At 31.7% G+C, this 54899-nt stretch carries 62 protein-coding genes; 9 read left to right on the forward strand and 53 right to left on the reverse strand.

Going from position 1 to position 54899, the window contains the following annotated elements; translation table 11 throughout:
• Nucleotides 1-13: 13 nt before the first annotated feature.
• The 45 genes from rplQ to PKN74_RS03610 form a co-directional block, all read right to left on the reverse strand.
• Nucleotides 14-400, reverse strand: a complete 387-nt coding sequence (gene rplQ, locus PKN74_RS03390) for a 50S ribosomal protein L17 (protein WP_472308612.1) — start codon at nucleotides 398-400, stop codon at nucleotides 14-16.
• Complete coding sequence (locus tag PKN74_RS03395) at nucleotides 390-1457, reverse strand: DNA-directed RNA polymerase subunit alpha (protein WP_472308614.1); 1068 nt, start codon at nucleotides 1455-1457, stop codon at nucleotides 390-392. Before PKN74_RS03395 ends, rplQ begins: the two co-directional genes overlap by 11 nt.
• Nucleotides 1458-1576: 119 nt before the next feature.
• Entirely contained in the window at nucleotides 1577-2212 is a 636-nt protein-coding gene (gene rpsD, locus PKN74_RS03400; RefSeq protein ID WP_472308616.1) for a 30S ribosomal protein S4, read from the reverse strand.
• 23 nt (nucleotides 2213-2235) lie between these two features.
• The gene (rpsK, locus tag PKN74_RS03405) at nucleotides 2236-2625 is read right to left on the reverse strand and encodes a 30S ribosomal protein S11 (RefSeq protein ID WP_472308618.1); all 390 of its coding nucleotides are present in this window, start codon (nucleotides 2623-2625) and stop codon (nucleotides 2236-2238) included.
• Nucleotides 2626-2899: 274 nt separating this feature from the next.
• Nucleotides 2900-3265, reverse strand: a complete 366-nt coding sequence (gene rpsM, locus PKN74_RS03410; RefSeq protein WP_472308620.1) for a 30S ribosomal protein S13 — start codon at nucleotides 3263-3265, stop codon at nucleotides 2900-2902.
• A 119-nt stretch (nucleotides 3266-3384) separates the two neighbouring features.
• Nucleotides 3385-3501, reverse strand: coding sequence for a 50S ribosomal protein L36 (rpmJ, locus tag PKN74_RS03415; protein ID WP_472308622.1), 117 nt, complete (start codon nucleotides 3499-3501; stop codon nucleotides 3385-3387).
• A 108-nt stretch (nucleotides 3502-3609) separates the two neighbouring features.
• Nucleotides 3610-3843 (reverse strand): translation initiation factor IF-1, encoded by a 234-nt coding sequence (gene infA, locus PKN74_RS03420; RefSeq protein WP_472308624.1) that lies wholly within the window; start codon nucleotides 3841-3843, stop codon nucleotides 3610-3612.
• Between the two features lie 46 nt (nucleotides 3844-3889).
• Nucleotides 3890-4642 carry a type I methionyl aminopeptidase gene (gene map / locus PKN74_RS03425; protein WP_472308626.1) on the reverse strand — a complete coding sequence of 251 codons (753 nt, stop codon included), beginning with the start codon at nucleotides 4640-4642 and terminating at the stop codon, nucleotides 3890-3892.
• Nucleotides 4629-5285, reverse strand: coding sequence for an adenylate kinase (locus PKN74_RS03430; protein WP_472308728.1), 657 nt, complete (start codon nucleotides 5283-5285; stop codon nucleotides 4629-4631). Before PKN74_RS03430 ends, map begins: the two co-directional genes overlap by 14 nt.
• 8 nt (nucleotides 5286-5293) lie before the next feature.
• A complete protein-coding gene (gene secY / locus PKN74_RS03435; protein WP_472308628.1) occupies nucleotides 5294-6574 on the reverse strand; it encodes a preprotein translocase subunit SecY in 1281 nt (426 codons plus the stop codon).
• A gap of 1 nt (nucleotide 6575) precedes the next feature.
• Nucleotides 6576-7031: a 50S ribosomal protein L15 gene (gene rplO / locus PKN74_RS03440; protein ID WP_472308630.1), complete on the reverse strand. Its 456-nt coding sequence runs from the start codon at nucleotides 7029-7031 to the stop codon at nucleotides 6576-6578.
• Nucleotides 7032-7099: 68 nt separating this feature from the next.
• Nucleotides 7100-7282, reverse strand: coding sequence for a 50S ribosomal protein L30 (gene rpmD / locus PKN74_RS03445; protein ID WP_472308632.1), 183 nt, complete (start codon nucleotides 7280-7282; stop codon nucleotides 7100-7102).
• Nucleotides 7283-7287: 5 nt separating this feature from the next.
• Entirely contained in the window at nucleotides 7288-7821 is a 534-nt protein-coding gene (rpsE, locus tag PKN74_RS03450; protein ID WP_472308634.1) for a 30S ribosomal protein S5, read from the reverse strand.
• Between the two features lie 18 nt (nucleotides 7822-7839).
• Nucleotides 7840-8211, reverse strand: coding sequence for a 50S ribosomal protein L18 (gene rplR, locus PKN74_RS03455; RefSeq protein ID WP_472308636.1), 372 nt, complete (start codon nucleotides 8209-8211; stop codon nucleotides 7840-7842).
• Between the two features lie 63 nt (nucleotides 8212-8274).
• Nucleotides 8275-8835, reverse strand: a complete 561-nt coding sequence (gene rplF, locus PKN74_RS03460; protein WP_472308638.1) for a 50S ribosomal protein L6 — start codon at nucleotides 8833-8835, stop codon at nucleotides 8275-8277.
• Nucleotides 8836-8847: 12 nt separating this feature from the next.
• Complete coding sequence (gene rpsH / locus PKN74_RS03465; RefSeq protein WP_045087114.1) at nucleotides 8848-9252, reverse strand: 30S ribosomal protein S8; 405 nt, start codon at nucleotides 9250-9252, stop codon at nucleotides 8848-8850.
• Nucleotides 9253-9266: 14 nt separating this feature from the next.
• A complete protein-coding gene (locus PKN74_RS03470) occupies nucleotides 9267-9452 on the reverse strand; it encodes a type Z 30S ribosomal protein S14 (protein WP_472308640.1) in 186 nt (61 codons plus the stop codon).
• 19 nt (nucleotides 9453-9471) lie between these two features.
• Entirely contained in the window at nucleotides 9472-10029 is a 558-nt protein-coding gene (gene rplE, locus PKN74_RS03475; protein ID WP_472308642.1) for a 50S ribosomal protein L5, read from the reverse strand.
• A gap of 47 nt (nucleotides 10030-10076) precedes the next feature.
• Complete coding sequence (gene rplX, locus PKN74_RS03480; protein WP_472308644.1) at nucleotides 10077-10397, reverse strand: 50S ribosomal protein L24; 321 nt, start codon at nucleotides 10395-10397, stop codon at nucleotides 10077-10079.
• Nucleotides 10398-10406: 9 nt separating this feature from the next.
• Nucleotides 10407-10775 carry a 50S ribosomal protein L14 gene (rplN, locus tag PKN74_RS03485; RefSeq protein ID WP_472308646.1) on the reverse strand — a complete coding sequence of 123 codons (369 nt, stop codon included), beginning with the start codon at nucleotides 10773-10775 and terminating at the stop codon, nucleotides 10407-10409.
• Nucleotides 10756-11088: a 30S ribosomal protein S17 gene (gene rpsQ / locus PKN74_RS03490; protein ID WP_472308648.1), complete on the reverse strand. Its 333-nt coding sequence runs from the start codon at nucleotides 11086-11088 to the stop codon at nucleotides 10756-10758. The genes rplN and rpsQ overlap by 20 nt, the downstream gene beginning before the upstream one ends.
• 7 nt (nucleotides 11089-11095) lie before the next feature.
• Nucleotides 11096-11296: a 50S ribosomal protein L29 gene (gene rpmC, locus PKN74_RS03495; protein ID WP_045087108.1), complete on the reverse strand. Its 201-nt coding sequence runs from the start codon at nucleotides 11294-11296 to the stop codon at nucleotides 11096-11098.
• Nucleotides 11296-11721, reverse strand: coding sequence for a 50S ribosomal protein L16 (gene rplP, locus PKN74_RS03500; protein ID WP_472308650.1), 426 nt, complete (start codon nucleotides 11719-11721; stop codon nucleotides 11296-11298). The genes rpmC and rplP overlap by 1 nt, the downstream gene beginning before the upstream one ends.
• 49 nt (nucleotides 11722-11770) lie before the next feature.
• A complete protein-coding gene (gene rpsC, locus PKN74_RS03505; protein WP_472308652.1) occupies nucleotides 11771-12403 on the reverse strand; it encodes a 30S ribosomal protein S3 in 633 nt (210 codons plus the stop codon).
• 10 nt (nucleotides 12404-12413) lie between these two features.
• Entirely contained in the window at nucleotides 12414-12872 is a 459-nt protein-coding gene (gene rplV, locus PKN74_RS03510) for a 50S ribosomal protein L22 (RefSeq protein ID WP_472308654.1), read from the reverse strand.
• A 27-nt stretch (nucleotides 12873-12899) separates the two neighbouring features.
• Nucleotides 12900-13190 (reverse strand): 30S ribosomal protein S19, encoded by a 291-nt coding sequence (gene rpsS, locus PKN74_RS03515; RefSeq protein WP_472308656.1) that lies wholly within the window; start codon nucleotides 13188-13190, stop codon nucleotides 12900-12902.
• A 28-nt stretch (nucleotides 13191-13218) separates the two neighbouring features.
• On the reverse strand, nucleotides 13219-14043 hold the full coding sequence (rplB, locus tag PKN74_RS03520) for a 50S ribosomal protein L2 (protein WP_472308658.1): 825 nt from the start codon (nucleotides 14041-14043) through the stop codon (nucleotides 13219-13221).
• A gap of 14 nt (nucleotides 14044-14057) precedes the next feature.
• Nucleotides 14058-14354 carry a 50S ribosomal protein L23 gene (gene rplW / locus PKN74_RS03525; protein WP_472308660.1) on the reverse strand — a complete coding sequence of 99 codons (297 nt, stop codon included), beginning with the start codon at nucleotides 14352-14354 and terminating at the stop codon, nucleotides 14058-14060.
• Nucleotides 14354-15019, reverse strand: a complete 666-nt coding sequence (gene rplD / locus PKN74_RS03530; RefSeq protein WP_472308662.1) for a 50S ribosomal protein L4 — start codon at nucleotides 15017-15019, stop codon at nucleotides 14354-14356. The genes rplW and rplD overlap by 1 nt, the downstream gene beginning before the upstream one ends.
• A 16-nt stretch (nucleotides 15020-15035) precedes the next feature.
• Nucleotides 15036-15677, reverse strand: a complete 642-nt coding sequence (gene rplC, locus PKN74_RS03535) for a 50S ribosomal protein L3 (protein ID WP_472308664.1) — start codon at nucleotides 15675-15677, stop codon at nucleotides 15036-15038.
• 83 nt (nucleotides 15678-15760) lie between these two features.
• A complete protein-coding gene (rpsJ, locus tag PKN74_RS03540) occupies nucleotides 15761-16069 on the reverse strand; it encodes a 30S ribosomal protein S10 (RefSeq protein ID WP_472308666.1) in 309 nt (102 codons plus the stop codon).
• Nucleotides 16070-16135: 66 nt separating this feature from the next.
• Nucleotides 16136-17335 carry an elongation factor Tu gene (gene tuf / locus PKN74_RS03545; protein WP_472308668.1) on the reverse strand — a complete coding sequence of 400 codons (1200 nt, stop codon included), beginning with the start codon at nucleotides 17333-17335 and terminating at the stop codon, nucleotides 16136-16138.
• A 47-nt stretch (nucleotides 17336-17382) separates the two neighbouring features.
• Nucleotides 17383-19458 (reverse strand): elongation factor G, encoded by a 2076-nt coding sequence (gene fusA / locus PKN74_RS03550; RefSeq protein ID WP_472308730.1) that lies wholly within the window; start codon nucleotides 19456-19458, stop codon nucleotides 17383-17385.
• A gap of 36 nt (nucleotides 19459-19494) precedes the next feature.
• Complete coding sequence (rpsG, locus tag PKN74_RS03555) at nucleotides 19495-19962, reverse strand: 30S ribosomal protein S7 (protein WP_472308670.1); 468 nt, start codon at nucleotides 19960-19962, stop codon at nucleotides 19495-19497.
• 16 nt (nucleotides 19963-19978) lie between these two features.
• Nucleotides 19979-20356, reverse strand: coding sequence for a 30S ribosomal protein S12 (rpsL, locus tag PKN74_RS03560; RefSeq protein ID WP_472308672.1), 378 nt, complete (start codon nucleotides 20354-20356; stop codon nucleotides 19979-19981).
• A gap of 214 nt (nucleotides 20357-20570) precedes the next feature.
• Nucleotides 20571-22550 (reverse strand): ATP-dependent helicase, encoded by a 1980-nt coding sequence (locus PKN74_RS03565; RefSeq protein WP_472308674.1) that lies wholly within the window; start codon nucleotides 22548-22550, stop codon nucleotides 20571-20573.
• Between the two features lie 82 nt (nucleotides 22551-22632).
• Nucleotides 22633-23889 carry an RNA polymerase sigma factor RpoD gene (rpoD, locus tag PKN74_RS03570; protein ID WP_472308676.1) on the reverse strand — a complete coding sequence of 419 codons (1257 nt, stop codon included), beginning with the start codon at nucleotides 23887-23889 and terminating at the stop codon, nucleotides 22633-22635.
• 107 nt (nucleotides 23890-23996) lie between these two features.
• Nucleotides 23997-25730: a DNA primase gene (gene dnaG, locus PKN74_RS03575; RefSeq protein WP_472308678.1), complete on the reverse strand. Its 1734-nt coding sequence runs from the start codon at nucleotides 25728-25730 to the stop codon at nucleotides 23997-23999.
• A 79-nt stretch (nucleotides 25731-25809) separates the two neighbouring features.
• Nucleotides 25810-26217, reverse strand: a complete 408-nt coding sequence (rpsI, locus tag PKN74_RS03580) for a 30S ribosomal protein S9 (RefSeq protein ID WP_472308680.1) — start codon at nucleotides 26215-26217, stop codon at nucleotides 25810-25812.
• Nucleotides 26218-26236: 19 nt separating this feature from the next.
• The gene (gene rplM / locus PKN74_RS03585) at nucleotides 26237-26692 is read right to left on the reverse strand and encodes a 50S ribosomal protein L13 (RefSeq protein WP_472308682.1); all 456 of its coding nucleotides are present in this window, start codon (nucleotides 26690-26692) and stop codon (nucleotides 26237-26239) included.
• A 13-nt stretch (nucleotides 26693-26705) separates the two neighbouring features.
• On the reverse strand, nucleotides 26706-27260 hold the full coding sequence (locus tag PKN74_RS03590) for an ECF transporter S component (protein WP_472308684.1): 555 nt from the start codon (nucleotides 27258-27260) through the stop codon (nucleotides 26706-26708).
• 2 nt (nucleotides 27261-27262) lie between these two features.
• On the reverse strand, nucleotides 27263-27541 hold the full coding sequence (rpmA, locus tag PKN74_RS03595; protein ID WP_472308686.1) for a 50S ribosomal protein L27: 279 nt from the start codon (nucleotides 27539-27541) through the stop codon (nucleotides 27263-27265).
• Between the two features lie 3 nt (nucleotides 27542-27544).
• The gene (locus PKN74_RS03600) at nucleotides 27545-27841 is read right to left on the reverse strand and encodes a ribosomal-processing cysteine protease Prp (RefSeq protein WP_472308688.1); all 297 of its coding nucleotides are present in this window, start codon (nucleotides 27839-27841) and stop codon (nucleotides 27545-27547) included.
• 8 nt (nucleotides 27842-27849) lie between these two features.
• Nucleotides 27850-28164 carry a 50S ribosomal protein L21 gene (gene rplU / locus PKN74_RS03605; RefSeq protein WP_472308690.1) on the reverse strand — a complete coding sequence of 105 codons (315 nt, stop codon included), beginning with the start codon at nucleotides 28162-28164 and terminating at the stop codon, nucleotides 27850-27852.
• 147 nt (nucleotides 28165-28311) lie between these two features.
• Nucleotides 28312-30321: a transglycosylase domain-containing protein gene (locus PKN74_RS03610; protein ID WP_472308692.1), complete on the reverse strand. Its 2010-nt coding sequence runs from the start codon at nucleotides 30319-30321 to the stop codon at nucleotides 28312-28314.
• Nucleotides 30322-31141: 820 nt separating this feature from the next.
• On the opposite strand from PKN74_RS03610, the gene PKN74_RS03615 reads away from it, so the two are divergent.
• The 5 genes from PKN74_RS03615 (at nucleotide 31142) to PKN74_RS03635 (ending at nucleotide 35149) form a co-directional block, all read left to right on the forward strand.
• The gene (locus tag PKN74_RS03615) at nucleotides 31142-31897 is read left to right on the forward strand and encodes a YebC/PmpR family DNA-binding transcriptional regulator (protein ID WP_472308694.1); all 756 of its coding nucleotides are present in this window, start codon (nucleotides 31142-31144) and stop codon (nucleotides 31895-31897) included.
• Between the two features lie 74 nt (nucleotides 31898-31971).
• Nucleotides 31972-32730 (forward strand): hypothetical protein, encoded by a 759-nt coding sequence (locus tag PKN74_RS03620; protein ID WP_472308696.1) that lies wholly within the window; start codon nucleotides 31972-31974, stop codon nucleotides 32728-32730.
• A gap of 36 nt (nucleotides 32731-32766) precedes the next feature.
• The gene (locus tag PKN74_RS03625) at nucleotides 32767-33579 is read left to right on the forward strand and encodes a CheR family methyltransferase (protein WP_472308698.1); all 813 of its coding nucleotides are present in this window, start codon (nucleotides 32767-32769) and stop codon (nucleotides 33577-33579) included.
• Nucleotides 33580-33595: 16 nt separating this feature from the next.
• Nucleotides 33596-34648: an S-methyl-5-thioribose-1-phosphate isomerase gene (gene mtnA / locus PKN74_RS03630; RefSeq protein ID WP_472308700.1), complete on the forward strand. Its 1053-nt coding sequence runs from the start codon at nucleotides 33596-33598 to the stop codon at nucleotides 34646-34648.
• A gap of 33 nt (nucleotides 34649-34681) precedes the next feature.
• On the forward strand, nucleotides 34682-35149 hold the full coding sequence (locus PKN74_RS03635) for a metallophosphoesterase family protein (protein WP_472308702.1): 468 nt from the start codon (nucleotides 34682-34684) through the stop codon (nucleotides 35147-35149).
• Here the strand turns inward: PKN74_RS03635 and PKN74_RS03640 are convergent.
• From PKN74_RS03640 to PKN74_RS03670, 7 genes are all read right to left on the reverse strand, one after another.
• Entirely contained in the window at nucleotides 35135-39733 is a 4599-nt protein-coding gene (locus tag PKN74_RS03640; protein WP_472308704.1) for an MG2 domain-containing protein, read from the reverse strand. The genes PKN74_RS03635 and PKN74_RS03640 overlap by 15 nt on opposite strands.
• Nucleotides 39734-40001: 268 nt before the next feature.
• Nucleotides 40002-41159, reverse strand: a complete 1158-nt coding sequence (locus PKN74_RS03645) for a glycoside hydrolase family protein (RefSeq protein ID WP_472308706.1) — start codon at nucleotides 41157-41159, stop codon at nucleotides 40002-40004.
• Between the two features lie 14 nt (nucleotides 41160-41173).
• Complete coding sequence (locus PKN74_RS03650; protein WP_472308708.1) at nucleotides 41174-42382, reverse strand: ABC transporter permease; 1209 nt, start codon at nucleotides 42380-42382, stop codon at nucleotides 41174-41176.
• A complete protein-coding gene (locus tag PKN74_RS03655; protein WP_472308710.1) occupies nucleotides 42369-43073 on the reverse strand; it encodes an ABC transporter ATP-binding protein in 705 nt (234 codons plus the stop codon). Before PKN74_RS03655 ends, PKN74_RS03650 begins: the two co-directional genes overlap by 14 nt.
• Nucleotides 43073-44137, reverse strand: a complete 1065-nt coding sequence (locus PKN74_RS03660; RefSeq protein ID WP_472308712.1) for an efflux RND transporter periplasmic adaptor subunit — start codon at nucleotides 44135-44137, stop codon at nucleotides 43073-43075. Before PKN74_RS03660 ends, PKN74_RS03655 begins: the two co-directional genes overlap by 1 nt.
• Nucleotides 44134-45705, reverse strand: coding sequence for a TolC family protein (locus PKN74_RS03665; RefSeq protein ID WP_472308714.1), 1572 nt, complete (start codon nucleotides 45703-45705; stop codon nucleotides 44134-44136). The genes PKN74_RS03660 and PKN74_RS03665 overlap by 4 nt, the downstream gene beginning before the upstream one ends.
• The gene (locus tag PKN74_RS03670; protein ID WP_472308716.1) at nucleotides 45702-46703 is read right to left on the reverse strand and encodes a TolC family protein; all 1002 of its coding nucleotides are present in this window, start codon (nucleotides 46701-46703) and stop codon (nucleotides 45702-45704) included. Before PKN74_RS03670 ends, PKN74_RS03665 begins: the two co-directional genes overlap by 4 nt.
• Before the next feature lie 872 nt (nucleotides 46704-47575).
• On the opposite strand from PKN74_RS03670, the gene ftsH reads away from it, so the two are divergent.
• From ftsH to PKN74_RS03690, 4 genes are read left to right on the forward strand one after another with little or no spacing between them, the layout of a single operon-like run.
• Nucleotides 47576-49471: an ATP-dependent zinc metalloprotease FtsH gene (ftsH, locus tag PKN74_RS03675; protein ID WP_472308718.1), complete on the forward strand. Its 1896-nt coding sequence runs from the start codon at nucleotides 47576-47578 to the stop codon at nucleotides 49469-49471.
• A gap of 36 nt (nucleotides 49472-49507) precedes the next feature.
• Complete coding sequence (locus tag PKN74_RS03680) at nucleotides 49508-49777, forward strand: metal-sensitive transcriptional regulator (RefSeq protein WP_472308720.1); 270 nt, start codon at nucleotides 49508-49510, stop codon at nucleotides 49775-49777.
• Nucleotides 49778-49791: 14 nt separating this feature from the next.
• Complete coding sequence (locus PKN74_RS03685) at nucleotides 49792-51099, forward strand: S41 family peptidase (protein WP_472308722.1); 1308 nt, start codon at nucleotides 49792-49794, stop codon at nucleotides 51097-51099.
• Nucleotides 51075-51758 carry a hypothetical protein gene (locus tag PKN74_RS03690; protein ID WP_472308724.1) on the forward strand — a complete coding sequence of 228 codons (684 nt, stop codon included), beginning with the start codon at nucleotides 51075-51077 and terminating at the stop codon, nucleotides 51756-51758. Before PKN74_RS03685 ends, PKN74_RS03690 begins: the two co-directional genes overlap by 25 nt.
• A 515-nt stretch (nucleotides 51759-52273) precedes the next feature.
• Here PKN74_RS03690 and PKN74_RS03695 read toward each other — a convergent pair.
• On the reverse strand, nucleotides 52274-54730 hold the full coding sequence (locus PKN74_RS03695; RefSeq protein WP_472308726.1) for a TolB family protein: 2457 nt from the start codon (nucleotides 54728-54730) through the stop codon (nucleotides 52274-52276).
• Nucleotides 54731-54899: the final 169 nt, after the last annotated feature.

Genomic DNA, 54899 nt, shown 5'->3' on the forward strand with positions numbered 1-54899 from the left:
AATTATAATTTGATTATTCTTTTTCAGGAATTAGTTGGAGAATAGATAATTCTGCGCCATCGCCTCTACGATTCCCTATTTTCAGTATACGAGTATATCCGCCATCTCTATTTTGATATCTGGGAGCAATTTCATGTACTATTTTGTAGACAAGTTTTCTATCATTAAAATGCTTGTTTATTTCTCTATTTAAAGCCATTTTCTCTTCTGGAGATGTAGCAGCGTTTGCCTTTTTCGCCTTTGTGATTATGTTTTCGACTAAAGGTCTAACTTCTTTAGCTTTTGCAGTTGTTGTAATGATACTTTCAGATTCGAAAACGCTTCTAGCCAAATTGTTCAACATAGCTTTTCTATGAGAGGCGTATCTGTTTAGTTTATTTTTTTTAACTCTATGCCTCATCGAAGTCGTTCCCCCTTTCATCTTCATACAGTTTATCGTAATCAATGTCAAATTTTTCTTTGAGTTCTTTTCTTACTTCTTCCATAGATTTTTTACCGAAGTTTTTTATTTTTAGTAAATCTTCTGGTCTTTTTTTCAAAAGATCTCTTAAAGTATCTATTTTCTCTCTTTTCAAACAATTTTTAGCTCTTTTAGTTAAGTCTAAAGAATCTATAGGAGTATCTAGTAATTCTTTAGGAAAACCAAAGATATCTTCTTCTTCCTCTAGTTCTTCTCGCTCATCGTTTTCTTCAATGATTATTTCAGAGCTTTCTAATTCTTCCATTTTACCCTCTCTATTCCATAGTTGAGCAATAAAGTCAAAATGTTCCATCAATGTTTCGGTGGCTTCTTTTAGAGCTTCGTTTGGAGTGAGGTTTTTCTTAGTCCAAATCTCTAGTATTAGCTTATCATAGTCTGTTCTTCTACCAACTCGTATATTTTCGGTTAAATAGTTAACTTTAAGGACAGGACTAAAAACTCCGTCTATGAATATATATTCTATGTCACTTTGATAACTAAGTTCTTGAGCAGGTACAAAACCCTTTCCTGCTTGAGCATAGAGTTCAAAATCAACTTCCAGATCTTTATTAATATGAGCAATTATTAAATCTGGATTGGCAATTTCTATACTTGTTGGAGTTTTTATATCACCCGCTTTAATAACGTCCTTTGCTTTATATTTTTTCCTTAAGGTTAATAAAATAGGATAATCTATGTTTTTTAATTTTTCTAAGTTGTCTACTTTTAATTGAACTTTTTTTAAATTTAAGGAAATTTCTAGAATATCTTCTTTTATTCCATCTATAGTATCATATTCATGTAATTTTCCTGGAATTCTTAGACCGGTAATAGCCAAAGATGGAATAGATGATAAAAGAACTCTTCTCAAAGCATTTCCTATTGTTACCGCATAACCTTTTTCTAATGGATATAACTCGTATCTTGTATAATTATAATCGTTTTCTTCTCTCTTTTCTGCAATTCTAAATTTTTCTGGTTTAATTAATAACTCCATGTTTTCTCTGATCCAAAAGGGATTCAGAGGACACCTCCTTTCCTGCCTTCTCACGGCGAGGTGATATTATTTCTATTGGTAAAATAATGATTAAAATAATATTTATATTTGAAATAGTGTTATTTTGAATATAACTCTATAATATTGGTTAAATCAACTGGAACATCCATTTCTTCGATTTTAGGTATTCTATCAAAAGTACCTCTAAGATTTTCTAAGTCTACAGTAACCCAGGATGGGATGTTTCTGTACCCTTCTCTGACCAATTCTAAGCCGTCTCTAACTTGTTGTATATTTTTACTTCTTTCTTTTATCTGAATTACATCCCCCACTTTGACTCTGAAAGAAGGAATATCGACTTTCTTTCCATTAACCAAAACGTGACCATGTGTAATCATTTGTCTTGAAGTTCTTCTGTTTGGTGCAAAACCCATTTGAAAAACTACAGAGTCTAATCTTCTTTCTAAAAGCTGCATCAAAACTTCACCAGTTTCTCCACTTCTACTTCTCTCAGCTTCTTCAAAAGTATTTCTAAATTGTTTTTCCATAAGACCATACATTCTTTTTAAAGCTTGTTTTGATCTTAATTGCACACCATACTGGGTCAGTTTCTGTGGTTGTCTGCCATGTTGACCAGGTGGATAATTTCTTTTCCTTAAAGCAGATTTTTCTGTATAACTTCTTTTTCCTTTTAAATAAAGGTTCATATTTTCTCTTCTAGATAATTTTTCAACAGGACCTATGTATCTTGCCATTAATTTCTTCCCTCCTCATTAATTTAAAATCTCTTCTTTTTTGGTCTGCACCCGTTGTGAGGTATGGGTGTTACGTCTTTTATCGTTTCGACGTTTAGTCCTGCAGCTTGTAAAGCTCTTATTGCCGATTCCCTTCCGGAACCTGGTCCTTTTACATAAACGTCAACTCTTTTGACCCCAAGAGAAAGTGCTTCTTTAGCCAATCTGTCTGATGCAAGTTGTGCAGCATAAGGTGTTCCTTTTTTTGTTCCTTTAAATCCAACACTTCCACCACTAGACCAAGTTATAGGTCTTCCCTCTGTGTCGGTTAAAGTCAAAATTGTATTATTAAAGGTTGAGTGAATATGTACAATTGCTTTTTCGGGAGCAGCTTTTTTCTTTTTGCTCTTTTTTTGAACTCCTTTTTTTGCCATTTATTTGTAAACCTCCTTAAAAATTATTAATTCTTTAAAGGTCTTTTATTTTTTGAATTGATAATCTTTTTTCTTACGTTTGTTATTTTTAACCATGATTGGAATGGTATTAAGTCATCAAACTCTATCTCTTAAAAATAGCTACATTGTGGTTTCCCCCTGTTAAAATGTCCAGGAAAAGAATTAATATGAATATAATGATTGAATGGGTTATTTACATTTACCAAAAGCTTACAAATCTTTGTAAGTTCATTATAATTAAATAAATAAAAAGCTACTTTTTCTTTATCTTAGTTAATCGAGGACCTTTTCTTGTTCTTGCATTAGAATGAGTTTTTTGCCCTCTTACTGGTAATCCAGCCTTGTGTCTTCTTCCTCGATAACTTCCAATATCAATCAGTCGCTTGATATTACTGTTTACCTCTTGACGTAATTCTCCTTCAATTTTGTAATTTTCGCTTATATAATGAGTAATTTTTGAGATTTCGTCATCAGTTAAATCTTTTGCTTTTTTGTTTGGATCTATATCGACAGCGTTTAAAATATCAAGTGCGCTTTTTTTACCTATGCCATAAATATAGGTTAGCCCAACAAATAAAGCTTTATTATCTGGTATTTCAACACCCAAGATACGTGCCATTAATTCATCCTCCTTCTTTTAGAAAAGCTCCTTACTTTTTTGACAACAATTTATTTAAAATTTCTTGTTAAATATTAGACAATCGTTTTTATTTGTAATGCTTTGCGTTGAATCTTTAATCAACCTTGCCTTTGTTTATGGTTAGGGTTTTTTGAACAAACAACCCAAACTTTTCCTCCTCTTTTGATTACACGACAATTTTCACATCTTTTTTTTACAGACGCTCTAACTTTCATTTGTCTTCCTCCTTGGAGTTTTTTATTCGTAAGTCTATAATTTAGAAAATAATTTTATGATTTTCTTTTTCAAAAGTTATATAGAAAGTTTTATAAATTGGAAAAACTTTATGGTTTATTTAATTTTTCTCTTCTAACGATTCGACCTTTATTTAAATCATATATAGAAACTTCTACCGTAACTCTATCTCCTGGAAGCAATTTAATAAAATTTTTTCTCATCTTACCAGAAATATGAGCCATTACTTCGTGACCGTTATCCAACTTAACTTTGAAAGTTGCGTTCGGTAGAGATTCTATTATATTCCCTTGCATAACAATAACATCTTTCTTTTTAGCCAATATATTCCCTCCTTAACAAGGGACTAATTTTTTGTATTTTTAATCTTTATAATTGTGTTAAGATTTCTGGGCCATCTTCAGTTATAGCTATTGTATGTTCAAAATGAGCGGCTTTTGACTTATCTTTTGTTATGGCTGTCCATCCGTCAGAAAGAATTTCTACTTCATAATCCCCCATTGCCACCATAGGTTCTATTGCTAACGTCATATTTTTTCTGATTTTCGGGCCTCTACCAGGTTTACCATAATTTGGTATTTGAGGATCTTCGTGTAATTTTCTTCCGACGCCATGGCCTACATACTCCCTTATTACGGAAAAACCTTTACTTTCGATGTAATTCTGTATTGTACAGCTTATGTCTCCAATAGTATTTCCAATAATTGCTTTTTCTATTCCTAGGTCCAATGATTCTCTTGTTGCATCGACAAGCTCTTTTTCTTTTTCACTCACAATTCCGATTATATAAGTTCTTGCAGCATCAGCTATATATCCTTCATTGGTTAATCCGCAATCAATAGATACAATATCTCCATTTTTTAAAATTTTGCTTTTTAATGGTAATCCGTGTACTACTTCTTCGTTTATTGAAAAATTAATTGCATATTTATATCCTTGATAACCCATAAACGTAGGAATTACATTTTCCTTTTCACAGTAATCAAGAACGAACTTTTCAACTGTTTCTCCATCGATTCCTTCTCTTAATATCTCAGGAAGGAAACCATCAAGGAGACGGGCAAGCTTTTTCCCAGCCCGTCTCATTTTTTCTATTTCATCATTCGTTTTAATTATTATCATTTTGGCTAAATCTCCCTAGCATATTAAACAATTCTTTTGTAACTTCTTCAACATCTTTGGACCCATCTATTGTAATAATTGTGTTATTTTTTCTATAAAATTCTATTACAGGATGTGTGGTTTTTTGATATATTTTATATCTTTCCCTTACTATGTCTTCCCTATCATCTTTCCTTTGAATAATTTTTGTTCCGCAATTATCACATATCTCATCATTTTTTGGTTTAAGAGTAATCAAATTGTAGACCCTTCCACAATTTGGGCACACCCTTCTGCTACTTATCCTTTTAACTACTTCTTCTTCGGAAACATCAATTAACACAACTGCATCTATAGGTTTATTGAGTTCTTTTAAGATTTTGTCTAAAGATTTAGCTTGTTCGAGTGTTCTAGGATATCCATCTAAAATGAAAGAATTCAATTCTTTTATTTTCATTTTGACTAATTCGTTCATTATTTCATCTGGAACTAATTCCCCTTTTTCAATTATTACTTGTACTTTTTTACCTAAGTCATTCCCTTTGTTTACAGCTTCTCGGAGAATGTCTCCTGTTGATATATGCTCTATTCCTAATTTCTCAGCTACTTTTTTTGCCTGAGTACCTTTTCCAGCACCAGGAGGACCAAAGAAAATTAATCTCATGAGTTGCTTCATCTCCCTCCACGTAGTCTGCCTTTTCTTAAGAATCCTTCATATTGTCTTACCATCAAGTGCTGTTCTATTTGTTGTACTATATCTAAAGCAACTCCAACAGCGATTAACGTACTAGTTCCACCTATCCAGATCTGTTGCATTCCTGAGGCACCTCTAATAAAGTAAGGAACTAATGCAATTATTACAAGAAAAATTGCTCCTATAAAGTTAACTCTATTAGTGATAGTTGAGATATAGTTAACTGTTGGTTTTCCTGGCCTAATACCTGGAATAAAGCCACCGTAATTTTTAATATTATCAGCAACTTCATTAGGGTCCATAACTACCGAACTGTAAAAAAATGTAAAAAAGAAAATAAGTAATCCATATAATACTAAATATAGTGGAGATCCAACCGCAAAAAGTTTATCGTCTACTGGCGTTGGAGTAAGTCCTGCGATCATACTTGGTAAAGTCATTATAGCTGAAGCGAAAATGATAGGCATTACTCCTCCACTATTTACTTTTATTGGTAGATAGGTACTTGAACCACCATAAACTTTTGTCCCTACAACTCTTTTTGCATATTGTATGTTTATTCTTCGTTCAGCTAGTTGAACTGCAACTACAGATAATATAATGAATACAGCAATTGCAATTAACAGTACCCATTCTAAAGGGGTTAAACCAATAAGTGCTTCAACGGCATAAGTAGGATAACTTGAAACAATTCCAGCGAAGATTAACACTGATACCCCGTTACCAATACCTTTTTCAGTAATTATTTCTCCTAGCCATAGTAAAAACATGGTTCCAGCTGCTATAGATACAGTTGACAAAAAGATAAAAAGTCCAGCGGATATATTTGGAGATTTATAATTTTTTGCAGCTATTGCCATTAATAAACCTTGGCCAAAGGCCAAAATTATTGTCGTTATTCTAGTATATAATTCAACCTTTTTTCTTCCACTTTCACCTTCTTGGAGCATTTCTTTCAATCTCGGAATTACAGCTGCCAATAATTGGAAAATTATCGAAGCAGTGATGTATGGGGTTACTGAAAGAACAAATATCGATAAATTGCTAAGCGCTCCACCTGCAAAGACGTTAAAAAATCCTATGAACCCTCCGATGGCACCTGCAGCAGCTCCACCGAGAGCAGCTTGCCAAGCTTGCACATTTATTCCAGGAATGGGAATATATATACCAACCCTAAATGCTATCAAAGCTAGCAATGTAAATATGATTCTTTGCCTTAATTCTGGTATTTTAAAAGCATCTCTAAAGGCTTTAAACATCTTATTTTATCACCTCTATTTTGCCACCAACAGCTTCGATCTTTTCTTTGGCGCTTTCAGAAAATTGATGAGCTTTGACAACAAGAGGTTTAGTTATTTCTCCTTTTCCTAGTATTTTTATTCCATCTTTTGTTTTTTTGATAATTTTCTTTTCTATAAGAATTTCTGGTGTGACTTCTTCATTTTCGGTAAAATATTTTTCTAAGGTTGCAACATTAACTATACTAAATTCCTTTTTGAACGGGGCATTAGAAAATCCATACTTTGGAGTCCTTCTCAATATATTAGTTTGCCCGCCTTCAAAAACAACGCTTATTTTACCTCTCCCCCTAGCTTTTTCACCTTTGTGACCTTTTCCAGAAGTTTTTCCATGACCGGAACCAACTCCTCTGCCTAATCTTTTCTTTGGTTTATTAGAACCTTCAGAAGGCTTTAAATCTTCTATTTTAAGTGACATTGGTTGACCTCCTTTTTGCACTAAAAATAAAAATATCTTGTTTTTTAGAAATTTTCTTTAGTATACAATTACTCAACTTCTTCATATTCTACCAGATGTTCAACTTTTTTTATCATACCTCTAATTTGTGGATTATCAGGTTTTATGACCACTTTATCTTTTTTTGTTAACCCCAAGGCATCGAGTGTAGCTAATTGTCTTTTGTTTTTTCCAGCCCGCCCTCTTACCAACTTTATTTTTAGATTTGTCATTGTTATTAAACCTCCTTATGTGCACCATAAAACACTTGTTTTGTGGAGATGTCTCTAAGATCAGCAATTTCTTTGGGAGATTTTAGACCTTTTAATCCATTATAAGTAGCCTTAGCAAGATTTATTATATTTGTAGAACCAATTGATTTAGTTAGAATATTGTTTATTCCAGCTAATTCAACTACAGCTCTAACAGCTGATGACGCAATAACTCCTGTACCTGGCCCAGCCGGAAACAGTAAAACAACAGAAGCATCTTGTCTTCCAACTGTATCATATGGTATTGTCTCATTTCTAACAGGAACTTCTATTATATTTTTATGAGCATCTTGCACTGCTTTCCTTATAGCTTGGGGAACTTCTCTGGCGTTTCCTACTCCTAAACCTACTTTTCCGTTTCTATTTCCAACAACAGCGACAGCTCTAAAGGAGATTGTTTTTCCTCCTTTAGTTACCTTGCTAACTCGTCTAATTTCTATTATTCTCTCTTCAAATTCATTAGCCGCATCTGTGGCTTTTATTTTTCGATTTTCTGACATATGCGTGATAAACACCTCCTAAAACTTTATGCCTTCGGCTCTTACAGCATCTGCAAGAGATTTAATTTTTCCATGGTATTTGTATCCACTTCTATCAAAAACTATCGTTGTTATACCTTTTTCTTTAGCTCTTTGCGCAATAAGTTTTCCAACAGCTTCTGCTGCGTTGTTATCCCATGTTTTAAAATTTAGGGATTCTTTTAATTCTTTTTCTGTAGTAGATGCAGAAACCAAGGTTCTACCAACAGTGTCATCTATTATTTGAGCATATATATGCTTATTACTTTTAAAAACAGTTAATCTAGGCCTTTCGCTAGTACCACTTATTTTTTTTCTAACTCGTAAATGTCTTTTTTTTCTAAGATCTTTTTTGTCTACAGGCTTAATCATTTGGTTTGCCTCCTTCTTCCTCTTTCTCTTAATACTGTACATCTAGAGAATTTTTTTAACAAATTAAACTTTCTTACCTTTCTTTCTTACTACAACTTCGTCTGCGTATTTTATCCCTTTTCCGCTATATACGTTAACTTTTCTTAAGCTTTTTATTCTAGCGGCTACTTCTCCTACTAGATATTTGTCTATTCCTTTAACAATTATTCTGGTAGGTTGTGGTACCTCTATGATTATACCATCGGGTATTTCAAAAACTACAGGATTTGAATACCCTATATTCAATATTAGAGTATTATCTTGAACCTGGGCTCTGTATCCTATACCCAAGACTTCTAACTCTTTCTGATAACCTTCTGTAACACCTGTAATCATATTTCTTATGAGGGAAGTATAAGTTCCTCTCAAAGCAGTTAACTTTTTTCTATCGGCAGCTCTTTTAATATATTGTTCTTTTCCCACTACCATTAATTCATTGTCTCTTATCGTTAATTCAAGTTCTTTAGGTAAAAATAAAGAAAGTTCACCTTTTTTACCTTTAACTTTCACTAAATTATCTTCTACAGAAACTTGCACTTCTTCTGGAATGACCGTTGGTTTATCAGCAACTCTTGATTTCGACATTTAGGCACCTCCTCACCATACATAGCAGATTACTTCTCCACCTACGTTATTTTCTCTTGCTTCCTTATCTGTCATTAACCCTTTTGAAGTAGATAAGATAGCAATTCCTAAACCACCTTTGACTTTTGGAATGCTTCGAGAGTTAACGTATACTCTTCTTCCCGCTTTTGAAACTCTTACTATTCCTTCAATAGCTGATTTTTTGTCTCTCCTACTACCTTTATATTTTAAATTAACTTTCAATATTCCTTGTTTTCCATCGTCTATAAATTTATAATCAAGTATGTATCCTTCTCTTTTTAAAATATCGAGAATAGATTTTTTTAAATTAGAGGCAGGTATTTCTACACTTTCTTTATAGACAGAGTTAGCGTTTCTTATTCTCGTTAGCATATCTGCTATTGGATCGCTCCACATTTATATCTTCCTCCTTACCAACTTGCCTTTTTAACACCCGGCAGTTTCCCTTCCAGTGCCATTTCTCTAAAACAAATTCTACATAATTCAAATTCTCTATAAACGGCTCTTGATCTACCGCAAACCTTACATCTAGAATAAGCTCTCGTTTTATATTTAGGTGTTTTTTTTGCCTTTTCAATTAAAGCTTTTCTAGCCATTTTATTTACCTCCTAATTTTTATACTCTTTTCAAAGGAAAACCAAAATATTCTAGTAGTTTTCTGGCTTCCTCATTTGTTTTAGCGGTTGTAACAATAGTGACATCCATTCCTTGAATTCTATTAATATCATCTGGACGGATTTCTGGGAAAATTAGCTGTTCTGGTAACCCAAAAGAATAGTTTCCTCTACCATCAAAAGAGTTAGTTGGCAGACCTCTAAAGTCTCTAAGTTTTGGTAAAACTATATTGATTAATTTGTACAAAAAATTATACATTTTCCAATTTCTTAAAGTTACTTTCACTCCTATGGGCATTCCTTCTCTGAGCTTGAAATTTGCAATACTTTTTTTAGCATATGTTATAACAGCTTTTTGTCCAGTGATTTGAGTTAACTCTTGAGCATGTTTTTCTACTATTGCTTTGTTTCTAGAACCTTCACCTATTCCCATATTGACTACTATTTTTACGAGTTTGGGGACTTCAAGTTCATTTTTGTAATTGAATTCTTTCATCATAGAAGGAACAATAACTTCTCTATATAAATCTTTTAATGGGACATATTGTTCTTTTGTCATAAGCAATCCTCCTTTAGTTCCTTTCAAAATAACTTCTTTTCATAAATTTAAACTTTATCTACAATTTCTCCGCATTTTTTACAGTACCTAACTTTAGTACCATTTTCTAAAAATTTAAAACCAACTCTAGTTTGTTTTTCGCAATTGGGACAAATTAGCATTACCTTAGAAATATAAATAGGTTTAGGTTGCTCAATAATTCCACCTTCCCTAATTTTTTGTGTGGGCCTTTGATGTTTTTTTACCACGTTGACATTGTCGACAACTATTTTATTTTCTTTTGGAATAACTTTTAAAACTTTACTTTTTTTACCTTTATCTTTTCCTGAGATTACAAGTACTGTATCACCTTTTTTTATTTTTTTCATTTTATCACCTCACCAGACTTCTTTTGCTAGAGATGCTATTTTTGGATAGCCTTTTTCTCTTACTTCTCGAGCAACAGGTCCAAATACTCTTGTCCCAAGTGGTTGATTGTTTTTATCTATCAAAACTGCAGCATTATCATCAAACCTTATATATGTTCCATCTTTTCTTCTAACTTCTTTTTTAGTTCTTACAATGACCGCTTTCACTATTTGTCCTTTTTTTATGTTAGTATGAGGAATAGCCTCTCTAACAGAGCAGACAACTACGTCTCCTATGGATCCTTTTGATTTATGATAGCCTCCTAGAACTCTTATTACCCTTAAAACTTTGGCGCCAGAATTGTCAGCAACCTTTAATTTACTTTCTTGCTGAATCATTGGAGTCACCCCCAAGTATTTCTAATATTTCTTCCTCAACTGACTCGGGTGTTTCAAATTCTTCCGATAAAATATTTTTTTGTACAATTCTCTTCAATACAAAAGATTTAGTTTTAGAAATCTTTCTTGATTCTTCTATTTCAACAATGTCTCCAATACCACACTCATTGTTTTCATCGTGAGCGTGATACTTTCTTGTTTTTTTAACATATTTTCCATACTTTGGATGTTTTACTAATTCATTTGATTCTACGGTTATGGTTTTATCCATTTTATTGCTAACAACTTTTCCGACTATTATTTTTTTTGACACTTCAGTTCTACCTCCTTATTCCAAGTTCCCTTTCTTTAAGAACAGTTTTGACTCGTGCAATGTCTTTTTTAACTAGTTTTATACTTGAAACATTTTTTAGTTGTCCAATTTCTAATTGGAATCTCAATTGGAATAATTTTTCTTTTAAATTATCTAATTCTCGATTGAGCTCTTCATCCGTTAACTCTCTTATTTCAGAGATCCTCATTAGAGCTCACCTCCTATTTCATATCGTGGTACTATTTTAGTCTTTATTGGTAATTTGGAGGCAGCGTATTGCAAAGCTCTTTTTGCTGTTTTTTCATCAACTCCACCTATTTCAAACATTACTTTTCCTTTTTTCACGACGGCAACCCAACCTTCAACGTCACCTTTTCCTTTACCTTGTCTTGTCCCTATTCCTTTTGATGTAACGGGTTTGTCAGGAAATATGTTGATCCATATTTTACCACTTCTTTTTAAAGTTCTTACCATTGCTATTCTGCACGCTTCAATTTGTTGTGCAGTTATCCAGGAACTTTCCATTGCTTTTAGGCCCCATTCGCCAAAATGAACTAACGTTCCGCCTTTGGCCATCCCTTTAACTGTTCCTCTCTGCTGTTTACGATATTTAACTCTTTTTGGCATTAACATTGGCTCTACCTCCTTTACTAAACAGGTACTCTATATTGTTAGCTAGTATTTAAATGGGTGTATTACCATGGTATACCCATACCTTAATACCGATAGTTCCATATTTTGTTTGAGCTTCAGTAGTAGCATAATCTATCTCAGATCTTAGGGTTTGAAGAGGAAGCCTTCCTTCCATATACCATTCAGTTCTAGCTATTTCTGCACCACCAAGTCTTCCAGAAACCATTATTTTTATGCCTTTTGCTCCTCTTCTCATAGCATTCGATATAGATCTCTTCATAGCTATTTTGTGAGAAGCCCTTCTTAATAATTGTCCAGCTATTTCTTCTGCAATTAATTGAGCATCAACATACGGATTTTTAACTTCATGAACATATACTTTTACGTTTTTTTCTCCTACAATCTCACCAATTTGATTTCTAATTTTTTTAATTTCAGAACCTTTTCGTCCAATTAAAATTCCTAATCGAGCAGCATAAATATCTATTCTTACCAGCGAATCACTAGGTCTTTCGATCAATATTTGTGAAATTCCGGCTTTTTGATACGAATTTTTAATATAGTCTCTAATCATTCTATCTTCATGCAAATAATCAGCATAATTTTTTTCATTAAACCATACAGACTGCCATGTTTTATTGGTTCCTAACCTAAAACCGTAGGGGTGTACTTTAGATCCCACTCAATTCACCTCACTTAGTTTGCTTTTCTGCATTTTTGTCCCTCACAGTTATATAAATATGACTCATTCTTTTTTGCAAAATATCCGCTCTACCATGCGAACGAGGCCAAAGTCTTTTCATTCTAGGTCCTTCATTTATCATTATTTCAGCTACATATAAATTTTCGGCATCTAAGCCAAAATTATTTTCCGCGTTAGCTACTGCTGACATTAAAGTTTTATAGATTATTCTTGCCGACTTCTTTGGACTAAAAATAAGTATTTGAAGTGCTTCACTTACGTCTTTATTTCTTATAGCGTTAGCTATAGGTCTGGCTTTTGTAGGAGAAATTCTGGCATATTTTGTAACGGCTCTCGCTTCAATTATAGGTTTAGAAGCCTCCATTTCTTTTCTTTTCTTATGGTATACGGATCTTTTGTCTTTTTTCCCATCTTCTTGAACTCTAGTAATTTCCTTATTAGAAGCCATAAACTACCCTCCTCAGTTTTACCAATTTTACCTTTTCAATTTGCCTCTTACGGCCTTCTTTTTGTCAGGATGTCCTCCAAATCTTCTTGTTGGAGAAAATTCTCCTAGTCTATGTCCTATCATTTGCTCGCTAATATAGACAGGTATATGTTTCATTCCATTGTGTACGGCTATTGTATGTCCAACCATTTCCGGTAATATCATTGAAGATCTAGACCATGTTTTAATTACCTTTTTTTCACCTTTTTGATTCATATCTCGAATCTTTTTTAATAAACTGGGGTCAACGTATGGACCTTTTTTTAAAGATCTTCCCACAATTTGCACCTCCTAACTCTAGAAAGTTTTACTTGGTTCTCTTTCTTACGATAAATTTATCGGATTGTTTTTTTCCTCTTCTGGTTTTATATCCTTTAGCTGGAACTCCCCATGGCGATGTTGGAATATGCCCTTTACTTTTTCCTTCTCCACCGCCCATTGGATGGTCAACGGGGTTTTGAGCCATACCTCTAACTGAGGGTCTAACACCTAACCATCTGTTCTTTCCCGCTTTACCATAAACTTGGTTGATATGATCTTCATTTCCAACAGTTCCAATAGTAGCCATACAACTTAATCTTACTTTTCTTAATTCTCCAGATGGCATTTTTAATAAAGCATATTTTCCTTCTTTCGCCATAAGCCTAGCAGAAGTTCCTGCAGATTTTGCAATTTGCCCTCCTCTACCAGGTTCAAATTCAACGTTATGTACCAAAGTACCTAAAGGTATATTTTCTAAAGGCATGGCATTACCTACTTTAATTTCCGCTCCAGGGCCACTCATAACGGTGTCACCAGCCTTTAAACCTTTAGGAGCTAGTATGTACCTTTTTTCTCCATCAGCATATACTAGCAATGCAATTCTGGCACTTCTGTTTGGATCATATTCAATAGAAGCTACCTTAGCAGGTATTCCTATTTTATCTCGTTTAAAATCGATTATCCTGTACTTTCTTTTATGCCCTCCTCCATGGTGCCTAACAGTAATACGGCCGTAGCAATTCCTTCCACCACTTTTATGTAATGGTTCTAGAAGGCTTTTTTCGGGTTCGACTTTTGATAAGTCTTTATTATCAACTGTTACCATAAATCTCCTAGAAGGAGTTACAGGTTTATACGTTTTTAACGCCATTTTTTTTCACCTCTTTAAAAGCTTGCTCTTAGTTCTTTTATTACGTATCCTTCAGCTAATTTAACGATTGCTTTTTTCCATCTTCTTGTGTAACCTTCACTTCTTCCCAATCTTTTTGGTTTTGGTTTAACGTTCATAACATACACCTTTTCGACTTTAACTTTAAAAATAGTTTCTATAGCATTTTTAATTTCAGGTTTGGTAGCATCTCTAGCAACTTCAAAGGTGTATTTACCTTCTTGCATTAAATTATAGGTTTTCTCAGTTAAGATCGGCTTTATCACAATATCATGTGGATTTTTAGTTTTCATTAGCCGATCACCTCCTCAATTTTATTTACAACTTCTCTTGTTAAAACTATTTTTTCGTTGTTTATTAAATCAAAAACGTTTAATCCATCAACATTTTTCTTTTCTTGGCCAGGATTATCTACTATTAAAACTTTTACCCCAGGCAAGTTTTTAGCTGATAATTTAACGTTTTTGTATCCTTCTTCTTGATATGGAAGCACGATTAAAACTTTTTGATTTTCAATTTCAAACTTGTTTAGAATTTGTTTCATATCTTTAGTTTTTGGATTGTCAAATTTTAAATCGTCTACTACGATTAAATTATTTTCTCTAAATCTAACGCTTAAAGCTGACTTCAAGGCTAGTTTTTTCATCTTTTTGTTTAAAGATTTATGGTATTCTTTTGGTTTAGGACCAAACGCAACTCCACCGTGTCTAAATATTGGAGACCTGATGGATCCTGCCCTTGCTCTACCTGTATGTTTTTGAGGCCAAGGTTTTCTTCCGCCACCTCTAACTTCAGCTCTAGTCTTTGTAGAAGCTGTTCCAGCTCTTTTATTTGTGAGTTGCATATCTACATATCTATAAAGAACATCCATATTGGGTTCGATATTAAAAATATCATCTCTTATTTCTATTTTATCGATTTCTTGAAACTCTTTATTGTACAAGCTTATTTGAGCCATTCCTTAATTAACCTCCTTACTGCATTTTTGGGCGCTTGACCTTAACAGCTTCTTTTATAATTACTAGTCCGCCCCTCGCTCCAGGAACTCCGCCTTTAACTGCTATTAGATTGTTTTGAGGATCTATATAGATAATTTCAGAATTTTGTATAGTGACCCTTTCATTACCATATTGACCTGGCATCTTTTTCCCTTTGAAAACTTTAGAAGGAGTAGAACTCATTCCAGTAGAACCTAATCCTCTGTGGAATTTAGATCCATGACTAGTTTCTCCCCCACTAAAATTCCATCTTTTCATTACCCCTGTATAACCTCTACCTTTAGATGTTCCAGTAATATCGACTTTTTCTCCTTCGGAGAAAATAGAAACATCAATTTTCTGCCCGATCTCATAATCATCGATATTATCTACTCTAAATTCTCTTAAGTATCTTAACGGTTTTAGATCAGCTTTTTTGAAATGTCCATTTAGTGGTTTGTTTACCTTTCTTTCTGGAATAGTTTCAAAACCTACTTGAATAGCGTTATATCCATCAGTTTCTATCGTTTTCTTTTGAACCACAAAGCATGGTCCTGCTTGTATAATGGTTACCGGGATGGCCTTATCATCTTTGAATACCCGCGTCATTCCAACTTTTTTGCCTAAAATACCTTTCATTTTTACACCTCCAGAGCCCGATTTATATCTATATTTATACTGAGTATAATTTATTGTATATACTGATTTAGCTCAATAAATAATTATGCTTTAATATCAACTGATACTCCCGCAGGAATATTTACTTTGAGTAATTTAGTAACAGTATCAGAGGAAGCATTGTATATATAAATAACCCTTTTATGTACAATCTTCTCAAATTGCTCCATTGAATATGAATATTTATGGGGTGATCTGATCACTGAATACAAAGTTCTTTTGTTTGGAAGAGGAATAGGACCAGAAACTCTTGCCTCAGTATCTTTGACAGCCTCTATTATCTTTTTAGCTGATTCATCAAGAAGCTTGTGGTCATAACCCTTAAGCTTAATTTTTATATATTTATCAGCCATAAAAAAGTAAAAACCTCCTTTTTCTCTCGTTATTAAGAGGGAGCCAAGGCTCCCCATTTTTAGAAATTATTCAATTATTTCTGTCACAACTCCTGCACCTACGGTTCTTCCACCTTCACGTACAGCAAATCTCATCCCTTGTTCTAAAGCTACCGGATAAATTAGTTCTATGGTCATATTAATATTGTCACCAGGCATCACCATTTCTGCTCCACCAGCAAATTCCACAATAGTTCCAGTTACATCAGCGGTTCTTATGAAGAATTGTGGTCTGTATCCTTTAGTAAATGGTGTATGACGTCCTCCTTCTTCTTTCTTCAATACGTAAACCTCAGCTTTGAATTTTTTGTGAGGAGTTATTGAACTAGGAGCAGCTAAAACTTGTCCTCTCTTAACTTCATCTTTATCAATACCTCTCAATAAACAACCTACATTATCACCTGCAACACCTTCGTCTAGTATCTTTCTAAACATTTCTACACCGGTAACTACAGTCTTTCTTTTTTCATAGCTTAGTCCTATTATTTCAACTTCGTCTCCGGTACGAACTTTTCCTCTTTCAATTCTACCCGTTACAACTGTTCCTCTCCCTGTTATGCTAAATACATCTTCAATAGGCATTAGGAATGGTTTATCTATATCCCTTACAGGATCTGGGAAATAGTTATCTATTGCATCCATAAGTTCGTATATTTTTTGTGTCCAAGGGCCATCAGGACTATCTTCTTCAAGAGCCTTCAATGCAGATCCTCTTATAACAGGCACTTCATCTCCAGGATATTCATAAGAATTTAAGAGGTCTCTAACTTCCATTTCAACTAATTCGATTAATTCTTCGTCATCGACCATGTCTACTTTATTTATGAATACAACTAATGCAGGGACGTTAACCTGTCTAGCTAGTAGAACGTGTTCTCTGGTTTGAGGCATAACACCATCGGTTGCCGCAACCACTAAAATAGCTCCATCCATTTGTGCAGCACCTGTAATCATATTTTTGATATAATCAGCGTGTCCTGGACAGTCAATATGTGCATAGTGTCTTTTTTCAGTTTCATATTCAACGTGGGAAACACTTATTGTAATACCTCTTGCTCTTTCCTCAGGAGCCTTATCTATTTTCTCAAACGGCGTAAAATCTGCCCATCCTTTATAGGATAAAGCTTTAGTTATAGCAGCTGTTAGAGTAGTTTTTCCATGGTCAATGTGACCTATGGTTCCTATGTTCATATGGGGTTTTTGCCTTACAAATTTTTCTTTAGCCATTTTTGAATCTCCTCCTTGTTAATTTATTATATGTCTCTAATAATTTGTTATTCTCTGCTTAATATTTTTTGCGTTACTTGCTCAGGAACTTCCTCATAATGTGAGAATCGAATGCTACATGTGGACCTTCCCTGTGAAAGTGATCTCATGGCGGTTGCATATCCAAATAATTCGGATAGAGGAACATAAGCATGAATTATTCTAGTATTCGTACCACTAATATTTTCAAAACTCTCTATTCTTCCTCTTCTTGCATTGAGGTCACCTATTATATCTCCTAAATATTCTTCAGGAGTTGTTATGTCCACTTTCATAATAGGTTCGAGTAAAATTGGTTTTGCTTTTTTTACAGCTTCTTTAAATGCCATGGAAGCAGCAATTTTGAAAGCCAAATCTGACGAGTCTACTTCATGATAAGAACCGTCTAAGACTTCTACACGAATATTTACCATGGGGTAACCAGCTAAAACACCATTTAACATAGCTTCTTTTACTCCAGCCTCTATAGCTGGAATGTACTCTTTAGGAATAACTCCTCCAACTGTTTTATCTACGAATTCAAATTCTTTATGACTGTCTATGGGCAGAGGTTCAACTTTGAGTTTAACATGTCCATATTGACCTCTTCCACCGGATTGTCTTATATATTTTCCTTCCGCTTCTGCGGAGTATTTTATTGTTTCTTTATAGGCAACTTTAGGTTGTCCCACCTTCACACTAACATTAAACTCCCTTTTTATTCTCTCTATTATAATTTCTAAATGTAATTCTCCCATGCCTGACAATATTGTTTCGCCTGTTTCTCTGTCCACATGAACTTTTAAACTGGGATCTTCTTCAATTAGTGCAGCTAAAGCTTTGCTAAGCTTTACTTCTTCGTCCTTTGTTTCAGGTTCAATGGAAATAGAAATAACTGGCTCAGGGAAAACTAGCTTTTCAAGCACAAGATTACACCCTTCAGCAGCTAAAGTATCTCCAGTTGTAGTATTCTTTAAACCTATGATTCCAACTATGTCTCCTGCTCTTATATAATCAACTTCTTCCTTCTTATTTGCATGTAAAAATACAAGCCTTGAAACTCTTTCTTTGACATTTTTTGTAGTGTTAACAACATAACTACCTTTTTCTAACTTTCCAGAATAGACTCTTGCAAAAGTCAGTTTTCCAATGTAAGGGTCAACCATTATCTTAAAGGCTAAGGCCATGAACACCTCATCTTCTCGAGGATAAATGTCTTTCACGTGTTCGCCAGTTTTTGGGTCATAAGCTTTAACAGGCGGCATATCAACAGGAGAAGGTAAATAATCTATTATAGCATCTAGTAAAGGTTGAATACCTTTGTTTTTGACCGAACTTCCGGCCAACACCGGAACGATTTTATTTTTTATAGTTGCTTTTCTTAGAGCAGCTTTTATTTTTTCTATTGGAATATCTTCTTCCTCTATATATAATTCCATTATTTCATCATCTAATTCAGCAATTGCAGCGATTAACTCTTCTCTTTTAGTTTCACACAACTCCCTTAGGTTCTCAGGTATCTCTGATTTTTCAATACTTAGCCCACTATCATCTGACCAATAAAGGGCTTGCATTGTTAACAAGTCAATTATACCCTTAAAATCAGATTCTGCACCTATAGGGATTTGAATCGCTACTGCATTTGCACCTAACTTGTCCCTTAAAGTTTGAACAGCAGTAAAAAAGTTAGCACCAATTTTGTCCATTTTGTTCATGAAAGCAATTCTTGGAACCTTGTATCTATCAGCTTGGCGCCAAACTGTCTCAGATTGGGGTTCGACTCCAACTTGAGCATCGAAAACAGCCACAGCTCCATCAAGCACAAATAGAGCTCGTTCTACTTCTATCGTAAAATCAACGTGTCCTGGTGTATCAATAATATTTATTCTGTAATCTTTCCAAAAAGCAGAAGTGGCTGCAGAGGTAATGGTTATACCTCTTTCTTTCTCTTGCTCCATCCAGTCGGTTTCTGTAGTTCCTTCGTCTACTGAACCTAATCTATGCTTTGCTCCTGTATAAAATAAAAATCTTTCTGTAGTTGTAGTTTTTCCAGCATCAATATGAGCAATTATTCCAATATTTCTTACTTTTTCTAAGGGCAACATTCTTTCTTTCAAATTAATCCCTCCTAATTAACTGTGTTACCATCTGTAATGTGCGAATGCTTTATTAGCTTCAGCCATTCTATGCACGTCTTCTTTTTTCTTTACTGCTGCCCCAGTATTGTTGTATGCATCTATTAACTCTTGAGATAATTTGTCAATCATACTTTTTCCTTTTTTGGCTTGTGCAGAAGTGATGATCCATCTAATTGCTAAAGAAGTAGCTCTATTTTCTTCAACCTCAAAAGGAACTTGATAAGTTGCTCCACCTACTCTCCTAGATCTTACTTCTATCAAAGGTTTTACATTGTTAACAGCTTTATAAAACGCTACAAGCGGCTCTTCTTTTGTAGCTTGAGCTAATTTTTCTAGAGATGAATACACAATATTTTGGGCTAAAGATTTTTTCCCATCATACATAAGTCTATTAATAAACTTAGCAAGTAAAACGTCTCCATAAATAGGATCTGGAGATACTTCTCTCTTTTCTGCTTTCCTTCTTCTCATTCAGCACAGGACCTCCTTACTTATCCTTAGGTTTTTTTGTTCCATATTTACTCCTGCTTTGTCTTCTTCCTTCTACCCCTGCTGCATCCAAAGTGCCTCTAATTATTTTATATCTCACACCAGGTAAATCTTTAACTCTTCCGCCCCTAACTAAAACGTTAGAATGTTCTTGCAAATTATGTCCCTCTCCGGGAATATAACAAGTAACTTCTATCCCGTTTGATAACTTAACCCTCGCTATTTTTCTCAGAGCGGAATTAGGTTTTTTCGGAGTCATAGTAGACACCCTAATACAAACCCCTCTTTTTTGAGGATTACCTTTAAGTGCGGGGGATTTAGTTTTTTTCTTGACAGTGGTTCTTCCATTCCTTATTAATTGATTAATTGTTGGCATTCTATATTGGACCGCTATCAAAGTTTGACTCTTTGTCAAAAAACTTTTATAGCGGAGTTCACCTCCTTCTATAAAAAGTAATTTTTTACTTATTTTAGTCGATTATTAAAAGTTTAAAAATCTCATTTATTTTAATTATAATAATCTCATAAAAATACCAAAGGATATTTTACATCATTTAACCTTAATTGCAAATTAATTAATTATAACAATTTCAATAAAAATCGTTTTTATAATTAACTTTTACTTTATCAATTATTTTTTCTGGGATTTTTTCTACAAAATCGTACTCTTTATTCACGAAATAAAAAGAGTTTTTCATATATGGGTTTGAGGTTCCACTAAATTGTTTAAAAATATATAACTCATCTTTTGCTCTGGTAATAGCAACATAGAATAATCTTTCTTCTTCATCTAATTTTTTATCTTTGATCGCTAAACCATTTGGTAAATCTCCTGGGTTTACGGATATAAGAATAACTACTTTCCATTCAAGTCCTTTAGCACCATGAATAGTAGTTAATGTTATTGTATCACGTTCTTCTTCTTTTTCAGCATTCATAACACTGATGTCTTCACTCAATGTTAGATCTTCCAAAAAAGATGATACTGAAGAGTAGCGACTTGCAATTTCACTGAATCTTTCAATGTCCATATTCCTAGAGATTGAATCGCTAAAAGTTAGCATAGAATATTCTTGATAATATTCATTATATATGAGATTGATAAGTTCGCTCGGGTTTTTATCTTTATTAACAAATAGTTTTTTTAATAATTCTAAAGGTGTGCTAAATTTTCTAAGTTGTGTTTTATTTAGCAATTCGGAGATATTATCCATCTGTCCCGAGTTTATATAATTCTCTATTTCGTCAAAAATTTTAGAGGCTGTCTTTGTGCCAATTCCTGGGAATAATTTTAAAATTCTAATCCAGGAGATTTTATCTAAAGGATTATTTAATATTTTTAGAAACCCTAAAATATCTTTGATATGTCTTGTCTCAATAAATCTAAGTCCTGAAAGGATTTTATAGGGTATACCCATAGTGTCTAATTTTTGTTGTATCACCATAGATAAAGAGTGAGATCTGTAAAGAATTGCTATATCTTTATAATCTATTCCTTCTTCTACCTTGTTTTTAATAATTTGTACAACTGCATCAGCTTGTTCTAAGTCATCAAATGTTTCAATCACAATAGGTTTGATATGTGACTTTCTTTTAGGTTTTAAAGTTTTGGGAACAGAATTAGCTGGTATCATATGATTAATCAAATTGACTATTTCTGGTGTGCTTCTGTAATTAGTTTGTATCTTAAACAATTTTGTACCTTCATTATCTATGAAATCTTTTATATTCTTAAAATGAGCACCTCTGAATGAATATATACTTTGAGCATCGTCTCCAACAACAATCAAATGACCATGAACACTAGAGAAAGCCTTAATTAGTTCTATTTGTATTTTATTGGTATCTTGAAATTCGTCGACCAAAACATATTGAAATTGTTCAGCAACCTTTCTTAAAACATTTGGATAAGTATGAAAAAGCATAAGTGTATTAACTAATAGATCATCGTAATCCATAACATTCATTTCTTTCTTTAGCTGAGAGTAAATACTCCATATTTGTTCAATGTCATTTTCAAACTCCAGTAGATAAGGAGCTATTTCTATTAAAGTTTCTCTCAAAGAGTTTAAGGTGTTAGATGTATAGCTTATAATTTTCATTATAATTTCTTCTTTAGGGAATTTGTATCTATCGCTGATTCCCTTCATATATTCATTTTTTGCTATTTTTAGTAAGTCTCTTGAATCCTCTTTGTCTAGTATACTATAATCATTTTTAAAATCAAGGAGAGAAGCGTATTTTCGTAGAATAGTGTTACATACGTGATGAAATGTTCCAGCGAGCATGCTGTTCATATCTCTGTTGGTAACATTTTTTACCCTCGCTATCATTTGCTTTGCCGCTGCTCTTGTAAATGTTACAAGTAGAATATTTTCAGGCTTTATTCCTAAATATAATAAATAGGCAATTTTGTAAGTTATAACCCGTGTTTTCCCTGAACCAGGTCCTGCAACAATCATGGACTTTCCATGAGAATTTAGCACAGCGTCTAATTGTTCTTCGTCTAAAGCTTTTTTCAGGAAGGAGGGGACATCTTTTTCTATATAAAAAATTTTTTCTTTTTTCATTTTAATTGACCACTTCTTTCATCTTGTAGAAGAAGAAAAAAGTGTATTATACTCCTCCTTTCTTTTTTCTAGATAAATCAAATTAAAAAGCATTACCATCTATCATATCGCAAATTTCTTTTAATTGCAAACTTCTGCTAGGATGCCTTAATTTTCTTAAGGCTTTTGCTTCTATTTGCCGAATTCTTTCTCGAGTAACATTAAAGAAGTTTCCCACTTCTTCCAATGTTTTGGCATTTCCATCTATTAGTCCATATCTCATTTTTAATACAGCAGCTTCTTTTGGTTTAAGGGTATCTAAAACTTTTTCTAATTCTTCTTTCAAGATCATCCTGGCAGCAATTTCTTCAGGTTTATCTACACTAGTATCTTCTATGAAATCACCTATATAAGTATCATCATCTTCTAAGCTACCTATTTGCGCATCTACAGAGATAATTTCTTTTGTAGCTTGTAATATTTCATCCATTTTTTCAATGGGTTTATCTAAAAGCTTTGCTAGTTCTTCTCTGCTTGGATATTCACCGTATTCTTGAAGGTACTCTCTAATAATTTTATTCATTCTATTGATAGTTTCAACCAAATGTACTGGTATTCGTATAGTTCTAGCTTGATCGGCTATCGCTCTAGTTATTGATTGTCTTATCCACCAAGTCGCATAAGTAGAAAATTTGTAACCTTTCTTCCAATCAAATTTTTCTACAGCTTTCATTAAACCAATGTTTCCTTCTTGTATCAGATCCATAAAACTTAATCCCCTGCCTGTATATCTTTTTGCCACACTTATTACAAGTCTCAAGTTAGCTTTTATTAATTCGTCTCTGGCTTTTTTATCACCTTTTTTAGCCCTCATAGCCAATTGTCTTTCTCGAGCAGGGCTTAAAAGCTTTATTTCACCAATTTCTCTTAAATAAATTTTTATAGGTTCATTAGCAAAAGAATTATCATAAACTTGAGATTCCGTTTCTTCAAATAAGTATTCTAAATCTTCTTTATAATTTTCTTTTATTGAGGCATCTTTTTCTGAAAAGTCAAATTCTTCTGAATTCTCTAAGATTTTGATACCTTTAGACTCCAATTCTTCATATATTTTCTCTAAGAAATCACTATCTATTACATCTGCTAAATCTTGAGGTATACATTCATCAATATTCTGATAAGTTATGAAGTTTCCATTATTTTTTGCTATTTCTATTAACTGTTCTATGCCTTTTTCCAGTCTATCAATAAATTTTTCTTTGTTTCTTTTTAGAATTATTTGATCATTCCCAACAAACTCGATTTTTTCAATTTCTTGAATTAGATCTGTAAAAAAAGAATTTGTTTTAACTTTTTGCATCAGCTAGATTACCTCCATGTTTATTCATAAATTTCTAATTCAATTGGTAAAAATTAGTTAAAACAGTTTTTTAGAAGTTTTGTTTTCGTGATAGCCATTGCGATCATTTACTTTATCTTTTTCACTTTACTATAAAGTTCAATAATTTGAGATGTAATCTTAGTTTTTTCTAAAGGATCTTCTACTTCACGAAGTTGAATTTTTAGTTGTTCGATTTCTCTATTGATCTTTATAAGGTTTATTCCATCTTTCAAAGAAGCTAATATTCTATCAGGATTGAAGTAATAGTCGATTTTCCAAACTTCTACAATTAGATCACTTAATTCTTTCGACGAATTTTCTAGCAAAAATCCTATATTTTCATTCTTCAAAGAGAGCTCTATAAATTCTTTGATAATGCCCTCAGAAAAGTCCTCGACATTAAAAGTTTCTTTTAGCACAATTCTATAATCTGGATATTTTATCCAAAGGTAAATATAAGATTTAGCTATATCATACTTTATATCCTTTTCTACATATGAAGGATCCACACGCAAAAAGGGATCTTCTTTTTCAGAAATATCTTCTATAAAAGTGGCATTGGTTTCCAGAATTTTTTTTACATAAAGTAAGTCTTTTCCTATTTTCTTTGAAATACACTCAATAAAACTTTCAATATAACTTAATTTACCAGCTTTCTCAAGTTTTTTATACCAAACCGACATATTTTTTAAGTATTTTTCTAAAGCAAATTCATTTGTCAAATCATACTTTTCAGCATAATAGTCAACGATAAATTCATAGAATTTATATGAATTTTTTAGAAGTTCAGCTATGTATTTTTTATCATGTTTTTTTGTTAAATCGTCAGGATCTTTTGCAGGATATTTAGAAACAGCTATTTGAAAGTCTGTTGTATAAAGGTTTTTTATAGTTGACATTGTAGCTTTTTTGCCAGCTTCATCCATGTCGAACATAAGGATAATTTTGTTTGTTGATTTAAGTAAATCGACTGCTTGATCCTTTGTGAATGAAGAACCTAATATTGCAACTATATTTTTAAATCCCAGTTTGTACATAGATATTAAATCAAAATAACCTTCAACGATTATAGCGAAATCGTTTTCTTTAATGTAACGCCTTGTTTTATAATACATATATAGAATTTTCGATTTTTTAAAGTAATTACTCTCAGGAGTATTTAAATATTTTGGGATATTAGAACTTTCTGTTAGTGCTCTTCCTGAAAATCCAACTAGTAAACCTGAATTATTACGAATGGGAAAGATCAATCTATTATAAAAAAACTCATTATCATTAACAATTAAACCAGCTTTTACAGCGATGTCTTTTTCAAAAAAATTTTCTTCCATAACTTTATTTACTTCGGAACCTAACGCATATCCTAACTCAAATTCTTCTGCTATATTCTTATTTATTTCGCGTTTTTTCAAATATTGCCATACCTGATGATAATTAGGTAAATTTAAGAGATTACTCGTATATAGTTTAGAAACTTCTTCATTTAACATTATTTCAGCAGGTACTTCATTACTACTTAGATCAATTTTTACTCCTGCCAAACTTGCTATTTTCTTTAGAGCATCAAGAAAACTTATTTGCTCATATTTTTCCAAAAAGGTTATGATATCTCCGTGAGCACCGCATCCGAAGCAATGAAAAGTTTGAGTATCAGGAAAAACGTAAAAGGAAGGAGTGCTCTCAGAGTGAAAAGGACATAAGGCAGAGTAATTTTTACCTTTTTTTGTAAGAGATAAATAAAAATTGACGAAATCTACAATATCTACTTTACTTTTAATTTCGTCAATTGTTTTTCTCATATGATCATAATCTTTTTTCATTAAACTTCACTTATCCTTAACATATTACCTGAATCATTTAGATTAAAAAGAAAATACAAGGCTATAAAATGAGTAAAAATTATCTTTTTGAAAATTGTGGACTTTTTCTTGCTTTTTTTAAACCATACTTCTTTCTTTCTACTTCTCTGGAGTCTCTTGTTAAAAGTCCCTCTTTTTTTAGTACAGGTCGTAATGATTCATCATATTGAAGTAAAGCTCGAGCTATACCTAATCTTATAGCACCAGCTTGACCACTTAATCCACCACCATTTACTCTGATCATTAAATCAAACTTTCCTTTTAAATCAGTTACTTCTAGAGGTTTTAAAGCATGTAATACCCACGCATCATTACCTCTTAGGTATTCAGCTAAGTTATTATAATCTTTTCCGTTTATTTTAACTTTTCCATCTCCGGGTCTTAGATATACCCTTGCAACAGCTGTTTTTCTTTTGCCTGTTCCATAATATTCAACTGTCTGTACCATATTCAAAATGACCTCCTAATTAGATTTTATCTAAATCGATTTCTTTAGGTTTTTGAGCTTGATGAGGATGATTTGGACCAGCATAAACTTTTAATTTTTTAAACATCTGCTTACCTAATATTGTTTTAGGCATCATCCCTTTCACAGAATGTCTTATTATTTGTTCTGGTTGCTTTTCCAAAAGTGCTTTGTAACTTACTTCTTTTAAACCTCCAGGATAACCACTGTGTTTTCTATAGACCTTGGTGTTTGCTTTGTTACCTGTTACTTTGATTTTTTCAGCATTAATAATGATTACAAAGTCACCAGTATCCATATGTGGTGTATAGATAGGTTTATGTTTTCCTTGTAGAATCTTTGCAACTTTCGATGCTAATCTTCCCAAGGTTTGTCCTTCAGCATCGATTATATACCATTCTCTCTTGATGTCATCTTTTTTTACACTATAGGATGGTTGTACAAGTTTAGAATTCAATTAAAATACCTCCTTACTGGACTTTTTCTTTAATAAAATTTTCGATTCTAGTTTTTTTAACAATGATATGCGATATAACTGAATTAGCAAAAAACTTTATAAAATTAAAAAGTAGAACTAAATAAAAAAATGTTTGAATACTTAAACCAATGTTTTGAACAAATTGACTTGTGGGTAAATTTGTATAAATAGGGATAGCAACATAAAAGTTTAATAGAAATGCAACAACCCCTGTCATTATACAACCTAAAATGTAGGTCACCCAAATATTAATTTTTAATTTTTTCAAAGTAGTAAGAATAAAAATAAAGGTCGTACCAGTCAAGATATTCATCAAAATCCCTATTAGTCCGCCCTCGCCTGAGCGAAAAATAAACAAAAAGTTTTTAATTAACAAAGTAAAAAAACCAGGCAAAAAACCATAAATCAGTGTCACAACAAAAACCATGCAATCACTGGGATCAAATTTTAGAAAAGGAAGCAACGGTATTATAGGAAATTCTATGAAAGTTAATAAAAAAGCCAATGCTCCAAAAATACCAATTATTGCTACTTTTCTACTATTCACTTTTAGTTCACTCTTTCATTTTCATATACACTAACAAATTTCCTGTTGTTTCTATTTTCGAATTTAACATAACCATCGATTTTTGAATATAATGTGAAATCTCTACCCATACCCACATTTTTTCCAGGATGTATTTTGGTTCCTCTTTGTCTGACTATTATAGAACCTGCAGTTATTTTGTTACCTTCATGCGCTTTAACGCCTAAATATTTTGGATTACTATCTTTTTTATTTTGATCTCCACGTTTTTTTGCTGCAAACAATTGTAGATTTATCTTCATGTTTCATCTTACCTCCACTTTAAGATTTTTCGGGTAATCTTTTGAAATGCTTATAAGACTTTCTAGCAAGTAGTGAAACAACATGTCGGATACTTCACATTTTTTAGAGGCTTTGATCAAAAGATAACCAGCGTTTTTTTCGTACTCCCCTAAACCTTCATTTTTTAGAATTTCTGCTACAAACTGCGTTAAAACACTTACCGCGCTACATACTATATCAGTTCCTGCTGATGCATAGGAAGAATGTCCTTTAATTTCCATTCTAGGAAGATCTCTTCCGTGGTAAGTTACTTCGATCATTTTATAAGCTACCCTTGAATATCTTTAACTTTTAAAGCAGTGTACTGTTGTCTATGTCCCATTTTTCTTCTATAGTTTTTTCTTCTTTTGAATTTTATTACATGAATTTTTCTGTCTTTACCATGTTCTAAAACTTCAGCTATTACTTTTGCTCCTTCAACATAGGGAGTACCAGTTTTTACTTCGTCATCCTGTTTTAACAAAATGACTTTATCCAAAATCAAGTCACTGCCAGGTTCAACATTTTTAACCTTTTCGGTATATATAACCTGATCTTTTTCTACTTTATACTGTTTACCGGCAAAATCTATTATAGCGTACACGGGTACACCTCCTGAATCTATTATGTAAATTTGATGATTTATAATAATTTTTTAGTTTGACATGACATAAATAATACAAAATTCACTTGGTAATTCTACCATTAAAATTATTTTATGATATTAAAGTATTGTTAATTTTCGTAAAAATTACCATAAACTCTTTTCTTTTAAAAAATTCTCAATTATTAGAGCTTGATCTGGATATATGTACAACAATTGAATATACGCTTTTTTTAATTTTACAATTGAAGATTCATCAAGTTTTAAATCGTATAAATATTTTGACAAGTCAAATCCGTTTTGTATAAAAGCAACTGGGTCTTCCAAAAAATCTATTAAATTTTCACTTTCCCATTTCCTAACTAAAATAACAACATCTGGGTATACATATTCTATCACATTTAGAGACTCATTTATTTTACTTTTCATTTCATTTATTGAAAATTCATATTTAACAGAGTTTAAAAAATCAATTACATTTTCTCCTGTGGAAATAAATTCAATAGGATTGTCAAAAAAAGAAATCTTCTTTTTGGTTGTTTCCAAAGAGGCGTACAAAGGAACATCTTTTGACGTGCTTAGGTATAATATTGAATTTGCTATGTTTTTACTAATCGGAACTGCTGATGAAGAAGACAAAAGATTTTCTCCTTCTACCATTACTGAAAAAATGTGTCCACCAGTAAAGCCTATAAACCACGCAGCCGTGTCAGATGTCCCTGTTTTTCCGTGTAAATCTAAATCAGGAACATTTGCACTTTTCCCTGTTCCTTCTGTTACAACTTCTCTTAAAATCGAATTCATTTGACTGTAGGTTTTGTTCGATATTGAATTAATTTTTCTTTCAATTTTAGGATATTTTTTATAAATTAAGTTTCCTTTTCTATCATATACTTCTGCAATAACGTAAGAAGCGGGAATTATTCCATAATTAGGGAAAATTGAATAAGCTTTTGCTAATTCATAAGGACTTGTTTCTAGCGTTCCTAAAGAAAGGGTTAAATCATCAGAATATACACCTTTTATTCCAACTTCATTTAAAAGGAAATTTTTTATAGTTTCAATAGATTGTTGGGGAGAAATATCTATGTGCATAGCTAAATATATTGAGGGAATATTAATGGAATTTATAAGCGCTTCTTTTAAGGTTACACTTCCTCTATAAGTTTTATCATAGTTTTGGGGTTCCCAGTCGCCAAATTTCATTGGATAATCTGGCAAAATAGTTTTTTCATCATATCCTTTTTCAAGGGCTAAGATGTAGTAAAAAGGTTTTATACTTGAACCAATCTGTTTATTAGAATAAAAAACATTGTATTCTCCACCCCAAAAACTTAGTATTTCACCTGTTTTGTTGTTTAAGACGATAGCAGAAGAGTTTTCATCTAAAGTTACTGAATCAAAAAGACTTTTGTTGTAAGTAGTTTTGATAGTGTATCCACCGCCTTTTAAACCAATTAACTCTTCTTCTTTCTTGACTCTATACACTAAATTTAGATATCTTTCATTGTACGATTGGGGATAGAAAATTAGGTCTTCTATTTTTTTACCTATTTCGTCTCTTGTTTCGAGGGTAAAAAAGCTGTCTGGCAAAGAGTTTAGCACAATCCCTGCTTGTGCCTTCGCCCTCTGAGGATATTTATAGGGATTATAGATTTCAGGTCCATTTACTATTCCTATTAATACTAATATTTCCTCTGTTGAAAGATCTTGAACATCTTTTCCAAAGTATCTTTGAGCAGCAGCACCTACACCTGAAATATCATTTCCAAGATATACACTATTGAGATAAGCTTCCAATATCTCTTCTTTTGTATAAGATCGCTCTAAGAAAAAGGCTAACATCATATCCATTATCTTTCTTTTTATGTTTCTTTCATTACTTAGGTAAACTGTTTTAGCCAATTGCTGAGTAATAGTACTACCTCCCTGTACTATTGATAAATGCTTTATGTTGATTAAAGCTGCTCTTGTAAGGGCTTTAATGTTTATTCCATTGTGTTCAAAAAATTCTCTATCCTCAGACCACAAAATACTGTATATTAATTCGTTAGGAATGTCTTCTAATTTTATATATTTATATTTTGTTGGAAGGATAAATTGGTTATTATCGAATAAATAGGTATTATAATTAGAATTAACCAGAAATATGGACATTGTGTTGTGATAAAAATTATTAACATATAAAAATAAAGCAAAAAAAATAGATAAACCAATAACTAAACCAACTATGAAACTTTTAATGATCGCACACCTCCAGACTTTTAATATTCTAGATATTTTGAATTTCTGAGAATTATTTTTATTAAATTTATGTTTTTAGATACCTTCTTGATTCAAAACTTTGCATAACCTGAATTTTATTTACATGTTCTATATTTTAAAGCAGGAAATAGAATGGACTGTGTCGCGCTGGATCCATAAAATAAAAGTTTGTTTTAGGTGTAGAGATGCTCTATACGATTGTTTTTAGATTTCCAAAACTAACAAGGCTAATTACTAATCCATTTAAATCAAGAATTGATTTTAAAAATTTCTCCATTTTTAGAGAAACTGTTTAATTTTGAAGAAAGATTTTTTCATAATATCATATCATAAATAAAAAAGAAAGGTTTGAGTAATTCTAAAAATTATTGAAATTATGATAAAATAATAAAAACACACAAAAATTCTTTATTCTTGGACATAAACATATTCTATATTGAATTTCTTGTAAAACATTGTTAGAATAATTTATACATAATTTACAAAATCACTCGCTTCTGATTTTCTTTGATATATGCTTTAATATTAAAGAAATTGAATGAGCATTAAAGTTGATACATCTAGTTTTTTGGAGGCAATGAGTCAAGCCTTATTCTTTGTACGTGATAAAATTATATCTTACTTGGTTCTAAGAGAATATTAAATAACTGTGTATGAATTGTTGTAAAAACTTTTTTGATATCGAAAACCAATTTTTAGGAGGTTGAATATTATGTCTGGACACAATAAATGGGCAAATATTAAGGCTAGAAAAACTGTTCAAGACGCAAAAAGATCAAAAATGTTTACGAAGCTTATAAGAGAAATTACTATAGCAGCTAGAGAAGGCGGAGGAGATCCAGAGTCTAATCCAAGATTAAGAACAGCCATAGAAAATGCTAAAGCTGCTAATATGCCCAAAGATAAAATAGAAGCTGCTATAAAGAAAGGTACAGGCGGAGCTGGCGGAGAAGAGCTTTTCGAAATAATGTATGAAGCTTATGCTCCAGGAGGAGTAGCTTTACTTATCTCTGTGGTGACTGACAATAAGAACCGAGCAGCTCAGGAAATACGTCATATTTTGTCAAAACATGGAGGTACTCTGGCAGAATCTGGATCAGTTGCTTGGAATTTTGAACGAAAAGGTTTAATCACCATTCCAAAAGAGGAAGTTGAAGATCTTGAAGAAGTGTTACTTCTGGCAATTGAAGCCGGTGCTGAAGATATTGATGAAGATACAGATCCAATTGAAATAATAACTTCACCTGAAAATCTAACTTCGGTAAGAAAAGTTTTAAAAGAAGCTGGATATACTGTGAGGGAACAGTTAACCTACTTACCAAAAACAACTGTTAAAGTATCCGATGAAGATGCAGAAAGAGTTATTAAATTATTAGAAGCACTTGATGAAATGGATGATGTTCAGGAAGTATATGGTAATTATGACATTAATGATGAGGTAATGGAGCGGTTAGCTGCTAATTTGTAAGTTATAAGCTTGTAAAGAGCGGGGACCTTATGGCCCCCTCTTTACCTATAATTCTTGTAAAGAAAGGAGAAAAAATGAGTAAATTTTTTTTAAATACTTTAATTATTTTTATATTTTTTATAGTTTGCTCTATATCTTTTTCTTCTTCTGGAGAAGTATCTATTTTAACCGACTTTACTCCCATTTTGAAAAATGAATTTATTTTTGATTTGAAATTAAAAGATATTTATGAAGGGAACATTCATTTTGATTTTGAATTAGGTGAGGATTACATCAGTGTCAGCGAAATAAACGAGATTGTGAATTATTTTAAATTATATCAACCTGGTTTTGAAATCTCTTATAGGAATCCAATGGATAGGAAAGATCCATACTTTTTGGTTGAAAATAATTCTGGATTCATGATGATTTTAGATGATTTTGTTAATCTTTCGTTTAATGGACTTAATTTTGGTATAGTTTTTACAGAATCTTTTCTAACAATCTCTTATTGGAATAAGTTAATCGATCTTTCTCAATCTAAAGTAGGAATTACTCTTTCTTTCCCAAACAATTTTGGAATCACCTTCGGTTTTGAAGAAAAATTAAAATATTATTTTAAGGCAGGAGATTTACTATTTTCTCTTAATAAGAGATCGTTGGATTCTGTTTACATTTTAAATAAAGATTTTCGCCTGGAATATCATGCCGAAGACGGAAAACTTATCGTAAATTCTATATTTTTCGACAAAAATGAAAAGAACTTTTATTTCAGAATACCTCTTAATAAATCATTGTATTTAACTTATTCAAATCTTGGTTTTGGCGTAACTTTTTACTTCGATTTGTATTAGACAATTTATAAAAATAATTTAGCAAGAGGGATGTAGATGAATGAATATTATATTTCACAATTCGATGACAAAGACTATGAACTTTTTTTACAAAACCTGATAAAACATTTTGATTTAGATCTTCGTGGGTACAAGCAGCACAGATTAAGGAGACGAACGGACATCTTACTTAAAAAGTATAACCTTAAATCTTACAGTGAGTACTTTGAACTCCTTAAGAAAGATAGAGAAAAATGGGATGAGTTTTTGAATAAACTTACAATAAACGTCACAGAATTTTTTAGGAATCCTGATAAATGGGTGTTTTTAAAAAATAATATTTTGCCTGAAATAATTAAAGAGGATAACGGTAAAATAAAAGCATGGAGTGCCGGGTGTTCTACAGGAGAAGAACCATATACATTAGCGATTATTTTAGATATATTAGGAGTTCTACGTTCTAGTACCATTATAGGTGGAGATTTTGATGAAGATGCGCTAGAAAAAGCGAAGTTGGGAGTTTATCCTGAAAAAAGTCTGGTAAATGTACCCGAAAACATCAAACTGAAATATTTTAAAAAAGTGGATGAAGATAAATATGAAATTATTGAACGAATTAAAAAAAGAGTTGACTTCAAAAAAGTTAATTTACTTTTAGATGATTTTGATAAAAACTTTGATTTAATAATATGTAGAAATGTTGTTATATATTTCGATATGGAAGCAAAAGATAAACTTTACAATAAATTTTATGAATCTTTAAAGCCTGGTGGAGTTTTATTTGTAGGTTCAACAGAAAGAATATTTAATTATAAAGAAATAGGTTTTTCGTCTATAGCCCCATTTTTCTACAAAAAAGAAAAGAAATGAGGAGGAAAATCAATTAATGGATAAGATCAAAACTATGACTATGGAATGGACTGGTAACAGTTTAATATTTATAGATCAAAGATTTTTGCCTTTAGAGGAAATTTATGTTGAATGTAAAACCTATCAAGATGTTGCCAAATCAATAAAAGATATGGTAGTTAGAGGAGCCCCGGCAATAGGTGCGAGTGCTGCATTTGGTTATGTACTAGGTGCCAAACAAAATCAGCATTATAATGAAAAGGATAGGTTTTTCCAAGAAATGCAAAATGTAAAAAAAGTACTCGGTGGAACCCGTCCTACTGCTGTTAATTTATTTTGGGCTTTGAATAGAATGGAAAAAGTTATGGAAGATAATTTAGAAGAAAAAAATGTAAAAGAGATCATAGATATTCTAGAAAAAGAAGCCTTAAACATTGCTTATGAAGATATAGAGATCAATAAAGCAATAGGAAGGAACGGTGAAAAGCTTTTAGATGATGGGGATGCCGTTTTAACTCATTGCAATGCGGGTGCTCTTGCTACTGTTGATTATGGGACTGCGTTGGGAGTGATAAGAGCAGCGGTTGAAAATGGGAAGAGAATACATGTTTATGTTGATGAAACACGTCCTTATCTTCAAGGAGCAAGACTGACTGTGTGGGAGCTAATGAAGAGTGGCATAAAAACGACACTTATTTCTGATAATATGGCAGGATGGGTCATGAAGCAACAAAAGATTAACGCTGTAATAGTAGGTGCAGATAGGATTGCACGAAATGGAGACTTTGCTAATAAGATAGGAACATATTCAGTTGCTGTTTTAGCTAAAAAGCACGGAATACCCTTTTATGTTGCTGCCCCCTTATCTACCATAGATATAGAAACTGAAAATGGTAATGCAATACCAATTGAAGAAAGAAATAAAGATGAAGTAAGGTTTTGCTATAAAACAAGAGTTGTAAGAGATGATGTTGATGTTTATAATCCAGCATTTGATGTAACACCCCACGAATTAGTTACTGCAATAATAACAGAAAAAGGTGTCATTAGACAACCTTATGAAAAAAATATACCATCTCTTTTTGTATAAAAATCTCATATTTTTAGATTTTGGAGGAAAGCATTGAAAATCCTATTGTTGAGCGATTTGCATATACCAACAAGATGCGATATAGATAGATTGAAAGCTATCAATTTTGATGTATATGATCAAATATTTCTGACAGGCGATATAACCTCTGTTGATGTATTAGATTTCTTGGATAATCAAAGACCTATATTACAAGTCGTCCATGGCAACATGGACGACTTGTATATTAAAAATAAATTACCACAAAAAGTCGTTATAGAATTGTATGGAAAAACTTTTGGATTAATTCATGGACACCAAACTGGAGTGGCCATTCCTGAAAAATTAATAAAATATTTTAATGAAAAACTGGATGTGCTAGTTTTTGGACATACGCACTTTCAAGAAAAATACCATAAGAGTAGTACTATTTTTATAAATCCAGGCGCCTTTTGTGAGGGCTATCATGGAGAGATTGAGATGGATGAAATAAACTTCCGGATTAGTTTACTTCACCTCTAAAAGAACGTCTTCGCTAGTTCCATAGGTTTCTTGCCAGTACATGGTGAATGAAACTGCAGGAAGGATTTTGTACTCTCCTGAATTTAGCAATCTCATGTAATAACTGTATACTCCACTTTTATAGCCAGATGAGAAAAAAGTAATTTTATCCTGTCTTATTTCTCTTGCACTATACCAATAATTCCAAGGCGAATACCAACTGTAATAAAATTTGGAAGATTGAGAAATATTTTTTTCTGAATAGTTTCCTAAAACTTGCACATTACCTGCAAGATAATCTTCGGCAACCAAGAATTGTGGAATATCGGACTGCATAGATATTGTTACTTTTACTATGTCACCTTCTTTAAAATATTTTTCGGTATTGTCTATAAAATCAATTTTATAAATTCCTTGAGGTCCAATATATTTAGAGTTACCCTCAAATTTTACATTTCCAAAAATTTCTATAGTACTTTGAGAAATGTCAATTAATTTAGTTCCTGTAACAGGAAAGATTTTTTTTGCCGTTTTTGAATCAATATCCCACAAGTACATGCTGTCGGTGAATAGTATAATATTGTTTTGATATACATCTATTGCTTGAACATTTGTTGGAAGAATTTCATGAATATCTTTTAGGTACAGATAATTTTCTTGAGTACGGGTGTTTTCTACGAGTAAAATAGGTTCACTATTTAATAGAGCAATCGACTTAATTTTCATATTATCTATGGAATAGTATATGATTTTGTTATTTTTAATATTGTATTTAAGAAGTTCTCCGTCTTTTAATAGATAAATAAGATTAGAATGTTTGATAAACATTTGTGGGTTTTCCACGAATTGATCGTTGATATATAGTCTATTGTTTCTGTTATCATATTTAATTTGTATATTCTCATCTTGAAAGATAACTTGAGTTTGGTATGCGTTGTACCAAATGAGTTCGCCATCTCTTTCCAATATGTTTGTTTCAACTTTACAATTTATATTTGACGGGATTTTTAGCTCATCTATCTTCAAAAATGCATCAATAAAATATTTGTCTTTTCCTTTTTCAGCTAGGACGTTATATTTTTTGTAAAAGGTTTTATTCAAAATAATTCCTTCGTCTTGTGTTGAAGGTTTTAAGAGATTTTGTGTTTTTATTTCGTAAAGTCCTTGATTGTAGAGGTAAATGTCGTTCTGAGCAATCATAAAATTATTATTACTAGGACCTAAATTTGATGTATAAACAGAAAAGAATTCTTGATTTCGTAGTAGAATATCAAGGATTTTTGAAACTTCTTTGGTCGAATACCATGTGTATCCCCTTTTGCTTGAGAGCAAAAATTTGAATACCTTCAAAGTTAAAATAGAATTTTGTTTTTCTTGTAAAAGAAGATCCAATAATACTGCATTTGCATCTGTAATTGAATAAAAATAGTTGTCATCATAATAGTCGATAAACGCTATATCCTCTTTTTCATTTATTTTTGAAATAATATTGTCCAGGTATTCCTTATGGTAAAATGCGTAATAAAGTTCATCTAAAGTATTTTTTGGAGTAAACTCCGTATCGATCCCATAAAGCCTTAGTACATAGTAAACAAAGCCTGTAGATACGTGCTTTTTCAGATAAGATAGCCCATTTGAAATAGTAGCTTGTGATACGTAGTATCCTTCATCTTCTATCTTTTTTAACCCATACATTACGTAAGCACTGAGTTCGGGATGAGATTCTTCACTAGTTCCCCACCATCCCCAACCGCCATCACCCTTCTGATATTTATAAAGTATCTGAAGGGTTTCTGTAACTTTTAGATCAAAATCTTTGATGTTATATCCTTTTTTTTGAGCAGTTAAAAGAGGAATGACAACAGAAACTACTTGTTCGCTGCATTTGTAGGAATAATTTTGAAGGTAATTTAAAGAATCAATTATTAGTGTCTCTAAATTAAACGGACGATAGTACTCTCCTTTTTTTATTGTATAACCGTTTGAAGTATCTATTAGTTTTATTACATCCTCCCAAATTTCATCTGATTTAACTGAAAAAGGTAATTTCACTATATCATAACCAAAATCAAATGTAATGGTTGATTCTCCTGTTTTCAGGGCTTTGAGAGTTAAATGAAGAGTTTTTTGGGAATTCGGTGAAATTTCTAATTCACCTTCATTGGGGGTTATACTAATATTTTCATCTGTGTCAATTTTATATTTTATAAGTTTTGTATCATTGGTGTTATTGTAAATTACAAGATAAAAATTCGCTTTATCTCCTATCACTGCAAAATTTGGGAGCAAGGGTCTGATGTAAAAATCTAAATTACTCTTGTAAGAAGTTGTGGTTTTATTAATTTTTTTCCCGTCTTTTGTAAACCCGTAAGAAGTTATTCTCCAAGTTGTTAAAGAATCGGGATTAGTAAAAATTATTTCAGCTTGTTTGTTTTTTGTTTCGATAAAAGGGATCCACAAAGCTGTATCTGGAAAATATTCTCTTGTGTTAACACTCAACTCGCTACTTCCTTTGTAAGATGCAAAGACCTCGCTTTCTTCTAGCGTTAGACCATATAACTTTTGTGGAATATAAATATATTCAATGCCAGTAGTAATAAGAGGTTCGACATAATACAATTTAGGATATAATTCATTTAGTATATCTTTTCTATCTTCAACAAGAAGATAAATTCCTTCATCTACAACGCTCAAAGAAAAAATTCCGTCTTCTTCTGCTTCTATTTGAATTGAAACTTCATCTCGAGGTGAGTATGTTTCTTTATCAGTTTTAATTGTATATGAATACGTTAAATCTTGTAATTTTTCTAAATCAATAGATTTTTGTAGTACTTCATTTCCTTCTTTATTAAACAAAAGAACTTGAATAAAAATATTTCTCTCAAGTAAATTTTCTGGTATTTGAAAAATATATTCATTTATTGTATTATTATATTCTACGAAATCATAAATTTCTCTTCCTGCTAGAAATATTAAACCAATTGAATCAATTTCTGTTTCTATAGAAAAACGAATGTTTTTACCGTTAATTTCAAGATGTGAAAAAGATGTATGCGAGGTTCTAACGTAAGATGAGATATAGATGCTAAATCGAGTTGAAGAATCTTCAAAAAAAAGATCTGCAAAATAACTTGCCTCTTCAGGAAAAGAGTATTCAAAAGAAAAAATTCCGTTTCTTACAGGGATATCAAACGTATTTTCTAAAATATTTATTGTTTTCCACGCATCTTCATCCCAGGCTTGTTTGTAAAGAGCTATTTTCATGTTACCATCAGCAGGATTACCTTGACGATCAGTAACTGTACCACTGAAGGTAATAGGTTCTTCCGGCTTACCTTGAACATATCCATTTTCAAGTTCTATGAGGTAACTTCCATCCATAACTCTGACTCTGTGAATTTCTTGAATTTGGCGCTGACTTTCATCAACTATGATAGCTTCTAGTGTGTAATAACCTTCATGACCGTCTTGAACTTTTATTGGTATATTTAATAAGCCCATTTCGTCTGTAAAAGTAACTGTTTGATATAAAAGAGATCTTCCTTCATAACCGTACAAGTTATCATAGTATAAATAAATAGATACATTTGCATTCTTAACAGGATTACCATTTAAATAAGTTAATTTAATAGAGAAATCGACTAGATCATCAGTGTAATAAGTATCAGAAATGGTTGATATTTCAACAGTATACTCTGGTTTTACATATTCTTGAACATAAAAACCATAATAATAAGTTTCCCCATCTTGAGAAGTAAGTCGAATGCTATAGTATCCTAGAGGAGCAGATTCAGAAATGTAATATTGCCCATTTGCTCCACCAAAATTATCGGTTTTATATGTTTGCGACATTATCTTGTTTCCAGAGGGATCGATGATATCAACATCTATATAATTATTGCCTTTAAAAATATATTTATTGTCTTCTTTTTGATAAGATATCAGTCTAAAGTTTACCGTCTGACTAGGTTTGTATAAAGGTCTGTCAGTAATAATTTGAAGAGGCGAATCCTTATAAATTTTACTTTTTTCATAAAAATTCTGAGATCTAATTCCTGCATCATTTTCTATTACTACACGTTTTAGAGAAGCGAAATTTGTTCTCAATTCTGAAGTGCCATGGAAGATTTTTGTTTTGCCATTTGCATCTTGCAGTATTATTCTGCTATTGACTTCTTCTAAAGAATCTAGGTCATATATTTTAATAAAAAGTTCGTCACCATCATACGTAGCTATGAAATTTGTATTTGTTACTAAAACTTCTTCATAAGAATATTTTTTAGAATCAGAGCTTTGAAATTCCAAAAAATACAATCCAAGTTCTTCAAATTCTATAGTTTCATCAATGTAGCCATTTTTGTCTGCTTTTAGTGTTTTTGAATATAGAAAAGATTTTTCAAGTTCAGGTAGAGATTGTTGGTAGAGGATTACGTCAAGTGGATATGCTGCTTTATAAACATTCATTAAAACCTGATTTTCGTCAAATCCTATTAGTTGAACATTCTCGTTTTTTTTAATGACGTTATTTCCCCTAATGTATACATAAGAAAAGCCCGAAAGAGAAAAAATAATAAATAACATTAAAAGCAACTTTACTTTTTTCATGGCCCTTCCCCTCCTTCTTGTTTTTGGAAATTTTAAAACATACTTTTTATTATTTTAGCTTTAGATTCTTTTAAAAACTTTTTATTCAGAGACGCTCAGGTAGAGCGTTTCTACAGTTTTTGATACTTATACTGTTATGCTGAGAGAGAAGATAGGGTTTCAGCCTGTACCCCTTTTAATTAAATGTTTGTTTTTGTTGTATAACTACTCTCTATGAGTGTCTCAGGAATTAATTAGCACATTAAAATGTTTGTTGCACCTTTTATTATCAATTAATAAATTTTAAATAATTTTCAGCAATTGAATTAGTTTTAGCGATATTAGAGTATATTTTCCCAAAGCTTCTTGGAATATAATTATTAGTTTTAAGATCCATTCCATACAAACCATTCTTTATTACGTGACTGTTTATGTTGTAGTCCTTTAAAGAATTATATGTATAACCGAATATTTTACTGTCTTTTTTTGATATTCTTTCGCTGATGTTACAAAGATTTTTTATTAAAGAGCTAGACTTAAAGGTGTTTATTTCTTCTCCAATAGAATTTTCTGTTATTAACAAAGGAATATCATAATCTTTAGAACATTTATCAATAGTATCTTCAAGATTGGTAAAATTTTCTTTTTTAAGTTCTTTCTTTGATTCAGGTTTATATCCCGTTAGTAAATTGGAATATTCATTAGAGGATTTAAAAGTAAATTCATTAAAATTTATTCCTATAAAGTCAATGTTGTAGTTTTTGTTTTCCTTTTGTTTAAACAAACAACATTCTCCGTTGCTTAAAAAATTAAAAAGTGAAAAATAAAAATCAGAACTTTTTATTTTTGCTTCTTTAAATGCAAAAAGTTCATTGATATTAAAATACAATTCTTCGGATACTGAAATTTTAGCGTAAGGGTTGTATGATTTTATCAAGTTATAAGTTTTTTCATAAAATTTGACAACGCTTTGAAATAAACTTGCAATTGATGAAAAATCAGAATTATAACTAGATAAATAAACTTTTTTTATATATTTCATGGGATTATTTAACACTGAGTAAAACTGTATTTTATCACTAACTTTATTCAAAAGAATTTTAAGTTTTTCGAAAATCAAAGCTAAATTATCATTTTCTTCAAATTTTATAGGATAAAAATCTAAATCAAGCAAACTAAAAATGGGTTCTATATTATTTTCAAATAACAAATCAGTTAAAAAACTATAGATTTCAATATAATTTAGAGGGTCTGTAAGTAAATCATTCCACTCTAAGGTGAATCTATAAGAATTAATATTTAAAGACTTCAATAGATCGATTTCATTTAATATTTTCTTTTTGAGTTCTGAGAGGTCTATTTTCTGAGATGGATTTGAAAAAGGATAAGAGCTGGGAGGACTATTAGCCCCCCACAAAAATAGTTTAGGAAAAATTATTTCTTCCATATCGTACACCTTCTTTATTCATACCTCAAAGCTTCTACAGGGCTCAACTTTGATGCCTGGTTTGCTGGATATATTCCAAAAAACAAACCAATCGCTGCAGAAACACCAAAAGACAACAATATCGATTTTACTGTAAACACAGCTGATAATCCAAAGGCCTTTCCAAAGTGGACAATTATACCCGATAAGAATACTCCTAGAATCATTCCTATTATACCAGCTATGACAGTTAAAACTACACTCTCCAATAAAAATTCTAGAAGGATTCTTCTTCTACTTGCTCCAATTGCCATTTTAATTCCTATTTCTCGAGTTCTTTCTTTTACAGTAACTAGCATAATATTCATTATACCGATTCCACCCACTACTAACGAAATAGAAGCTATTCCTACTAGAATTACGTTAAATATACCTGTGATTTGATTTACCGCATCTAAAATCGCATCTTGACTTAATATAGTGTATTTTTTGGAATCTTCGAACTTTCTGTAAAGATAAAAATCTATGCCCATTCTAGCTAAGTCGGCACTTTTTTCATCTATTGCTGAAACTAATATCTGACCAGTTCTACCACTCGCATGAAATAGCCTATGGTCTGCAACAGTATGAGGAAGAATGACTAAATCGTCTATATTAAATAACAACCTACTACCGGTCTTCTTTAGAACACCAACAACTTCAAAAGTGATTTTTCTACTTCCACTAGATCCAGTTTGAATAATGTTAAAGCGTTCTCCAATTACCTCTTGCCTACCAAAAAGCTTATCAGCTATGTTATAGCCAATTACTGCAGAGCTTCTAAGCTCTTCTGAATCTTCCTCATTAATAGGTCTTCCGTAAACTACATCCAAATTCATTATTTCAAAGAAACCAGGTAAAACTCCAAGAACAGTTGCAGTCGTATTTTTTCCATGGATTTCAACGACATAGCTTGACGCCAGTAATCCAGTTGCATTTGCAACTCCAGGCACCATTGTTGTTATATTTATTGCATCTTTGAATTCTAAAGGATCTGAAGCAAATCTTGAAAAGATAGAGGAGGTGACCATAATTATATTGGAACCTAAAGATGATACTGTTCTGTTGATTTCTTCCCGTGCACCATCTCCAATAGCAATAATTGTCATAACGGCAGCTACACCTATAATTATCCCCAACATTGACAAGAATGTTCTTAGTTTATTGTCAAATAAAGATCTAAAGGTTTCTCTAAGTATTTCCAACGTGTCTCACCACCTCTATATCTTCGATTCTTCCGTCAAGTAGTTTTATTATTTTGCTTCCTTTTTCCAGCCATCTTAAATCATGAGTTACTACTCCTAAAGTTACTCCGTTTTCATTTAACTCTTCAAAAATCCTAAAGATTTCTTCGCCGCTTTTTGTATCTAAATTACCTGTTGGTTCGTCTGCTAAAATAATAGCCGGATCATTTGCCAAAGCTCTAGCGATAGCAACCCTTTGTTGCTGGCCTCCAGATAATTGGGTGGGTTTATGATTGAGTCTATCTCCTAAACCTACCATTTCTAGAAGTTCTTTAGCTTTTTCTCTTCTTTTTACGGCTGGGACACCTGCATAGAGCATAGGCAATTCGACATTTTCTAAAGCAGTGTATTTGGGTAAAAGATTGAATCCTTGAAATACAAATCCTATTTTTTGATTTCTAATTTTTGCAAGTTGCGAACTTTTCATTCTTGAAACATCTATTCCCTCAATAATTACTTCACCTTTTGTTGGTAGGTCTAAACAACCTAAAATTTGAAGTAAGGTTGACTTTCCACTCCCTGAAGGTCCAATTATTATTATAAATTCTCCTTCTTCAATGTTAAAAGTCACACCTTTTAATGCTTCTACTTTTACTTCACCCATATCATATATTTTCCATACTTCTCTTAATTCTAAAACGGTTCCTGGCATTAAAATCCACCTCTTCCTCCACTTGTTGATGGAACCGTAGGCGTTATAGTGGGAATACTTATAGTTAGACCATATTGTTGTATTAATCTTCTAGCTTCTTGAGAAGAGGGAATTATTAATACTATGTCATCTTTGTTCAATCCAGAAGTTATTTCAACCATTTTACCTGTTTCCCTACCAATTTGAACCTGAACTGGTTCCATTCCGCCCTCAGAAGTCAACCTGTAAACAATTTTTATACCTTCTGGTCCTTCCTGAATAGCGTCTTTGGGTATAGCTACTGTGTTTTCTAATTTAAGGGTTACTATTTCTACATCTGCAGTTATGCCAGAGATTATTGGATATTGACCTGTATCACCTTCAAAATCTATTTCAATTGGGATAACCACTATCCCCATGTCAATCACCGCTGTTGGGCTTATCCAACTGATTCGACCGGGCAATTTTAAGTCTATCGAACCAAAATCTACAGTTACTTCCATACCTTCTTTTATTAATGGTATATCAATTTCATCTATGGCAGCTTTCACTTTTAAATTATTGTCTTCAACAATTGTGAAGGCGGGTGTGTTTGTTCCCACTAGATCTTTTTTAGAAATATTTACTGCACTGATAATTCCTGATACAGGAGCGATAATATTGGTATACTCTAAATTTTTTTGAGCTACTTCTAGCAGAAGTTTTTTTACTTGTTTCATTCTCTCTCCCAAATTTAGGGATGCTTCATAATCATTTAAAGCATTCAAATATTGTATCTGATATTGAAGATCATCAATTTTGGCAAGTAATTGACCCTCTTCTACATAATCACCTTTTTCAACATATATTTCTAAAATCTCTCCAGAAACTTTAGGTGCAACCACTTTTGTTGAAGCTTGAACAGTTCCAACGACCTCTATTGAATCACCTACATCTGTTTTTACAGGATATTTAAGATAGATTGTTGGCAAAGAACCAGTTTCAGAGCTTTTTGTTTTACCTTTGGGAACGAATATAAAAGCCAGTACAACCACAATAGCAATTATAACTATAAGCCAAATAGTTATTTTAGTCCCTTTTTTCAATTCTTATCACCCCATAAATTTACATAGTACTGTTGCATTAACCTTAGTTCATTTACTTTTAGGTTATTCTCTGTTTTTTCTAATGTTAATTTACTTCTTTGCAAAGTAATTTCAGACAAAGTTAAGTCGTTTTGAGTTATAAATCCTTTTTTATATAGATCCTGACTTCTCTCATAATCTTCTATAGCATTTTTTAAATTAATTTGAGCGATATTGATATCGTAATAAAGAGTTTTTTTGTTAGTTTCAAGACCCCTTATCAATTCTTCTATTTTTTTAGTGCTTTCATCATAGGTTAAGCTAGCTAACTCTGATTTCATGGTATCTGCTGCAAGCTTTCTCTCGCCTTTATCAAAAATTGTCATTTCAAATCCTATACGTACATTCCAATTAAAATCGTTGAAAGGTTGTACACTAAAAGTTAGAGTCGAAAACGGTACATAAGGCAAAAACCAAAACTTTTTTTGAATATCAGATGCTTCTTTGCTTAACTTTAAAGCTTTTAAATCTAACCTTTCACCTGTATTTTTTGAAACAGAAGAGTTTTGACTTATTATATTGTCTACCAAATTTCTAGTTTCGTTGTATAGATCTTCTGTAAATTCAAAATACTCTAAAGATACATTACTCGCTTTTAAACCTTCAAAAACTTTTTGAGCTGTCAATATTTGTTTTTCTATTTCTTCCTTAACCTTTTCTTCTGTAGCAGTTTCATACAGATTATTTAAAATTTCTATTTCTCTTTGAGAAATTTCGATCATCTTTTCGTTGTAACACCTATTAAATACATCTTCAACAGTAGTTATAAATACGTTAGTTTGAGCAAAATAGTAGCTTGATAAAGCAGAGTAATACTTTGCTTCAGTGTTTAATTTATCAGCTTTATCTACTTTTTTAAAATCACGAGAAGCAACAATTGCGATTTGTTCATAAAGTTTTTCTTCCACTGTTTGCTCTGTGGGGGTTTTATATTGTATTGTGCTCCAAGGAGCGTAAAAACCACTTTTATCGCCTTTAAAATAGATTTTAAAGGGGAAAGAAAGTCCTATGTTTGTTCCAAATACCTCAACAAAAGCCGTGTCTAGTGAAAAACCGAAACCAACGATTTCTCCTTTAGAATTGAAAACAATGCCTCCGATCTCTGTTTCTGTTTCAACATCAATAGTATCGGGCATCTCATCAAGGAAATTCTCTAAACACCCAAGAATTTCTTCAGAAATATCGCAATCTTCAAGTAAATCTTTAAGTTTATCAGGAAGTTCTTCAGAAATCTTGGAATCTTCAAGTAAATTTTTAAATTGATTGAGAAGTTCTTCAAGGGCTTTCTTCTGAGTGTTTTCAACTGGAACTTTAACAACGTTAAATGTATTCAAAGAAGTTTGTAGATATGGAACAAAAAATTGATTGATTCGTTTCATTTCTACTTCAGCGCTTTTTAAGCTTAGTTCTGCTTTGTAAAAATCTGAACTACTATTTAAATTCTTAAGGTATAATTCTTCAAAGCTTATTCCAAATATGCTCAAAACCATGAAGATCAAACCTAAAGTGAGTATTAATTTCTTTTTCACAACCCTACCTCCTTTAGGCTCCTTCCTGTATCAACCACGTAATTTATATAAGTTTTTAAATAATTCTGAAGGCTTTCATAATAAGTTTTTTGAGAATTCAAATAATTTATATTTGCTACATTGAGTTCAAGTTCTGATACTAGTCCCTTGTCAAATCTGTTTTTTGTATCATTAAATGTTTTTTGAGATAATTTAACTCTTTCTTGTAAATTTTGAAGGGTTCTATCAAGGATTTCTAACGAATTTATTATTATTTTATGCGCTTCAAGGAGTTTGTCTTCTGTGTCTTCAAGAGTTAAAAGATTTTTTTGATGGGTTGCCTCTGTAATTTTTTTAGTGTAGATCGATGCATTTGAAGGAAGGTTGTTCAAATCATATTCCGAAAGTGCGGCATTTAGTTTTGCTAATTTTAAAGCATAGCTTTTATTTAGATATTCTTCATCGCTGACGAATAAACCATCTAGAGTTGGAACAACTATAGTTATTTCTCTAATATCACCATCATATACCTTTTTTAAATTATCTTGTGCTGTCTCTAAACTAATTTGCGAATTTTTTAAGTAATTTTCGACATCTTTTACATCTAGTTCGGCAATTTTTAGATCATCATCGGATATTAACCCTCTATTGTATAATTCTTTGCTGTTATCGTAATTTATTTGTGCGCTTTTCAATTGTAAGGTTACAATATTAACGTTGATTTCTTGTAGATAGAGATTAAAGACTCTACTTAATATGTCAGCATAGTATTCTTTTATTGAATTGTTATAATCCATCAATCCTTTTTGATAAGCAAGTTCCCCTGCTAACTCAATTTTTTTGTTTATGGCTTCGATCATTGTTTTGTCATAATCAAGGAGAGTTTTTTCTAAATCTATTTGTGCAATTTTGTATATGTTACTTTTTTCCTTAGCAATTTCAAATACGTCAACTAAACTAACAGAGAAAGAAATTACCACCATTAATAATGTAATGAGTAATAAAACACTTTTTTTCATCTTATTTCCTCCTTCTATTTTTAATTTTTTAATTTTTTTCATTTTTAGAAAGGCATTAATTACTAATTTTTAACTTGTTTAGTGTTTGTATACTATAAATACTAAAACTTAGCGTCTACTGGTTTGGCTCTGTTATCCATCTAAATTCAATGTTTTTCAGTTGTAGAGACGCTCTAATGAGCGTCTCTATTTTTTGCAAACCGTTAGGTTAGATGCCAGAGCAGTTGAGACGATTTACTCACCTACATATCAAAAAATTAACAAAATCTATATTCTATAACCCTTATAAATTCATCGCCTTTTTGAAAATCTTTCTATTTTATTTGTGACTAAAAAAGTTTTTCTTATTTTTCATTATCAACTTAATTTATATCTTTCTTTTCTTAAACCAATCTTAAAATGAAAACCAAATTAAAAAACTTTTAGATCTACGTTGCCATAGATAAATGGCATTTTTTAGTTTAGAAATGGATTCTTGTCTTTGCTTAAATAACTTAAGAATATGAAAAGCTCTAAAGTGAAAAATTCCACTTTTCTAACACATCTTTGATGGATATAAAAAGATTTCTTTCACAAAACATTGAAAATAAAAAACGATTTGTCAGTCATATAAATAATGTGAAAAAAACAAATTACCGTACTTCAATTCTAATTAAAATTTATTAAGTTTTTATTAAGTCAATTATGAGTAACAGCAAGTTTTTATACGAATTATTAAATTCACACTTATGAAAAAATAATTAATTTACTATTCAAGTTTTTTTGTGATATAATAATGTGTAAAGAACTAATATCAAAAATGCTTTAAAGAATACAATTAACTTTTGATATAGCAATTTTTTTAAGTTTAGTATAGGAAGAAGGAGGTTCGAATGGCTGATAATAAAAAACAAAGAAGTGGTTCTTTTTTAGGACCAATTTTAATATACTTTTTCTTAGCGCTGTTAATTTTTATTAGTATTTCACAATTAAATCGCACAAATGTATTAGAGATAAATTACACAGATTTGATGAATTTAATCAACAACGATTTCATAATAAGCATTCAAATTGATGTTAGTGGATTAGTTCAAGTAAAAGCAAAGAACGGTCAACTATTTCAATGTTATGCTCCTACCTTGGTATTCGATCAAACATTTGTTAGAGCTTTGGCTAATGATGGAATTAAAATAGAATATACAAAAAGCAGTGCAGGAAGCTGGTGGATAACGCTTTTAATATATGTCTTGCCCATAGTAATCTTAATGTTTTTTTGGTTCTCCATGCTTAAAAGAACAACTGGAGGAGAAGGTATCCCTGGAGGTAATTATAGAAAAAGCCCTGCTAAAAAATACGATGCCAAAAAAACCAGGGTGACATTTAAAGATGTTGCAGGTATTGATGAGATAAAAGATGAACTAATGGATATTGTCAATTTTTTGAAAGACCCTAAAGGATTTAGTGCATTGGGAGCAAGAATTCCAAAGGGTATTTTGTTGGCTGGGCCTCCAGGTACTGGTAAAACTTTGATTGCTAGAGCAGTAGCTGGTGAAGCAAATGTTCCGTTTTATTTTATGTCAGGTTCTGATTTTGTAGAATTGTTTGTAGGAGTTGGAGCTGCAAGAGTTAGAGATTTGTTTAGGGAAGCAAAAGCCAATAGCCCGGCTATAATTTTTATTGATGAGTTAGATGCCGTTGGTAGACAAAGAGGAGCGGGTTTAGGTGGTGGACACGACGAAAGAGAACAGACACTGAATGCTCTCCTTGTTGAAATGGATGGATTTGATCCTAGAGAAGGTATAGTCGTCATGGCAGCTACAAATAGGCCTGATGTTCTTGATAAAGCATTATTAAGGCCTGGAAGATTCGATAAGAAGATTTATATAGATGTTCCTGACTTAAAGGCTAGAGAAGAAATAATAAAAGTTCATTTACGAGGTAAAAGGATTGCCCCTGATATAGATGTTAAAAGTTTAGCTAGAAGCACCCCTGGGTTTGTTGGAGCAGACATAGAGAACATGGTAAATGAGGCTGCACTTCTTGCGGCGAGGGAAAATAGAGACTTTATCACTAACGAGGATTTTCAAGAAGCAATCGAAAGGATTATAGTTGGTCCCGCAAGGAAATCAAGAAAGATAAGCGAAAAAGAAAGAAAAATCGTAACTTATCATGAATTAGGACACGCGATTTTAGGATATCTCTTGCCTTATACGTATCCTGTTCATAAGATTACTATAATTCCACGTGGTCAAGCAGCTTTGGGGTATACTATGCAATTACCTACAGAAGATCGTTTCCTTATCACTGAACCAGAATTAAAAGACCAAATAGTTAGTTTATTGGGGGGAAGAGCGGCAGAAGAAATAGTGTTTAATGAAATAACAACTGGGGCTTCTAACGATTTGAAAAGAGCTACCGAACTTGTTAGAGAAATGGTAACCCAACTAGGCATGAGTGAAAAAATAGGTCCAATTGCATGGGGTGAAGAAGTAGGTGAAATATTCCTAGGAAGAGAATTAACGAGAATGAAAAATTTTTCTCAGAAGACAGCTCAAGAAATCGATTCGGAGATTAAATCTTACATATTAAGTAGCTATGAAAAAGCCAAGAAAATTTTATCAAATAATAGAGAAAGAATGGATTTACTTGCAATATATCTGTATAATAAAGAGGAAATTTCAGGAAAAGAATTTAGTGAGATGATGGAAATGAGTTTAGAGGAACTCAAAGTTTATGTTATGAATGATGAAGAAGTCAACGTTAAAAGTTTGACCATCTCTTATGCGTAAAGATTGTTTAAAAGACAAATATTCGGGAGTGCAAAAATGGAAACTAAAAATTCTAAAACAGACATAATAAACCGTTTAAAAAGAATCGAAGGCCAAATTAGAGGACTTCAAAACATGATAATTAATGAAAGAAATTGTAGTGAAATTTTAACTCAATTATCAGCAGTTAAAGGCGCCATAAACAAAGTTTCAGAAGAAATTATGAAAGAATATACAAGAACTTGTTTAATTGAGTACGAAGAAACGAAAGATGAAAAACTATTAGATGAATTAATAGAAACGATCTCTAGATTTCGAGAGATCTAAAAGAGGAGATTTTTGTGAGTAAAAAAAAGAAAATTCTTATATCAACATTAATTATTCTTATGGTTTTTGTAACTTCTTGGATATTTCCAAGCCAAGTTCAGAGTAGTTTTGAAAATAAGCCAGTTGAAGAAATATTTATAGACGAATTTCAAAATCCACTTTTTCGGACCTTATATTTTATAGGCAACTATTATTATGGTAGAGAAAATATTGATTACAATAAAATACTTGATTCTACCATAGAAGGTATGATGAGAGGATTGAACGATCCTTTTGCCTGGTATTTAGATGCAACTGAAGTTGAAGAAAGTAAGATTGATACTGAGGCAAAATATGGTGGTTTAGGATTAACTATAAGATATGATCCTGAAAAAAATTTGATTGTTGTGGTTTCGCCAATGAACGGGACTCCAGCCCATAGAGCTGGTTTTATGCCGAATGATTATATTTTAGCCATAAATGGTATCCCAACATCTGAGCTTGGTTTACAAAAAGCAGCTTCTATGATGAGAGGAGAGCCTGGAACAGAGGTAACTTTGGAAATATATAGAGAAGGTTGGAATGATTCAAAAACGGTGACTTTGATTAGAGAAATAATAGAAACGAAGACGGTTAAATATGATGTTATTGAATATAATAATAACAAAGTTGCCTATATACTTCTTACAAATTTTGCTGAGACTAGTGCTCAAGAAATGAGAGATGTGCTTAATAAGATTTCCAAACAGAAAATTGACGGGGTTATTTTAGACATTCGAAACAACCCAGGAGGTCTTTTGAATGTTGCTATTGAAATATCTTCAATGTTTTTAAAAACTGGTAAAGTAGTAAGCTTGAGGTATTTTGATGGAACAGAGGAGATCATACCTACATTTCCTGGTTATTACTTTAACTTTTTAGAAAATATACCCGTCGTAGTGTTAGTTAACAAAGCTTCTGCTTCAGCTTCAGAAATTTTAGCAGGGGCTCTTAAAGATAACGAAGTAGCAACATTGATTGGTGAAAATACATATGGTAAAGCTGCCGTCCAGCGACCATTTCAACTCTCTACTGGAGGAGAAATTTGGTTGCCTATCGCGCGTTATTTTACTCCAAATGGTACGGACATAAATTTAAAAGGAATCATGCCTCATATTGAGGTTAAGAATCCTCCAAAAGAAGTCGTATCTCTAACTTCCATAAGTGAAGAAGAAGCACAGCAAGCACTTTATACAACAACGGATAAACCTATCTTGCATATTGAAGAAGATTTGCAATTAAAGACAGCTTTGGATTTTATTACAGGGGGTAATCAACTGTGCGTTTCCACGGTTGGACAGTAGTTGTTTTTTTAATATTTTTTTCTTTATCAGTAGGATTATACCTCTTATTTGGTCGTTCAGAAGTTAGTTATTATACTATTGAAAAAACACCAGTATTAAAAGTGGTCAATGATAAATACAAAGTTTCAACTTTAGACAAACAGTTGAAGGATATAAAAAATCTTTCTTTTATTTCAAAAAGTATTTTGGAGAATAATATATTTATAGGCTTACTAGACTTTGATTTTAAAGATAATATGTTTATTATAAAACCTCTGTCAAAGCGTTCGTATGAAGAATTTAGAAATATCTCAATTTCAAGTGGTGAAAAATTTAAGGAAAGGAAAGTTGATTATGAACTGTATGGCTTGGTTTTGCCTTATTATCAATTCTTAACTGAAAATCTCTATATTGAACTAACGCCAACGATATTTGTAACTGATTTGTCTACACTGGATGAGCACAGCTTGAATTTAGCCAAGTCTAAATATTATGTTTTCTCAAAAGATATTTATAGAGCCTATTCTTTCAATCAAACATTGTTAAGTAGCATCGATGAGTACGGGGGAATAATTTTAGATACTGAGATTTTAGAAAATGCAGCAGTTTTGCCAATCTTAGAGATCTTGGATAGAGAAGGTATAAAGGTAATAAAGGATTTTTCGATATATGTTTTTTAAAGGTGAGATTTAATAAATGACCAAATTGCTTTTAGATTTTTATAATGCTCTTTTTAATCCTAATAAAATTTTTAATTCATCTAAAAATTCTTTTTTCATTCCAATATTAATTTTCTTATTATTTATGTTATCTCCTGTTTTTTTGTATAACCCTGTTTTTCGATTAATAGGACATTTTGATGCATTAAAAATAAAATTACTTTTATTTATTTTATTTTTTTCGTATCTGAGTGCTGGAATAAGGGTTTTATTTGTTTTTAATAACGAAATTTATTATTATCCTTATTTGTCTTCAATATCTCCTTTAATTTTAGGGATTTTAGGGAAGAATCTTCTCTACTTTGCTGTGGTGTGGAGTATATGTTTGAAGATATATATTGATTTAAAATCAAAAAATTATTTTTCTTTAATTGTTGGTTTGATTTTTGATGTGTTTTTAGTTTTTTGGTTGATTTAATTAAATTGGGGACGTAGAATGTCCCCAATTTAATTTTTATAGGAATATATTTTCAACATTATTTAAACATATCAGAATCGAGCCTTATGGGTAAATTTAACCAATAAAAGGCGCTAATATCAAATTGAATATAAAGTAAATAATTAAATTTCTCTTCTCCAAAATTGTATTGAAAGTCCGCACCTGCTACGATGCCGTCAAATCTATATTTTCCGTCCTCAAAAGATATATATGGTCTCCATAGTATTTTGTCTATACTGCTTCCTAAAAAAATACAATCTTTTTGATAACCTGCATATGGGGTTATCATGGTGTTGAATACTACAAAAGGTTTATTAACTACTGTTGTAAATCCCTTGTCTGAGTAATATGAAAGATCAAGTCCAAAATCATAAATACTATAATTATTAACACTATACGGCCCAAATCGTGAGAAAGTTTCTATACCATAAGATGAGATAGAAGTATTTTCTAATTTCAATCCCGCTTCGATGTAGGAAGAAACGTTTTTGTTTAAATGCCATAGATGAGTATTTGCAATAGAAAAATAACTGGTGATTTTTTCTTTTTCAAGACTTAGAGCTATGGTGTTTGTTGTGTAGTAGTCGAATATTAGACTAAGATCTGCAAAAAACCGGTCATTACCAGTATATACTTGGATCATTCCAGAATAATTCAAAGCATCACTTAAAAAGATAGTTCCAGCCCCATAATATATGTTTTCTTCTTCATCAATTGATAAAAAAGGATATGGGAGAAAATGAAGTTTTTCGAATGTAAATTTTTTCAGCTCTTTTTCGGAAGGAGTATAAACACTGTAACTTTCAAATTCAATTGCGTTTAAATTATTGTTCAAAATAACAGAATTTGCTTTAGCACTAGGTGAATCTTCTAGATATAAATAAGACAAATGGTATCCTTCATAATCATAAACTAGATGATATAGTTTATGATCTAAAACAACGGGATTAAAAGCACCTATAAGATAATGAGTGAGTTGATCAACTTCTTCATTTTCAATATTAAAACAATATATGTTAAATATTCCATCATTGTAGTTTGCAGAATAAAAAAGACGGTTGTCATAGAAAAATAATTGTAATTCTTTAGCTTCATCGTTAGTTATTTGGTATATATTATTGGTATTTGTAGAGTAAGCATAGATGTCAGTTTGATTTTTGTAATTCGCTGAAAAATAGATAATTTGGTTGTTTTTATCGTATGTGATTGAGTTAATTACATATTTACCGTAATCTATAATTTTTCTTGATTCATTGGTTTTTATATTATACAAATATAAAGCGGTTAAACCATATTCTACTTTAGAATATGCAATTTCATCATTTCCAACAAAAGAAAAGGTTTTGACCCTCTCATCGATAAGTCTTTTACAATTGCCAGAATTGCATTCGTAGTACAATTTGTTTGTATAATATCCGTAATTGTAAGTAGTAGTTAAGTATATTAATTCTCCTCTTTCGTTAATATCAAATTCTTTAATTCCTTTCTTTATTAGTTCTTTGTCTTTGTAAATTCCATTAGGTTTGTTTGGCATTTCTAGATAGCCATAAATTGATTGTCCGTCAGTTCTTAAATTATCGGTATCTCTATATGTTTCGTCTATCTTAAACCAGGAGATCCTGTATCCTTTTTTAGATAAAAGATCATATTCGAGTAAATATTTTTGCTTAATGCTGATCAAGAAAAAATTCCAATTATCGTTTGTTACATAATAAAAAGCTTCGCTGATGTTGCTAAATATTTTTTTATCTAAAACTTTAATAATTGCCCTTAATGTAGGTTCACCATAATTTTCTACTATTTCTTTTACTAATATTGCTCCATACATATAGTTAAAACCAGCAGGGCTCCAAACTTCTACGTTTGAGCCAGAGCCTAAATAATACCTAGGAAATTGATTGCTGAGTATTTCTGCTTTTAAATACATATTAAAAAGGTCGTCTTCAAATCTTCCACCAAACTCTTTACTTTCCATGTATATTGAAAGCCCTTCATGTAGATAACTAGGTTGATGAACCATGTTTAATGTATTTTTAATTAATCGATTTGGAATCCAAGATATGATCGGATCTCGCACATCATTACCGTAGAATATATGAGTTAACTCGTGTGAAAAAACAAATCTACTCCAATCTTCCACGTTTCCACCTAAACCTAAAAAATCTTCAGGTGGATTCACATAAAGCCTAATAATGTTAGTCGGAGGTAAGGCGAAAGAGTTTGTAAAGTCAACATCGTCTAGAATATATACCGTTATTTTACCAGGGTCTGTTCCAAAAAAATGTTTATAGGTCGTATACAGTTGTTCAGCGTAATCGCTAATTTCTTCATAAAAATAAAAAAGATCTTTTTCGAAAACAAACTTGTAATGCGTAGTTTCTGTTTGATATAAATTTTTAGGTGGGGTATAAACTTGAGAAGAAAAACTTTCTAGGGAGAAAAGAGTAATCACTATAATGAAACATATTTTTTTGATTGGTTTGAATTTATGCATGTTATTTGCTCTCCTTTTTTTAAAATTATTATTGTTCTTTTAGTTCTAACTAATTATACATTAAACAGTAAAAAAGTTACCAAAATAATCCTTGACAAAAAGCTCTTTTTATGGTACACTTTATTACAGGATAACGCCGAGATGGCGGAACTGGTAGACGCTGTGGACT

Origin of the sequence: Defluviitoga sp., from assembly GCF_035349255.1 — a bacterium.
In the GTDB taxonomy this organism is placed as follows: Bacteria; Thermotogota; Thermotogae; order Petrotogales; family Petrotogaceae; genus Defluviitoga.

Bases quoted from the DNA above. Each gene is read 5' to 3' on its own strand.
- rpmC (WP_045087108.1), bottom strand. From the start codon at position 11,296: ATGAGGATCTCTGAAATAAGAGAGTTAACGGATGAAGAGCTCAATCGA.
- rplW (WP_472308660.1), bottom strand. From the start codon at position 14,354: ATGAAAACTAAAAATCCACATGATATTGTGATAAAGCCGATCTTAACT.
- secY (WP_472308628.1), bottom strand. From the start codon at position 6,574: ATGTTTAAAGCCTTTAGAGATGCTTTTAAAATACCAGAATTAAGGCAA.
- PKN74_RS03395 (WP_472308614.1), bottom strand. From the start codon at position 1,457: ATGGAGTTATTAATTAAACCAGAAAAATTTAGAATTGCAGAAAAGAGA.
- PKN74_RS03565 (WP_472308674.1), bottom strand. From the start codon at position 22,550: ATGAAAAAAGAAAAAATTTTTTATATAGAAAAAGATGTCCCCTCCTTC.
- rplP (WP_472308650.1), bottom strand. From the start codon at position 11,721: ATGTTAATGCCAAAAAGAGTTAAATATCGTAAACAGCAGAGAGGAACA.
- rplF (WP_472308638.1), bottom strand. From the start codon at position 8,835: ATGTCGAAATCAAGAGTTGCTGATAAACCAACGGTCATTCCAGAAGAA.
- mtnA (WP_472308700.1), top strand. From the start codon at position 33,596: ATGGATAAGATCAAAACTATGACTATGGAATGGACTGGTAACAGTTTA.
- dnaG (WP_472308678.1), bottom strand. From the start codon at position 25,730: ATGAAAAAAGATTATGATCATATGAGAAAAACAATTGACGAAATTAAA.
- rpoD (WP_472308676.1), bottom strand. From the start codon at position 23,889: ATGCAAAAAGTTAAAACAAATTCTTTTTTTACAGATCTAATTCAAGAA.
- rplC (WP_472308664.1), bottom strand. From the start codon at position 15,677: ATGAAAGGTATTTTAGGCAAAAAAGTTGGAATGACGCGGGTATTCAAA.
- PKN74_RS03680 (WP_472308720.1), top strand. From the start codon at position 49,508: ATGGAAACTAAAAATTCTAAAACAGACATAATAAACCGTTTAAAAAGA.
- PKN74_RS03695 (WP_472308726.1), bottom strand. From the start codon at position 54,730: ATGCATAAATTCAAACCAATCAAAAAAATATGTTTCATTATAGTGATT.
- PKN74_RS03430 (WP_472308728.1), bottom strand. From the start codon at position 5,285: ATGAGATTAATTTTCTTTGGTCCTCCTGGTGCTGGAAAAGGTACTCAG.
- rpmA (WP_472308686.1), bottom strand. From the start codon at position 27,541: ATGAAGATAAATCTACAATTGTTTGCAGCAAAAAAACGTGGAGATCAA.
- rpsL (WP_472308672.1), bottom strand. From the start codon at position 20,356: ATGCCAACAATTAATCAATTAATAAGGAATGGAAGAACCACTGTCAAG.
- PKN74_RS03655 (WP_472308710.1), bottom strand. From the start codon at position 43,073: ATGCCAGGAACCGTTTTAGAATTAAGAGAAGTATGGAAAATATATGAT.
- rpsI (WP_472308680.1), bottom strand. From the start codon at position 26,217: ATGGTACAGACAGTTGAATATTATGGAACAGGCAAAAGAAAAACAGCT.
- rpsM (WP_472308620.1), bottom strand. From the start codon at position 3,265: ATGGCACGTATCTTGGGTGTTGAAATACCAGATAATAAAGCTTTATTT.
- rplQ (WP_472308612.1), bottom strand. From the start codon at position 400: ATGAGGCATAGAGTTAAAAAAAATAAACTAAACAGATACGCCTCTCAT.
- PKN74_RS03600 (WP_472308688.1), bottom strand. From the start codon at position 27,841: ATGATCGAAGTAACTTACCACGGAAGAGATCTTCCTAGAATGGAAATT.
- rpmJ (WP_472308622.1), bottom strand. From the start codon at position 3,501: ATGAAAGTTAGAGCGTCTGTAAAAAAAAGATGTGAAAATTGTCGTGTA.
- fusA (WP_472308730.1), bottom strand. From the start codon at position 19,458: ATGTTGCCCTTAGAAAAAGTAAGAAATATTGGAATAATTGCTCATATT.
- rplD (WP_472308662.1), bottom strand. From the start codon at position 15,019: ATGGCTCAAATAAGCTTGTACAATAAAGAGTTTCAAGAAATCGATAAA.
- PKN74_RS03640 (WP_472308704.1), bottom strand. From the start codon at position 39,733: ATGAAAAAAGTAAAGTTGCTTTTAATGTTATTTATTATTTTTTCTCTT.
- rpsD (WP_472308616.1), bottom strand. From the start codon at position 2,212: ATGGCAAGATACATAGGTCCTGTTGAAAAATTATCTAGAAGAGAAAAT.
- rplX (WP_472308644.1), bottom strand. From the start codon at position 10,397: ATGAAAAAAATAAAAAAAGGTGATACAGTACTTGTAATCTCAGGAAAA.
- rpsH (WP_045087114.1), bottom strand. From the start codon at position 9,252: ATGTGGAGCGATCCAATAGCAGATATGCTAACGAGAATAAGAAACGCT.
- PKN74_RS03670 (WP_472308716.1), bottom strand. From the start codon at position 46,703: ATGAAAAAAAGTGTTTTATTACTCATTACATTATTAATGGTGGTAATT.
- rplR (WP_472308636.1), bottom strand. From the start codon at position 8,211: ATGATTAAGCCTGTAGACAAAAAAGATCTTAGAAAAAAAAGACATTTA.
- rplE (WP_472308642.1), bottom strand. From the start codon at position 10,029: ATGACAAAAGAACAATATGTCCCATTAAAAGATTTATATAGAGAAGTT.
- PKN74_RS03610 (WP_472308692.1), bottom strand. From the start codon at position 30,321: ATGTCCATATTTCTGGTTAATTCTAATTATAATACCTATTTATTCGAT.
- rpsG (WP_472308670.1), bottom strand. From the start codon at position 19,962: ATGAGAAGAAGGAAAGCAGAAAAGAGAGAAGTATCTCCAGATCCTATT.
- rpsE (WP_472308634.1), bottom strand. From the start codon at position 7,821: ATGTCAGAAAATCGAAAAATAAAAGCCACAGATGCGGCTAATGAATTT.
- PKN74_RS03620 (WP_472308696.1), top strand. From the start codon at position 31,972: ATGAGTAAATTTTTTTTAAATACTTTAATTATTTTTATATTTTTTATA.
- rpsJ (WP_472308666.1), bottom strand. From the start codon at position 16,069: ATGGCTGATAAATATATAAAAATTAAGCTTAAGGGTTATGACCACAAG.
- rplN (WP_472308646.1), bottom strand. From the start codon at position 10,775: ATGATTCAGCAAGAAAGTAAATTAAAGGTTGCTGACAATTCTGGCGCC.
- rplO (WP_472308630.1), bottom strand. From the start codon at position 7,031: ATGTCACTTAAAATAGAAGATTTAAAGCCTTCTGAAGGTTCTAATAAA.
- PKN74_RS03625 (WP_472308698.1), top strand. From the start codon at position 32,767: ATGAATGAATATTATATTTCACAATTCGATGACAAAGACTATGAACTT.
- rpsK (WP_472308618.1), bottom strand. From the start codon at position 2,625: ATGGCAAAAAAAGGAGTTCAAAAAAAGAGCAAAAAGAAAAAAGCTGCT.
- rplB (WP_472308658.1), bottom strand. From the start codon at position 14,043: ATGGCGTTAAAAACGTATAAACCTGTAACTCCTTCTAGGAGATTTATG.
- ftsH (WP_472308718.1), top strand. From the start codon at position 47,576: ATGGCTGATAATAAAAAACAAAGAAGTGGTTCTTTTTTAGGACCAATT.
- rpmD (WP_472308632.1), bottom strand. From the start codon at position 7,282: ATGACAAATCTAAAAATAAAGTTGGTAAGAGGGCGGGCTGGAAAAAAC.
- PKN74_RS03615 (WP_472308694.1), top strand. From the start codon at position 31,142: ATGTCTGGACACAATAAATGGGCAAATATTAAGGCTAGAAAAACTGTT.
- rplV (WP_472308654.1), bottom strand. From the start codon at position 12,872: ATGGCTTCTAATAAGGAAATTACTAGAGTTCAAGAAGATGGGAAAAAA.
- PKN74_RS03645 (WP_472308706.1), bottom strand. From the start codon at position 41,159: ATGGAAGAAATAATTTTTCCTAAACTATTTTTGTGGGGGGCTAATAGT.
- tuf (WP_472308668.1), bottom strand. From the start codon at position 17,335: ATGGCTAAAGAAAAATTTGTAAGGCAAAAACCCCATATGAACATAGGA.
- map (WP_472308626.1), bottom strand. From the start codon at position 4,642: ATGATAATAATTAAAACGAATGATGAAATAGAAAAAATGAGACGGGCT.
- PKN74_RS03470 (WP_472308640.1), bottom strand. From the start codon at position 9,452: ATGGCTAGAAAAGCTTTAATTGAAAAGGCAAAAAAAACACCTAAATAT.